Here is a 57,671-nt window from a genome sequence, read left to right as displayed (position 1 = left end):
TCCGCTAACGGCAACCTACGGCATCACTCACGGCACAGCGGTTGGCATTATGCTGCCGCATGTTGTTCGCTTTAACGCGAGCGAGGTTGCGCCGCTGTATGGGGAACTGATTTTGCACTCCTCGGTAAAATCTGATGCGGTAACATATCTGACAAACCGCATTCATCAATTGCAAGAATGGGGAGATTTACCCGGATCGCTAAATCAGTGCAACGTGCCCGAAACCGATTTGCCGGTGCTCGCAAAACTGGCGGCGGAACAGTGGACCGGACGTTTCAATCCGCGTTCCGTTGATGAACAAACGCTGCTCGATTTATACCGGCAAGCCTGGTAAATTTCCCAAAACAACCTGACATTTCTATGAATTTTATCATTATTGGACTGATTCTCGGCTGTTTAATTTTCGTTCACGAACTCGGGCATTTTTTGGCTGCGCGATGGACGGGCATTCCGGTTGCCCGGTTTTCAGTCGGATTTGGCAAAGCTATTTGGAAAACCCGGCTTGGTGAAACCGAATTCCGGCTGGCGATGCTGCCCATCGGCGGTTATGTGTTGCCGAAGCTGAGCAACGGACAATTGCATCCGCAAGCGCCGGTGTGTCGGCGAATGGTGTTCACAATCGGCGGACCGCTGGCGAATGTGTTGATTTGCATTCCTCTGTTTGCGCTGCTCAACTTGCTCTCCGGCGAATCCGGTTTTTTTGCGCTGATGATTTCGCCGTGGCTGCAAACGTTCAGCACGATGATGGGCATGTTTCAAATGCTGCCCACCCTTTTTTCCAACCCGGAATCGCTGACCAGCGTCATCGGAATTTTTACAGAAGGCAGTCAGGCGCTTTCCGGCGGCTGGAACGCGTTTTTGAGCATCAGCATCATTTTGAGCATCAATTTTGCAGTGCTCAACTTGCTGCCCGTTCCGCCGCTGGACGGCGGTAAATTGTTGCTGTATGCGCTGGAACCGCTGCATCCGGTGATGACACGGCTATCGCTGCCGCTGCATCTCGCCGGGTGGATTGCCATTCTCGGTTTGATGATTTATGCGGTGATGCTCGATATTCATCGATATTTTGGTGGCTCATGAAAAAAACATATCTATCAATAAATATTGCAGTTTATGGGCTGCTGTTTATATGCGCAGCGGCGATTGCTCAATCCGGTTCACCCGAAGTTTCCGCCGCCAACAATGATTGGCCGATGTTTCGGGGCAACGCCCAAATGACCGGCGTGAGCAACGCCGAATTACCTGAACAGCTCGATTTGATCTGGCGATTTCAGACGGACGACGAAATTGTCAGCACCGCCGCCATTGTTGGCGAACGGGTTTTCGTTGCGTCGGCGGATGGGCATTTGTACGCGCTGGATCTGGTATCGGGCGAACAGATTTGGAAATATGCTGCGAATGGGGATATCAAATCGTCGCCGACAGTAGCGGACGGCACCGTTTTTTTTGGTGATGGCGATGGTATGTTGCATGCCGTTTCCGCGGAAAACGGTTCGCTGAAATGGCAATTTCAAACCGAAGGCGAGATTATTTCATCGGTGAACATTTCCGGCGAGTGGCTGGTTTTCGGCGGATACGACCAGTACATCTATTGTTTGAATCGCGAAACCGGCGCATTGCGCTGGCAGTTGGAAACGGAAAATTATGTGCACAGCACCGCCGCAATTTTCGATGAAAATGCCGTTCTCGCCGGATGTGACGGCGTGTTGCGATTGATTAATCTGCAAACCGGCATGCAAACCGATTCGTTGAATCTGGGTGGTTACGTTGCCGCCACCGCCGCCATTGTCGCTGGCGAAGCTTATCTGGGCACATATGATAACCGGGTGTTGGCGATTACGCTGGCGCCGCTGGAAATTCGCTGGGAATACATTCATCCGCAGCGAAAATTTCCATTTTATGCATCTGCTGCAGTTACGGACGAATGGGTGTTCGCCGGCGGGCGGGATAAACTGATTCACGCCATCAACCGCGAAACCGGGCGTGCGCAGTGGACATTCGAAACCCGATCAAAAATCGAGGCGTCGCCGGTTGTTGCCAATGATGATCTCATTTTAGCAACCGAACGTGGCAATATTCATCGCCTCTCGGTGAGCACGGGACAGGAAAAATGGCAATTCACCGCCGGTTCGGCAATTGTTGCATCTCCGGCAATCGCCGCCGGAAAAATGGTGATCGGCACCGGCGATGGCGAAGTGCTCTGTTTTGGCGCAGCCGAAAAAAAATAGTAAATACCGCAACAATCTTTTTTACTGACGTAAACACTCCGCAGCATATGAACGTCTAATTTATGCAAGTTTCATTACGAATGATGGATCATCGTTCGGAGAACCGAGAACCAATGGATGAAATCCCGGGTGCAAAAACTGGTCGCAAAAGCCCAAAAAGGTGATCGAAGCGCTTTTGGGCAGCTTGTGAGCCAATATCAGGAAAAATTATTGTATCTGGGTTACGATTTGATGGGGAATTGGGAAGATGCCCGGGACGCTGCTCAAAATTCATTTGTCAAAGCCTTCGAGAAGTTGCCCGCTTTCGAAGGACGGGCGCATTTTTCAACCTGGTTGTACCGGATAATGGTGAACCAATGCCGGGATTTACAACGAAAAAATTCCCGCGCCCGAATGGATTATTACGAAAATGACGGTTTGGAATTAGCCGCCGAAAATCAGTTGGCATCATCCAAAACCGGTGAAAATGTGATGCAAAAACTGGAGAACACCGAACTGCGTTTCCAACTGGAGCAGGCGATGCAGCAGCTGTCCATCAACCAGCGAACAGCAATTTCGCTGCGTTTCTTCCACGAATATTCCACCACAGAAATCGCCGAAATAATGACGTGCAGCGAAAACACGGTCCGCATTCACATGTTTCGCGGATTGAATAAATTGAAAGAAATTTTACCAAAGATGAACATAAATTGAGCTATTGCAATGGATAAGTTTGAAGAACAATTGATTCGCTACGAAAACGGACAGATGGCGCCAGCGGAAGCTGCTGAATTTGAAACGTTGCTGGCGCAGATCGATACCGATTTGGAAAACAGCGATTGGCGGGAAATCTGCGAGAATTTGCGGATTTACCGGAACGCCGCGCCATCGGAAGAATTGTTGCAATCGTTCCAATCTGCAATGGCGATGGAATTTCCGGTGAACAGAACATCCAGTTTGCAGGCAACCCTGCGGGAAATTTGGGAACGCGTTTTTATCGCACCGACACCGGCGTTCCGGCTGGCAGAATTTGCGGTTGTTCTGGTCATCGGTATTTTTGCCGGTCAGTGGCTACTTTCGCCGCAGCCGGTTTTCACACCATCGCCGGAAGCTGTTTATGCGCCTTCATTTCAACTGCGCGATGTTTCCAGCAAAGAATGGCAGGATCTCAAGATGTTTTTGCTCGACAGCGAAATGCTGTTGTTGGAAATCGATAACATCGCTGATAACGAAACGCCCGACAGCGAGTTTTTGGATATGAATGCCCAAACCAGCAGACGGTTGATGCGGCAGATGCCAATGGCGGAGCAAGTGAGTGTCCGGATGAACGATCTGCTGCTCGTTCGCTACCTCAGCCGGCTGGAAATGTTGCTTTACGAGATCAGTAATATAGAACCGGATGAAGCGGATACCGCTGTGCAAATGCTCAAATCGATGATCCGCGACAGCGATCTGCTCATCGAAGCGCGGCAGTTGCAAATCGCGCTGCGGCAAAATTCCACAGAGGTGCAGTCACTATGATATCGCATAAAAAAATGAGGACAACTATGAACCGGCAACTTGCCCGATTTGCCAGAATTATTTGTTGCGTGATGATTTTTGGGGGAGTAATGGCATCAGCGCAAACCGGCAAAATGGATCAGCGTGCCCGGTATCTGCAAGCCCGCAAACAGTGCATGAAACAGGACTGGCAATCGGCAATTACCGTATATCGAGAAATACTGCAAGATGATCCGTCAGGCGATTATGCAGATGATGCTCAGTTCTGGCTGGCGTTCAGCCTGGAAAAATTGCCCGAAGAACGCGAAGCCGCGTTCGATGCGTATCAACATTTGCGCGAACAATATCCCAACAGCAATTGGGCTGATGACGGATTATTAAACCAGGTGATGCTCGCGGAAGCGTTGGCACGGAGCGGAAATGCAAAATATCACCGGTTTTTGGTGGAGCAACTCGGCAGCCGTTACGATGACGTCCGGCATCAGGCTGCGCTGGCGTTGGGGCGATTGGGTGATCCTGCCGCGTTGCCCGTTTTGCGTGAACTTGTCGCACAGGATGCTTTCGTCGAAATCGCAGATAAGCTCATTAAAAAATTGGAAGATAGCACACCAAAAAATAGTCAGTTGAAAACATTGTCTAGCGACAGCCGTGCCACTCAGAATTTCCAAAAAATCTCAATCGAAAGCGAAGAAGCGCTTTCCGCCATTTCACAAAACAGCGGCATTTCGTTCGAAACCCGGCGATACGAGCAGTATCGCACCATGCTGAAAACCGATGACAGTTGGAATTTTGATGAATTAATTGATTTCGGGATGTGGCATATTTTGGCGCCGGAGCAGTTCCAAAAATATTTTAGCCTCACAACCCGTTCCGATCGCGAAAAATGGTTGGATAATTATTGGAAAAGCATCGATCCTTCTCCGGCCACAGCCAAAAATGAAGCGCGTGATGCTTTCGAAGCTCGCGTGCGATTCGCCCGGTCGCATTTTTACGAATATTGGGATAATCTGGAAACCAAATATTTGCAGGATCAATATATTCGCAGCGGATCGCCGCATGCGCCGTGGGATGCCCGGGGCGAGCTGTACATCAAATTTGGTGAGCCGGATTATCGCTCAAACATTGCCTGGCATACCGAAAATTGGCAATATACCCGCCACAATCTGGATTTGATGGTAAAGCAATACGTTACAAATATTTACGGCAACGCGATAACCGCCACAACCATCTCCAATCGCCAAATGCAGCGCCGTTTTGACCGACAGTTGGACAAAGAGCGAATGGAGGCGCGATACATTTACACACCCATGTTCGATTTTGCCAACGATGACGCGTGGAACGAACTGAATGGGGTTAAATTTGATGAATCGCTGAACGGCAATTTGGTGCGCATCGAATATTCGTTGCCGGAAAAAGAAGTGCGCACAGACGCCAAAGGTAATTTCAGCTATTCGCGTACCTACGTTTTGTTTGATGACGATATGCAGGAAATCCGGCGAGAATCCGCAAGTTTTGATCAACAATCGACCGGTTTATCCAACAACCGGGTTGGCGAAGTGCTGACCATGCAGCTTCAGCCGGGAAAATATAAATTATTGCTGCGGATAGAAGTGCCGCATTTGCAAAAATTGGGCAAATATCAATTTGATATCACGGTAGGTTTTTGAGCTAATTTGTATCGAACAGAAAAATCTGGTTTTTTACAAAACCTTCGTTATCGCGGGCAATTACGCGCATTTTTGAAAAAAGCAATATGCCGTTGTCATATTCGATGACGGTTTCGTAACGTGCTGTTTTTTCGTTGATTACCTGCGTTCTGATTAATGGATATTCCAGCCACAACAGCTTGTTCGAATTCGGAAATGCTCCCAAAAACGCCACCAAAACCGTCACCGTATCAACAGACGAAATACCCTGATAATCCAAAATTGTTGCCCGGGCGATTGCCGGCTCAACCAGTTCTGCAGAAACCACAACAGGTGCACCATAATCCAGAATATATTTGGCTTGATTCAAATTGGGGAAAACAACAATTGTCGTGTCCAACGGATAATATTCATCGGCGGTAATCCGGACGTTATACGATCGGTTAAATGACTCGTCGCCGCCTAAAATAAAATTCAACAAATATTCGCCGTTGCTTTCGGTTTCAGCGAATTGATTATCGATGATAATTTGAGCATTATCAACAGCTTGACCCGTGTATAAATTGGTGATCGTTCCGCTAATTTGCGCCACTTTTGCCGGGCTTTCTGCGGTGAAATTATAACTCAAATATCGATCGGAATCGCAGCTGACAAACCATCCACTTAAGTTGAGCAAAACAAACAGTATCAAAATTTTTGACATTCCCACCTCTGTTTTTCGAGCTGATGTTATGCGGTCACACAATTGTGGTTCACACAATTGCGAACCCAACAATAGCAAACGTATTGTTGGTAAGGAACTCGCACATACGTTCCGAAACGTCTGAATATTTTCAAACTGTCTGAACATGATGCACAACATCTGTTACAAGTTCATATTTGTATTGGAAGATACGATTTTAAAATCACAGAAAACATTCCCTAAAAAGGGCATTTTAGATAAGATTTTACGGTGGAAAAAATTCGTGGCGGAGTTTTTTGCGCATTTCCCGTTCGTAAAATTTGGGGAACAGCCTGCCAATCCAATACGCCAATTTGCCGACGGTGGAAAGCACCAGCAGCCGTTTTTCTTTGCGAATGCCGTTGATTATTGCATTGGCAACATCCGCCGGTTGATGGATTTTTCCGGTGGTTGACCACTGCCGTTTTGTGATGCTGCCATCGCCGGAAAGCGCCCGGTTTTCGATACCCGTTGCGGTAAACCCCGGACAAACCAGCAAAATTTTTACGCCATCATCGATCAGCTCCGTACGCAGCGATTCGAAAAATCCGTGCAGCGCGTATTTGCTGGCGCTGTAACCGGTTCGACCCAATAACGGTGTAAATCCGGCAATACTGCTGGTTACGACAATTGTTCCTTTGGATTGTCTGAGGTAGGGGAGTGCCGCTTTGGTGCAGTTGACTGCGCCGAAATAATTCACAGCCATCACTTTTTCGAGCACTTCAATTTGGGTTTCCGAAAACAGGCTGCGATGGGTGATGCCTGCGTTGTTCATCAAAATATCGATACCGCCGAAATGCGCGGCCAGCTGCTCGATGGCGATTTGGCAGGCTGCCGCGTCGCGAATGTCGCAACTCGCGAACGCCGTTTTAATTCCGGAAGCCGTCAATTCTTCGGCAAAATCGCGGAGTGAGTTTTCATCCACATCCAGCATCGCGATGGCTGCACCGGCTTCGCCCAACGCACGGCAAAACGCGCGTCCCATTCCGCCCGTTGCACCGGTGATCAACACTGTCTTCCCGGAAATTTCCATCAATCGCTCGATTTTTTGTGATGAATTTTCACAAATGACTCAAAATATTTTGTGTTTGAATATTGCTCCAAAGCGGGAGCGTTAGAACGAGGTTACATCTTTTTGTCATTCCTGCGAAGGCAGGAATCTCAATTAAAATATTATGTTTAAAACCCGTTTTATCGTGCAATTTCGTGGCAAAAAATGGTTATCGATTCGCCAAAAAATATTCGAAAACTTCCCGGCTGGTTTTCTGCGGAATGTAGCCGAATTCGGATTTCAGGTGCTGATTGTCCAGCACCGGGCGATAGCGGATGAAATTGACCTGTTCCGGTCCGTATTGGGTTAAGTTCAATATTTTCAAAGCTAAAAGCACGGATTTTACCAACGAAACGGGCAGCGAAACATACGGTTTCCCCAAAATTTTTGCGATCTCCGGCATGCTCAGTGTGCCGTCACCGGCGAGGTTGAAAATGCCGGATTTTCCGTTACGGATGCCATCAAGAATGACTGCCGCAACATCTTCATCCCAGATAAACACAAACGGCGAATCTGCGCCGCGCAGCCCCAAAACTACCGGTTTTTTGAATAAATCGGTGATCTGGTTGTTCACATTTGCGCCCAAAATCGTGCCCGGGCGAAAAATCAGTTGCCGCAGTTGCGGGTGTTTGGCGCGGAATTCCGCGAGCATTTCCTCGATTTGCCGTTTGTGATCGGAATAGGCAAATTCCGGATTGCCGCGCAATGGCGCGGTTTCATCCAGCCAATCGGGATTGTCCGGGTGATAGCCATATGCCGCCCCGCTGCTGGTGACGATAAACTGGCGCACATTCGCCGCAACGCAGGCATCGAGCAGGTTGCCCGTGCCGTTCACTTCCACATCGTGCAGAAATTCGCGGCTCATCGATTTCGCTGGTGAAACAATCGCGGCGAGATGCACTACCACGTCAATTTGATGTTTGCGCAGATAATCGCCAATTTTTTTCGAACGAATATCATCCGCGATGTAGTTGATTTCGCTAAACTTACGATCCGCAGAAGGTTCCCGTAAATCCAGCCCGACAACCGTGCCGAATTCGTCCCGGCTGTCAGCGATTTGTTCGCAAACGATACTGCCGATGTAACCGGCCGCGCCGGTGATTAAAATGTTGGGTTTTCTATCCATAAATTGACATTGGCTGAATTAATTGTGTGGTTTTTGGGTGCGTTATTTTCGGCGATATTTTCTGATTTCCCGCTCGATTTCCTGAAAATACGACCAAAAATCAACCTGAATGGTGTGGCGCGGAGAATTGACATAGCGTTTTTCCAGTTTCCGGCGATCTGCTTCGATGGATTTTTTCATTACCGGAATTGGCGGTAAATAGATGCTGCCACTGAGCAATCCGGCAATCCATTTGGATTGTTGTTCCGCCAGCGGCATAATAGCGCCCAATGGCTGAATCAATCCCAAAAAATACAGATTCGGCAAATCCGGGTGAATGACTTTTCGATAAAGGTGAACGCGATTGCCGGTCACATCGATCAAGCCGGGATCAAAAAATGGGAATGAAATCTGATATCCGGTTCCGTAAATAATCGCATCGAACGGTTCACTGGTGTTGTCTTCAAATTCAACAAAATCACCCTGAAGTTTGCGAATATTTGGTTTTATTTTTACACGTCCGTGCCCGACATACGCCAAAAATTCCTGGTTCAACGTTGGATGTTCTTGCATCATTTTCTGCTTCGGACGCGGCAAGCCGTATCGCTCCTGATTTCCGACAGTCAAAAAAGTAAGCAGCCGGAACGCCTGTCGCCGCAGCGGAATCGGCAGGAAGCGTTCGAGCAGCGGATGGGTCCACTGATCTGTCGGGCGACCGAGCAAATACTTTGGGACAATGTGGGCGCTGCGCCGGGTGGACAGATGCACGGATTTGGCAATCCGGCATAAATCTATCGCGATATCGCATGCCGAATTGCCGATGCCGACAATCAACACCCGTTTGTTCTCGAATCCGTCTGCCGTTTTGTAATGATGAGAATGCAGGGTTTGTCCGTTGAAATTGCCGGGAAAATCCGGGATTTGCGGTTGCCAGTGGTGCCCATTGGCAATCACCACCGCATCGTATCGCCGGGTTTCTCCGCTTGAAAGCGTCACGTCCCATTTCCGGTTCGCCGCCGGCGCGATTTTCACAACTTCTGTGTTGAACGTGATGTGCTGTCGCAATTCAAAATGGGCGATGTAACTTTCGAAATAACGTAACACGTCGCTATGGTGTCCGTAATCCGGAAAATCTTCCGGCATCGGAAAATCTGAATATTGCATGTTCCATTTACTGGAAATGATGTGCAGTGAGCGGTAGGCGGATGAAAGACCGTTGTCGTTGTTGTAACGCCAGTTTCCACCGATATCAGAGCCTTTTTCGAAACAATCAAATTTAAGCCCGTTGGCTTTGAAATATTTGACGGCTACAATTCCTGAAGAACCGGCACCGACAATACAGATTTTTTGTTCAGCGGAACCTGTTTTGTTCATTCAATAATTTATCATAAAAATCGGATATCGCAAGGCAGGCGGGAATCGGAAATTAAAAAAACGGGCACAGAAATCTGCGCCCGTCACAAAGCAATCCGATCAAATTTTAGGAAAATGGGTTGCGCCGTTCGGCGATATTTTCTGGATGGCGTAACCGCGCAAACGACCGTTGCGGAGCGCATCCGTCCACTGGAAAACCGCGCGGCGGCGAACCACTTCGCTGCGTAAATCTTCCGGACAAACCATTTCAACGCGGCTGGCTGCCGGTCCCCACGCGAATCGGGCGCAATCGACATATTCATTTTCGTTAAATTGCTGGCGCCGCAGCAGCGCGTATGCTGAACCGGAAACGGGAATCACCGGTTCCGAAACGATATCGGTTTGCAGCAGCAAATTTACCGGCTCGATGCCGTCGGTGATCGCCAGTTTGAATTGCAGCACATCGCCGGGCGCAAAGTGGAACGGCTGGTTGTTGCGTTGCAATTTCTGCAGCGAAATTTGCAGTAATTTGCCGCTCTGTAAATCGACGAACGGCACCACTGAACCGTTATCCAGCACCAGCGAAATGGTTTTGGCAACGCCGCTGCTGTCCACCTGCTGCACGGTCAGGCGACTGGTCGCGGAGCGATTGTCGTCCCAATCGAAGCGCAGCGCAACACGGCTGTCGGGATTGTAAATCCGCCGGTCGGCTGCCAGCGTTACTTCGTGCAATTCCTGATCGTCATTTGGAAGTAGCACTTTCACATTCACCGCTGCATGCGCCGATGGCGATGCCAGACGACGGTTGTATTCCGGGTCCTCAAAATGGATGAAATTCGGTTTCAGCGGCAGCGGCAACTCGCTCCGGTCGATGGTTCGCAGCGGGAAAGCGAGTGTTTGCGAAAATCCATCTGTCGCAGATGCGTAACTTACTTTTGCGTTTGCGGCGATCGTCGATCCGTTCGCTTTGCGTTTGACCAGTGTTTGCAGATGTTCCAGCGTTTTGCCGTCGCCCGCATCTTTCAGCGTAAAAATGAACACATTTTCGAGATCGCCGAATGTTCCCGGCGCGGTTGGCGTTATGAAATCGAACGATTGATCGCCATCCGCGAGCGACAGCGCAATCTGCCAATCGCTGATCTCAAACGATTCGCTGTGTCCGGTGAGCCGGAAAACGAGATTGCCGTCCCAATCCTTATCCACCGCGCCGTTGCGCGGCGCAGCGAGTTGCATCTGCAATCGCCGGGCGGGGAAACTGCCGCATTCGGCGAAAAATGCTTCGTCCACCGGCGATTCGCTGACCAGCACATTTCTGCGCGGTTCAAAATAGCTCGCCCAGGTTTGCAGCGCCGTTTCGACAGAGCGATTGGCAGGCAACGGCACCGGACGCGGCACGCGATGCTGCACCGGAACGCTCCCGGAAACAAGACTTTCGCCGGATTCCGGCGCAGCAGCGTCGAAATGCAATCCGCTTTGGCGCAGCAATTGGTGGCGCAACGCCAGCATCGTGCCGGTGCGATTGCCGGTCAACAGAAAGCGCAGCGCGCCGGGCAACACCGGTTGCCAGCGGTCGATCGAATTGGCGTTGCCATCGGGATTTGCCAGATTTTCAGCGCGAAACGCAGGCATCGGCGGATTGGCGATCACCGGCAAAAAGCTTTTGATCGCCGGTGCACGGAAATTCGGCGGCAAACCGGCAGTCGGTTTTTCCGATGAAATTGCTGAACGGAATTGCACAAAATGTTGCGGTGCCTGCCACCACAGCGTCATCGGCGGATTTTCCGGCGCATCGCTGGCGGTGCCGAGCACGGCGGTTTCGGCGTCGGCGTAATTGACGCTCATTCGCAGCGCGCTCATGCCCCACGGCCACGCGCCGTTTTCCGGCGACACCGGACGATCCGGCAAATACAGCGGCTGCACGCCATTAACCTGTGGCGGCGCTAATTCAAAATTTTTCAACGATTTCGGTAGTGCGAATCCGGCGAAATTGCCCTCGCGGAAACGCAGTTGCTGCACCGCCGAACGGATGCGGAACACCCGTTTGTTCAGCGAGTCGTAGAGGCGAATACCCGGCACAATTGCGAACGAATAGGTGGTGACCAGCGGTGCTTCGGCTTCCACAGCGTTGAGTGATTTGCTGCGGATTTCGCGGTAACGCAGCATCGCCAATGGCGAATCCGGACTTTGCCGTTCATGGATTTTTGCTGCCCAATCGGCACTTTGGCTGAAAATCGCAGCTTCGGCGGCAGCCGGCGGCGCGATGCTCGGATCCACTTCCCAGAAATGGCTGGCAACGGGCGTCAGTCGGCTGGTGTTTCGGTCGAGACAGAGCAATTCTGCGGCGATCAGTTTCAGTGTCGCTTCGGCTGGTGCCGGACGAAATTCCAGCCCGAGATACGGACTGACCGCAAAACTGAGCGGGAATTTGTTGGTTTTGCCGTCCTGTTCGTTCACTGGCGAAACCACGGTTGCAGCCGGAAACAGGCGGATTTCCCCGGCAGTTTCTTCCGGTGATGCCAGCGCGGAGGTGAGCAATTGCAACCCGGCGATGTGCCAGCCATATGGCGGCGAATCGTTCGGTGCAACACTGCTAACGCCCTGCGATTGGAGCAGGCTGCTTTCCCGCCATAAAATCCGCTGTTGCAATGCCGGTTGCGGATTTGTGGCCGATTGCGGCGGATAATGGGTGCGGAACGTGTCGAATGCTTTTTCCAGCGCAGCGGGTCGACTCAGTCGTGCTGGCGTATCCGGCAGCGCAGCGGTGACGCTCTGCAAAAATGTCGCGCCCGGCTCGGCAATGGGATGTTGCAGCCGGAACCAGTTTTCCTCCAGCGATGTGCTGTCCAACCGTGCCCAACTGCGCATTCTCGCGAGATCGAATCCCGATACGCGAATGCGCTGCGGCGCGGCATTCGCCCAACTGGTGAGCGCCAGCGCCAGCGGACTGAGTTCTCCGGCGGTTGCCGACTGGCGATTGAGGTGCATCCGTAGCAGCGGATCGATTTGCAACATGCTCACCGCATCGTCAATTGGCGTGGTTTGGTCGAGTAAATCGTCGGTTTTTGGCTGCAATCGACCCAAAAACGGGGTGGTGAAGAACAGCCACTTTGGTGTCGCTGGTTTCGATGGCAAAAAGTCGTTCGGGCTGCTGAGAATGCCCATCTGGCTGCCGTTCGGAAGAAATTGCAGTGTTGTGGCGGCGGCGTTGCGCACTTTTTCCTGCCGAATCCAGTGCGGGGCGCTCGCCTCGACTATCAGCGTCCGGGATTCACCGATCGATTGCCCGGGTAATTTGTCAATCTCGGAGATCAGCGCGTTGTGAAGCCCGTCGCCGAGATAGCCATAGTTGATCTCGCCGAGCCTGCCGACGCCGCCCAGTGGACTGATGCTGCTTTTGTCGCCGATATCCTGCAGAAATTGTTTGAACATCGCCGGAAGCACCAGCCGCACTTCCTGCAGCGCAGTCCAGCGGCGATCGTTTTGCACGACAAATTCCTGAAAAGCGGCATCCGGCAGCACGTTGGTCAATTGGTGCTCGACGACCGCCAGAAATTGCCACGGCTGGTTTTCTGCGAGATTGAACAGCAATTCCCCGGCACCTTCAACCAGTTGATTCAGCGGAATATTGTGCTGGTTGAGCAAAACCCGCATCGAGTGACGGGTGTGATTCAACGCGGGCAAATCCGCAGTTTGAGCCGGCGGCAGATTCAAAATAAAATCGTCTTCGATGATGTCCAACGCCATCGCCTGCGGCCAGGAAATCAGGTTGCTGACCTCCAGAAATCCGTTGAGCACAAACGACTCCTGCCAATTTTGGTCGATCCATTGGGCGGTGTAGCCAAACGTAATTTGTCCCGCGGACGAGCCCAAAACCGGCGTTCGGGTGAGTTGCGGCGGCATATTTTGGCGCTGCAAAAATTGTCCCCAACCGGTGAACAGCAGCATTTCGACAAACGATGAACGCAGATGTAATGTGTGCAAGCCGCCGCTTTCGCGAGAAACGGTGAACGACAGCGTAACCATTCCCGGCGCAGTTTTGCCGGAATTCTGGATGTGCATTCCCGGCAAAATCTGCAATGCGGTGTTTTGCGTCGATTGATAATCCGTCCAGCGGAATTGCAGCGAATTTTCCCGAAACACGAGCGCGGTTTCGTCCGGATGCGCGGGGGTGTTGAGTTGCAGATCGCGGAACAGCACGCCGTTTTCCCAAACCACATCGCCGGTTTGCGCGCCGGTGGCGTAGCCAAGCAGGTGGAATCGTACCAATGCATCGAACGCCAGCCGGTTGCGATTGCCCAGTTGAATTGCCAATAAAATTGAAACGCTGTGTTGTGCTGATCCGCTGGCAACGTCGATGGCAAGCTTCAGCGATTTTGGGGAAATCGCTGCGGGCGGGTCGTCGGGCGTAAATTGAAATTCGGAAATCTGCGGGTTTTCCGGTGTTGCCGAAAAGGCAATGGCTTCCGGCCAGTCGAGTCGCCACTCCTCGCCAAAAGCGTAAAAATGCAGTCGTACCGCATCGATTTCGATGGCTGAGCCGTCCGCGTTGCGACGAATCTCGCCGAAAAAGAGGTGCGGCGCATCGCTATTTTCGCCTTCGCTAAGCGCCAGCGGCCATTCGCCGGTATCGGAAACCAGCGCAATTTCCGCAAAGGCCAGCGGCGTGTTCGGTGCCGTTCGACGGAAAATGATTTTCGCTGCGTTGCTGAAATCAACCATTTCTTTTTCGCCCGGCAATGGCAACTGGATGCGCCCGATCATCTCAATTTCGGCGATCTCGTCGCCGTTGAGCGCCAGTTTTTCCAGCGTCAGCGGATAAAAATGGAGATTGTAAATGGTTAAATATTCAGGAATTAGCGCACTGTTGCTATCCTCGCTGATGCGCCATTCGTACCCGTTGAGATAATTTCGCTCCCGGGAAAGTGCCTCGGGATCGTTGATGTCATCGGCAAATGCCGACACAGTTTTGCTGCGGTCGAAAATGCTGCTGTCCGCCGCAACCGGCAGATCGCGGAACCAGATTTGCCAGCTCGCGCCATCGTGGATTTGCAGATCAATCGCCTGTTTTGCGGTGGTCAAATCGAATGCGGTTTCCGCTTCGTGCAATTTGACGCGTGTGCGGATGAACGCCATTTCGACAACACTCGCGGCGCGCGCCAATCCGCGCTGATCGACAAATTCGCCGTTGCTGTTGCGATGCGCCGCCATGCTGCCCGCGGTGATTTCCAGCGGATTTTCGGCAGTCGAATCTGCATCGTCGAGCCGACGGATGGTTTGCGCATCCACCGGGACAAATCGTCCGGAGATGCCTTCGAGCGCGGCTTCGGTTTGCAAATCGATGCTCACCGCCCCGTTTTGGCTGTCGGCGATGGACAATTTTCCGGGGAATGCACCCGTTTCCAGCGTCGGCGAAACCGGCCACACAAACGGTTCGATCAGGTGGCGAATCAGCGTCGCATCGTCATTTTTGAGAAACGCGGCAATCGCTGATGCGCGGGAAAGGCTGGCTTTTTCGGTCAATTCCTGCCAGAAATCCGCAAAAGTTTCGCGGGTGAGCGGCGTTTGCGGCTGCAGCACCGGCGCGTCGGGATTGTCTGCGTCGGCAGATTGCTCATCCTGCGATTTCGGCAGTTGCGCCAACGCGTTGATTTCGTCGGTGTAGGGCATGTCAAACCGGAATTGGGCGGGCAGAAAATCGTCGGCAAGCCCGGTTTCGTCGGGATTTTCCCGCGGATCGAGGTGTAATCCCGGCAGTGACAGCGCGGTCAGCGGCAGATCGAACAGCGATTTCCATTCGCTCGCCGCTCCGGCACTGCCCAACAGCGCCGGCCATTTTGCGGCTGCGTCGCTATCCGGCACGCCAAAAGCCCAGTCCGGCGATGGCACGGGAATATCGTCTTCGACAGCGCTGAGCAACTCGAACGGCACCAGTTGGCGGCTGGCCGCCGGATAATTCGGCGGCGACTGGTTCTGCGTCAGCGGCAGCGCCTGCACCATCGGCAAATTGGGATGCCGCCGCCAGATCAGCGGAAGATAATCGCCGAGCACCGATTCCGGCAATACGCCAGAATCAATCAATTTTTGCAATACGGTGATTTGCGCCGCCAGTCGATACGACCAGTTTTGCAAATTTGCGGACAATTGCTGATCACTTCGCGCGGCGAAAACCATCTGCGCCAGCTCAAAAACAATCGGTGAAGGGAACAAATCATCATTTTGCACGCTTTGCAGCGGCACCGGTTGCAGCCCGGAAACCCAGTTGTCCATGTCCGGCAGCGCATCGCATTCGGTCGGTTTCCCGCTGCTCAGCCAGAGCAGTCCGTTGATGGCAACTTCCGGCGAATCGGCGGTGAGCGCCATATCCGCCAGCGCAAATCCGCTGCCGTTTGGCGACAGCACCAGCGTTCCGGAAATGGATTTCGCGTTGATAAATGTGAGATTCCAGGCCTGCTCATTTTGCTGCGTGTTGAGCACATCTGCGGCATCGTTGCCGTAACTGACCGCACCCTGCGACAGCGCACGCGGCGGCGCAACCGAGAGCAAATCGGATTGGGCAACTTTTGCATCGAGAAAAATTTGTTCGGTCAAATTGAGCACGGGAAGCTGCGCCCAGCCATCTTCCAATGGCATAAATCCCCATAAAACAGGGGTTTGCAGCGGTGTTGCCTCGTCCCATTCTGGCACAGATTTCCCCAAAAATTCGCGGAGCGTGCGGGGCGTTTCCACCGGACTGTACGCCATTTTCAGGTTGGAAAAGGTGAATGCCTCGCTAGTTGCGCTGTTCGAATCGCGCAAATATTGGTAGCTCATTTGCCCGGATGTGGCGGGAATTTGCGAATCTGCGTCGAGCAAAATACGCAGTTGCCCGTTGCCGTCCGGCTGGATGACCACGTTGTCCGGGATGATCCGCGCCAGCGATCCGGGTGGATTGGCGCTGTCATACGCCTGCTGATCGGTCATCAGCAAATTGAATTGCCCGCGCTCGAATCCCACCGGGAATTCGGTTGCGGCGGCGTTTTGCGGCCACGGAACGATGGGCCAAAATAACCTCGGCACCGCCATCGGATTGGTGATTTCCAGCGTCATCCAATTGGGCACCGGTCCGCTGCCGGCGTTGCCATTGAGCGGGTGGCGCGGGTTGACGTAGCGGCTCAACCGTCGCCATGCAGCGATCAACTGATTTTCTTCGGCAACAGTCAGCCGTTCGTATTCGACAGTCAGCCGGTAACCGGGAACGGGCGAGCTATCCGGCGCGGGATCGGGCAGCAGCCGGGTGAGCAAAACGGCGCGGTGACCGGTTGGGTTTGCGGTTCCCACGGCAACGTTGCGCTGCCATACAGCGACAATCCGCTGGCATGTGCGGAAATCAACCCGATAAAACGATCCGGTTCTTCAGCCGGTATCGCGGCAGCTAAATTCAAGTCTGTGAACAACTTATCGCGCGACTGATCGACGGCTTCGAGTACGTCCAGACTGATATCACCGGCCAGCATTTTGAACGATTCGCCGCCGATATCGCCACCGCGCCACTGTGCCGGATCAGCCTGCAGCATCACCAGCGTCAGCTCGCCGCTGCGCAATTTTTCATCGATTTCAAGCTGCGTCAAATTAACCGGTGTCTGGATTTCCGGCGATCGCTGCCAGCGAAATTCCGGCGGAGTGCCCGCGCCGTTGGGCGTCACCTGCAAGCTTTTCACCGCGCAAACTGCGATGATCACGCCGGGCATTGAAAGTGGTTCGCCGCTGTTATTCTGCACGTTGTCATCCACAAAAATCGAGCGGAACAGCGTTTCGTTTTGTTCGAGCATTTCCGTGGAAATTTGTTGTGTTTTTTGCAGGACATCGGCTTTTGCCTGCCAAAATGGTCCGTCGATGGTGATATCCTGCAATATCGCCAGTGGGATCGAATCCATCCACAATTCGATGGCATCATCGCTGTCGCGCTCGTTCATCCATGCAACGAGCACTTCGTTGGCGTCGAACGCCGCCATAATTGGCGTGTCCTGCAAATGATCGTATTCGTCGGTTCGGGCGAGATCGCCGGGCAAATTGGCGGTTTCGTCGCGCCAGTCGTCGAACAACGGCTTTTGGAAATAGTGGATGCGGTCTTTCGCGTTCGATGAATGGATGCGATACACGACGTGCAAATTACCCGCGCCGTCGATTTGCAGCGATGGCGCAACGTCGTCATCACCGGTTGTGGCGGAAATTTGGGTGTGCGACCAGCTATCATTCGCAGCATCGTATGTGGCGTGAATGAGCGGATGCCCGCTGGATTCACCGAGAAAAACGAGTTGCACATTGCCCTGCGCATCGCTGACCGCGCCGGAAATCTGGTTGCCTTCAACTTCAGGATTTTCAAGTATTTGCGGCGATGCCATTTCGCCATTTCGGAATCGGCGGGAGTGGATTTTTTGATCCTCGCGCCAGATCAGCAGCAGGTCGCTGCCCGTCGCAGCGATGCGGTGATATTCGGCGGAACTGCTCAAATTGTCGTTCGTTACTTTGCCCTGATCAACCCAATCGCCGGTGTCGCCGGGATTGCTGACCGCGCCGCTGTAAAAATGGATATTGCGTTTGCTGCCATCCTTTCGAACGATGATTCCCCAGATGCCGTCGCCGCCGCGCGCCAGCACCGGCGCATCAAATTTGGCGCTGCCGCCATCTTCGACGAGCTGTTCCGTGCCCCACGAAATGCTGCCGTCCGCGTTGAAGCTGCCGAGTTTGAACATCAATTTTTTCTGATTGACCCACGCAATTGCAACCCTGTCGCCGGCGCGGTCAAAAAATACATCGTACGCATTGCCGTACTGGCTGGATGAATTGGCTGCGCTCGTCGCTTCGATTTCCGTCGTCGTTGCCAAATCTGCAATGGTTTGGGCAAATCGATAATTCAGCTGCTTTTCGCTGCCGCTGTCCGCCCAAAACAGATAATATTGTCCGTTGCGTTTGAAAATTTTTCGCTGATAATATTTTTCAATTGCAGCTTTGCTTTTCAGATCGTTCAAAATTCTCGGCATTTCAAAACCTCCGGTCGATAGAGGGGTTTTTGTGGTTTCGTTTTCTTTTTTTTGCCGCAATGGCGCCAAGTGCGCAAAGGTTCTATTCGGGAGATCCCTGCCTTCGCAGGAATGACAGAGTTGGTCACCCCTGCGAAGGCAGGGGTCTCCCGCCACATTCAAACGAAGTGAAACATTATCAGGCTTCGCGTCCTTCGCGTCTTTGCGGCAAATCAATTTATTTTACAAAGTTTAGCCGTCAACGGAACGGGATCGCCGGGTGCTGCGCTGCCGCGTCTGGCGCGGAGGAGCAACTCACGCCCCTGCAATCCTTTTTGCTGACTGGTGTCGTATAATCGCTGGATGGCGACTTTGTCCGGCTGTCGCGAAAATGCGTCCTGCAGCGCGCGCCCTTCGGCAAGCATCATCAATCCGTGATAGCGAATCTGCGCTTTGCCGATGAGTAATTTGCCCGCCAGCAGCGGGTCGAGTCCTGCGATATCCGGGCGAACCGGCAGCGTAAAATTGACCGTAACGCTGCCGCCGATTTCGGCAGAATTTCTGCAATCACACTGTTGAATGGCGTATCGCCGCTCAACGATTGCAGCGCAGCCGACTGCTCGTCGTTCGCGATTCTGCCGCGCCATTGGATGCTGTTATCCGTAATTGTCAATTGGTCGCGCAAAATAGCCGGTAAATCCGCCTGCTTTGGTCGGTCGATTAGCCCCGGAACGCGACGGTTGTCGCGCAGTCTTCGCCAGCGTTGGTGATCAACTGGGCAACGGCGTTGCGGAACGCCGTATCGCGGGACACATCGCCGATAATTTCCTGCAGCGCGGCGAGTTCGTCCGCGTTCGGAGCAGCGCCAATCCAGGCCACTTCGCCGGGATTGATTTGCAATTTGCCAATCACCGCAGCGGGAATTTCCGGCGAAATCGACTTGCTTATCTCTATATTTTCCAATTGGTTAATTAAATCAATTACAGCGGTTAAAAACTGCGGCAACTGCGCCCATTTGCGGAGCGTCTCCGCTTCGGTGTCGTTCATTTCGCCGGTCCAGGTGAGCGCGGTGTATTGCGCGCCGCTGCTACCGGTTTCAGTTGTGAACGCCAGTTTACCGCTGTCCGCGATAATTTTGGGTACCTGATCCAGCCCGAGCGGGGCAGAAGCGGTCGACAAATCCACATCGGTTACGCTGGCTGCAGCATCGGCAAGTCGCTGAATCGCAGTTTTGAACGCAACATCGCCGGGCAACGCCAGCAGCGCGTCCCGTTCGGCGGTGCTCATTTCGCCCGTCCAGATCAGCGGACAATCCACCGGTTCCGGGAAATCGATCAACGTTGCAACCGGCGGCGGCACGCTGACCACCGGCGCAGTGATCGCCGTGCGGCTGTTCCAGCTTTCGAACAAATTGAGGATCACTTCGCGATCCTGAAAATCGCTGAGCAGCGTGCGCAATTTTTGCTGATCCACCGGATTCGGGAATTTCGTGAGCAGTTCGTCGAGCTGCGGCTGGCTGAGCGGCGCACGGATCGCCAGTTGGCGCGGCAGCGCAAAATTCTGCGCAAAACCGGCAGCGGCGATCTGCGACATCAGGTTCTCGAACGCGATGCGGAAATTATCGTTCGGCGGCAGACAGGCGTTCATCCGGTCGATCAGATCCTGTGGCGGAATTTGCAGCGTGTCCGCGCCTTTCCAGCGCAGCAATTGCGCAGGTTTGTCGATCACCAGATTGCTTAAATCATATTTGATTTCCGCGCCGATATTGTCCAGATCGATCACCGGTTGCACAAAAACGCCGCTGATAATCTGGGTCGTCACCGTTCCCGGTGTGATGTTCGGATCCGCTTTGATCGCGTCGATCAGCGCCGAAATCGCCTGCCGGAACGGATTGTCACCGTCGAGCGCACGGAGCGCATTTTCCTCGGCTGCGCTCAGCGTTCCGGTCCAGTTCAGTTCCCAGCGGGCATCCGGATCGGGCGGGGAAATGACAACAATTGCCAGCTTCGGCGGCAGACCATTCGATCCGGGCAGCGGGCGCGGCGGCTCAACATAGCTGATGTCGCGAGTGAAATTTTTATTATTGTAATGATTGTTCAACTGCGTCACCAGATTGTCCACACCGGCGCGAAACGCGGGATCGTTGCCGACTTCCAGTGCGCGAATTGCGGCTTCCTGCTCGGGATTGGGATTGCTCCATTTGAGCACCCGCTGCAAATTCGGCTGCAGTTGAATCGAAAAATTCGGGATGGTTGAGGCAATCGTAAGCCCAAAATTAACAGTTGTTTGGAACGTAACATTTTTGATGGCGGCAATCAAACTGTTGATGCCGTTTTTGAAATCCACATCACCGCTGAGGTCGCGAAGTGTGATCTCCTGCGCCGCAGAAATCGCGCCGATCCAGCTCAGCGTCCATTTCGGATTCGGATCGGGCGGATAGGTGACCGCCATTGCAAATTTGCCCGGAACGATGAGTGTGTCGGGATGCGGGCGATCGGTCGGCGGTGTGTACGGTGCGGTAAATTCGATATTTTGCGAACTCATTTTGGCGATCAGCGCAGTCACGGCATTCTGGAAAACCGGCAAATCGGTGCGGTAATTCTGCAACGCCGATTTCTGATCCGGCAGCATCGCACCGCGCCAGCGCATGGCCAGCGTTGCGTTATCCGCATCGCGGATCGTGTCGATCTCGATCTGCTGCTGTAAATTTGCGGGCAAATCGCGGGCTTCCGGCAATTGCGGGTAGCGCAACTTCGCCAGCAATTCCGGCGACAGCGAACCGAGCGACGGACCTTGTGTGAGCGTCACCAATTTTTCGCCGTTGGCGATTTGCATCTGCGAGAGCAGCATGTCGCGATCCGCAGCGGTGAAAACGCCATCGACAATCAGCGTGTTGTTTTCAAACGACAGATGCGGGAATCCCGGCGGAATCGCGTACGTCTTGCTCAATTCAGCGCGGGTAAATTGGCGCAGCGGGAAGCGCAGCAGAAAATCACCGAGCGGGTTGTCGCTGTCCGGCGCAACCAGATTCGGGTCACCGGCGACAAAATTTTCACCGAGCTGCCGCCGGATAAAGCGGTTGTTTTCCGCATCGTACAGCAGTTCCGTTTGCACCTCGATGTTGCCGCTGAATGACTCGACGATCTGGTAAACCGTTTCGGGATCCGGCAGCGATGCCAGTTTGCGGCGGTCGGTCAAATTGTTGAACACGTGCAGCGTGTTGCCTTCGCGACGAATCACGAACAGCCGTTCAAACTGCGCATTTTGGATTTCCCAGCGTTCTCCGGCAATGGTTTGCAGCACCGTTGCATCTTGCGGTAACTCGAAATCCGCTGCGGAAAATGCATTTCGCAAATCGTTGGAAATCAACAGGTTATCCAGTTCGTCAACAAATGTTGTTCCGATGGTGAAACCGGCGGAATCGGGCTGTTCGTACGGCCAGCGCGACTGCGCATCGGATTTCAGCGCATCCCAGAAATTGTTCAGCAACAGGTCAATTTGTCGGAAACGAATGCTGCCGCCGGGCAATTCCATGCCCTCGCTCAGCGCCACCGGATCGGGCGAGCGATACTCGAAATCCTGCTGAACCGTTTCGTTGACCGGCGAAACCGTGGTGGCGGTTTGGGCGATCAGCAGCAGCCGGTGCTCGTAAAAATAGGGCAGCGATTGCCATTGCAATACCATCGCGCCCTGCTGGAAATTGCCGATGCGGCGCGGTAAATCGAGGCTTCGGGCGGTTTCCGCATCGTCGATGATCACATCCGCGAAGCTCAACAGCTCGATTTCGTCCGCCGAAACGGTCAGCACGCGGTGGGTTTTGCGAACCACAAATTGCTGCTGTCCGTCGCTGATCTGCCACTCATCCGGTTCACCGGCGGTGACCGTAGCGCTGTTGGAGAGGAAGAAATTGTGCTGCTCGAAAATCATCCGCAGCGCGTCGTCGATTTCGGCATTTGCCAGTTTCGCGGCAATTTGTCCGTTGATCATCGGGATGTGATCGGGCTGATCCGGGTAGCTCGCCGGAATTTCCGGGAACCGGTTTTGCACAAATTGAATGCCGATCGGATCGATGCCCGCGAGGTTCGCCAGCGTTTCCGGCCAGTCTGCAAATGCGAATCGTCGCAGCAGCGTAAAGGCAATCTGGCGGAAAGCCAACTGCCGGAAAAGGGTCTGGTTGCGTTCGATGAGCGCCTGTTCCGGGTGTTGCGCAACGATCACTTCCCAGGTTTTGCCGGGTGCGCTGGGTTTGCCGGGAACCGGATCTTCGTCCAGCCTGCCACTGCGCAAAATGACCGGCATCGCCACCGGTTTGGTGCGATCGAGCACCACATCCAGCGCGCCGTCCTGCGGTTCGGGCGTGGCTTCCGGCAGCAATTTGAAATTTTTCTCCAATTGGAATTTCAGCGTTTCGGCTTCGAAAACCTGCAAATCGTCGGTTGCCTGCGCGACGGTGTACATTGAACCGTTGCTGGCAATCGTCCATTCGTGGCGATTCTGTTGGGAAATTGTTGCCGTTTTCAGCAGCGATAAGCCATTGTTTTCAAACGTTTTGATGAGCAAATCCGACACGCGGGCGTCGCGCAAATCGATCAGCAATTCATCGATGCGCGGATCCGGGAAGAGCGCCGGCGATTGCCGCAAACTTTGCCAGAGCAGGTCGTATCGTCCGTACGGGCGTATGTAATAGCGCAAATTGTGGGCGTAGCGGTCTTCCAGCAAATGATCGTATTTCAACCGTCTGCTGTCGTCCGGCGTGGCGTAAACCGGGTTGCCCGATTGCGGATAGGCAGTCGCCAGCCACGGTCCGTTTTTGGTGGCTTTTTTGACAGTTTGCGGATTCAAATCCATTTCGCCGCCGTGCTCGAAAAAGCGGTTCGTCCAGCCCAGGTAATCCGGCAGCATCGATTTGATCGCCGGTTCGGCAGTGGGAATCTCGATTTTTTTCGCCGGTGGCGGATCGGTCTGGTTGCTGTTCAGCGATTCCGCATAAAACTTGAACAATCGCCACTGCTTTGCCAGCGTGTTGCTGGCGGGATTTTGGGCAAAATCCGCGGCCAGTGCATCCGCCGGAACGGAGAAATAGCTGGCGAGTTCGTCCGTCGGCGCAAAGCCGGCTTTCGGCAACTCGACCGTACCGTTTTGCAATTCTTTCTCGACTTTCGGCAGCGTAGTGCGACTGCGGAGCAGCAGGGTTGTCGCGCCGTTCAGCGGCAGTGTCAGCACATATTTCAGCGCGTTTCCGGTCGCCGGCGGCTTGATGTCGATCTCGCCTTTGGCAAGTTCAGACTGGTTGACCAGCACGCAGCCATCGGCGGGAATTTCGGAAAACAGCAGCGTGACGGTTGCTTTCGCATCGCCGGAAATGGGCACTTTGGCGTATTGCGCGTCCTGCTGGATTGCCGGTCGAAGGCTGATCTGGACGATGCCTAACAAGCTGTTTTCTTTGGGATTACCGCCCGCTTCCAGGCTGATCGCCGATGACGGTTGGAACAATAATTCGATATGCAAAAAAGTGTCGAAACTCGCCAGCGTGTTGTTTTGTCCATCGGTAACCGGATCGTTGCGATAGGCGAGATATGCCTTGTTCAGCGCTTCCAGCAACGCCGCGCCGGTGATCAGGTCGCCGGTGGATTTGTTGCGCAGCGAAACCGATGCGCACAGCCCGAAACGTTGCAAAATGCCCCATCCGTACGGATCGGGACCCGCATCGGTGATGGCGATCAGGTCGTTGAAATCGTTTTCCTGCATCGGCGGGCTAATCTGCAAATCGACGATGTATGTGGCAGGCAATCGTCCTTCGGGATCATTTTTGAGCACATCGACCAGCTTGCGCAGCGCCGGGTGAATCGTGTCGTTGCGCTCCCCGTTGACGTTGGTGAATCCCGGCCATTCCGGCCAAACCAGATACGAATCGCGCCACGAAAACCACGGTCCGAACGGTGTTTCAGATCCGCGCGGTCGTTCGGCGGGATTGCGCAATCGTTGCAATGTTGTGGGATACCAAGATTCCCACTGACTGGCTGTGAGCGTGTCGGAGGGGGCGAGCAGAAGCTCGTCGGCAGGCAGCATTTGCACTTCCTGTATTTTGCGGATCGCTTTTGCCAGCCGTTCTTTGTCGTCAAATGTGTCGTCGGTATGCGCATCGATGTTCAATTCCAGCAGGTGATAACCGGCGTTGAGCGGCAGCGGATAATCCGGCTGGTCGCCCGGTCCCTGATTCCAGCGGAAGCGGATGCAGCGCAACTCGTCCGGGTGTTGCGTGAACTGCACGCGATTGAGAATGTCCTGTCCGGTGCTGCCTGAGAATCCAAATGATCCGGGTGTGGGCATCGGGAAATGCGCCAGTCCGGGAATCGCGCGCTGATCCTCCGGCGGCAATAGCGGGAATTGGACCGGCTTCGGCAGCCATTCGAGCTGTTCCGGCCGGCGCTCCTCTTTTTGAGCGGCGGGATCGTCGCTTTCCACCCGTAGCAGCAAATTGACCGGCGCGAGCGCGGACGGCACGTCGTTCACCGAAACGGTCTGGAAATAAATATTCCACGCTTCGGGCTGCCATTTTGGTTCGTCACCGGCTGGGAAAATGCCCGCGTCGCGCAACTGTTCCACCGGAATTTCGGCGAAACGCGCTTCGCGGCTACCGCGTGCATCGAGCTCAATTTTAATATCGGTCGGCAACGGACGCGCGTTGCTGGTCGGCAACGATTTGCTCTTCGGACCGCGAGTGGACGCATCCAGCCCGTAACTGCCGACGGGCATTGTGTCATCTTTTCGGAAAATTAATCGATAGGTTTTGACCGGCACCATCGGGCGATCATCGCGAGCGCCGGGTTCGCGCCAGCTCACCCGCAGCGAATGCGGAGTGATAGCAACCGGCGTGATCACATCGCCGCTGTTCTGCAGCACTTCGTCCGGCGACAGCAGGGCATCGGCGATGCGATAGCTTACGGTCAGCTCGCCATTATTGGGCACCAGCGGCGGTTCGCTCGGGTAGCGCGTCGCCACCAGCGACAGCGGACGACCGAGATTCCCGGCAACATCCGCCGGTGTAATGCTATATAAATAGCTGCGTCCGCTGGCCGGCAAATTCGCCTGATCTTCCGGTGTTTCGTGATTGAAATGATCGACCACCTGAAAACGTGGGCGCAAACTGCTCAGCAGCGGATTGCCGTTGGCATCGGTTTCGAGCTGCAGCGCCTCGGCATTTTTGACGGTGTACACCTGTTCCGGTTCGCTGCCGTCCAGCGCGCGACGCCGCACAATATAATGTAATAAATGGTGTTCGGGGTCTGCCTGACAGGTGGTGCAGCCGTCCTCCGGCAGATTTTCCCAGGTCAATTCCCAGGCGATGGCGATGGTATTCGCCGATGTGTAATGCCGCAAATTCTGGAATTGCGGCGAGAAATTGGCAAAATTCGCTGCGGCGATGTTGAATGTCGTCGCGGATTTTTCCGGGCTGCCATCCGGCGATGGGCTTTCCGGCTGAAATCGCTGGCGAATTCGCGGATATGGTAAGCTGTGATTTTCCAAATAGTTCTGCGAAAAATCCAGCCACTCCGGACGATTCACATCGTCGCATTCCAGCCGGAAAACAATGCCCATCTGGAATGCGATGGAGCTGCCGGTCAGTTCCGCGTCGATCTCGCCGGTTTCGCTGATCGCATCGACAAATTCGCGAAAATCGGCAATCAAATCGTGAATCACCATGCTCCGCAGATGATCCGCCTGCTCCACCGCCTGACTTTCCGGCGTGATCGTTCCGTCCGCTGAATAAATGGTTTTGCCATCGTCGAAGGCGTTTTGCAGCGCCTGTTCGTATTCATTTTGGTAATCTTTTTTGAAATACGGCGAGCCTTTGAACTGCTCCACCGCGCCGCGAACCGCCGCTTCAAAAGCATTGTCGGTCGGATTTTGCACCCGCTCATCGATGACGGTTTTAGCCGCCGCCAACAATTCAGGATCGCCAATCGGCTGATTGTTCGCATCGAGCACAAACGCACCGAGCAGATAATCCGCCAGTTTTACGGTTTCGGTGACCGGCTCGGTGTCGTCCGGGGTGCCTTCGCCATAATTTTCGGCGGACAAAATCACCGCGTCCCAGTTCACTTTCCAGTTCACATTCGCGAGATCGTCCACGGTTTCCAGATCGCCGGAATTGGCGTTAAATCGTTGTAAAACAAAAGTTTTGCCGCTATCGGGAATCGTCATCGCAAAATCGTTGGAAACCTCGATCGTATCGTTTGGCGGCACCGGCAAAAATCCCGATTCACCCTCGCCTTTGGGCAACAGCAGGAAATAAGCAAAAGTTTTGCCGTCCGCCGCCGGTTTGTTGATCACCAGCAAATTATAATCCGGCGCATGAAATTCGACCATTTTTCCGGTGAGCGAACTGACCGCTGCGCCCGGTTGTGACGGTCGCGCAGCGCCGTTACCGCCAATGCGCATCGCTGCTGATGGCTGCGATCCAACCCGCATCACCGCCGATTGCGGCGCAGGTTTTGCCGAAACATTTTGGGTAGCGGGATCGATGCCGGGCGTGCCCTCCACATCTTCGGAGGTCAGTCCGGTGTTCAGGAACGGTTGCACCTTGCCGAGCGCGGCGATCACTGCGCCTTCGTTGCTCTTGAATTTGGCGGTGAATTTCATTCCGTGACCCATAAATTTCGCGTAAATCGTGCCCGTTCCGCGAACGCCGGGATCTGGTCCGGTCAGCCCGATTTCGATGCCGGCGGTAAATCCGAGCGTGAAGCTCAGCTTGAATTCTTTGATGATTTTCACAAATCCGATTTTCAGCCCGATCCAGATGATCAGGCGGAATTCGATGCGCATTTCAATGCCGATAGCGCCGTACACAGCAAAATCGTCCTCGCGAACGAGGCTGGTCATGCCGACTAATCGAGCGCCGACCGCCGCAATCGCGTGTGCGGAAATGTTTGCGCCGATCACCGCCGCCTCAAATCCCGCTTCGATGTCCAGCGTCGCGCGCGCTTCCATGCTCACGCCGATCACCATTTCGGTTTCGGAAATGCGGAAAATAAATCCGGCGCGCACCTCGAAAATCACCGGACCGAACAATTGCCGGAATCGCAGCATGTTCGGCCAGCCGAGTTCAAAATGGAATAATCCCGGTTCGATGAGCATCGTTGCGGAAAAATCAGATTTCAAAATGGCTTTGCGGGCGAATTCCGGCAACGCTGGGCGTGCGCCCAAACTCCCGTCCGGATTGGAGGAAACATGCGCCAGAAAACGCTTTTTGCGCGGCGCGAGCAGCACAAATCCGGACACAATCGGGTGAGAGCGCAGATCGTCAGTATTCTCAAAAAAATCGTTGTAATTGGTGTTGATCCAGCCGCGCACCGCCATGAAAAAAGTGAGATCGCTGCGAAACGCCACGATGGCATCAAATAAATAGGCGCAGGGCAGGAATTTTTCGGCACCTTCGTTGTATTTTAGCGGGGAAGGGGAGGCGGAACTCTGGGAAAACATGGCGCGAAACACGATCGTCCAGCGCGGATCTTCGCCGCGTTTTTCCAGATCCAGCGCCCAGTTTTCGACTTTCGCGAGATCGCCGGCGGTTCGCGAACTGTCGCGCAGCGCCCGCACCAGTTTGCCGATGTCGTTTTCGTCATCCGCCTGTTTGATGCTGGTGATCGTGTAGCGATAGCCGAATCCCAACCCGATTTCCCGCAGGTAAATTTCCAGTCGCGGAATCATAAAACTGACTTTCCGGACTTCCAGATAAATGAACCACGCCCGCAGCCAATTGCTGTTTTCGTCGAGTCTGGCGCGCATAAACCCGAACGCCGCGGCGATCACCGGCATGCCTTTCATTTCCAGTTGCCCCTCGCCGAGGAAGCCTTTTTGCAGCTCGTTATCCACAAAACTGACCATTCCAGTGAGCTTGAACGCCTCGCCGTAAATGATTTCCACTGCCAGTTTTTCGAGGCTGATACGCGGGAAAACCGAGCCTTTTTTGGGGATGCCGATATACAATCCGTGAAAATCGAGTTTGGCGCTGTGGGTGTCCTGCCCGCCTTTGGCGAACATCACCTGTCCGGTGAGTTGCAGCGACGGATCGCCGCCGAATTTTTCTGTGTATGCCAGAAAACCGATGGCGCGTAATTCAAATGTGAAGCAGCCCAAAAAGCTGAACGTCACGGGTTCGGGAAATTCGATCAAAAAACCGATGTGCCGGGCAATCACGCTGGCATCGCCGGTGAGCGGACACTCGACCAGTTTGATGGTGATTGCCGAGAGCAACGCCAGCGGTCCGTTGGGATCGTCGATCGGCGTGGGCACGTATTTCGCGCTCCCGGAAATTTTGAAATAGAGGTGATATTTGCCGTCGTCCACAAAATCCAGCCCGAGCGAATCGACCGCGTATTGGAAACGGATATTTTTGGCATCGAGCTGATCAGTATCTTTCAATTGCGCTGCGCCAGCGACCAACAGCAGGTTTCCGGCGGCATTTTGTTTGAACTGCAGCGCGATATCGGCCATCGCATCGCCGACGAGATCAGGCGGTAGCGGTCCGGTGCCGGAGAGCGTGAAATCGAGAATGCGGTTGTCCACGATTTGCATTTGGGTGCTGTGAAATCGGAAGCGTGTGTTGATGCCGTTGAGCCGCGCAGGGTTGTCCAGCACATCCGCGGTCAGGTTGATGCCTTTGGCGGTGACGGTGAAGTTGGTGCTCCGGAAGGTGATCGGTTCCACACTTGCTTTGGTGAAATCCAGCTCCACCGATGCGCCCGGCGCAAGTTTTATTTGATAATTGTAGCCTTTCGTAACCAGCTTAAAATAATGAAACTTACCGCTGTTTCCGTAAGGCACGCCCTTGAATCGCCACATTAAATTCATGTGCTGCAGGGCGGGCAATTCGGGCACGTCACCGAGCAGATCGATGCCATTGTTGTGGTCTATCGCGAACGCGAAGGTTTCCCAATTGAACGCAATGCCCCAGTCATTCTGGAACGCCAGCGCCCCGATTTTTTGGGAAAGATTCACATTCACGGAAACGGCGTGATTGGTGAATGAATAATCGCTTTCCGTGACCGGATCGACCGAATCGATGTTCACAAATTGATCGAAGGTATTGCTTCCGCTGCCGATCCGCAAAAACGGGAATTTGAAATTTGCGCTGTTCAACTGGAAATTCAAATTTGGCTGCCAATCGGCGGCTTTGAACGAACGGACGGTGGTTGGCGATGGTGTCGGATTGGCAAAATCGATAGCTGGCAACGGTGCATCGAATTGCTGCAAAAATTTGGGCAGATTCGATTGACCGCGCGTAAATCTAGTCAATACAGTAGTTACGGGATTTTGCGGGGTGGGGGAGAGCTGCATCACTGGCGGCGCGGTTGCCGGACGATTGTCGTCGTTGAGCAATTCGCGATCCGCATCGCGTTCCCACGCGAAATTGCTGAGCATGCTGAACGATTGCGACGGCGGTAAACTCAGCGCCAGCGTCACTTTGTTTAGCGCATTGCCGACCGGCTGCAGCAACAGCGAAAAGGCATTCGTCCCGCTCGCGGATGTTGCCAGCGACATGCCCGGTAATTTGAAATTGCGCTGGCGATTGGCGTGCTGCCAATCCAGCCGGATTTCCGGAGCTGCGCCGGTGAGAATTTGCAGATTCGCGGTTACATCCACCGCGGCGCTGGTGTCCTGCACATCGTTGCTGAACAGCTTCAGCCAAAAGTTGATATTGGGATCATTCCACTTCAGCCCGAACAGATTGCTGTCGAAATGCACGTCCTGCAATGATAACGTAACTGTATGATTTTCATCGGGTTGGAATATCTGAATTGTCGATTGGTCGAGTTGTAGTGTATCGCCAAGAAATACGAGCCGCACGTTGCAATCGATTTCAATCCCCGGCAATTTCGGGCTGGCAATCGTCAGATGCGAAAATCCGATGCGCAGCTCATTCGTCGCTGGATTCGCCGGATCGCTAACCGTTAATTTTACCGGCATCTTTTTCCAGCGCAAATCCAGCGGCAGTTCCGAACCGTCTTTCGCTGTCATTTCCTGCGCCGGCAACTCGAATTCAACATCCGTAACAAATCGAAACGCGTCAGAGGGATCGTCCACATGTGGGTTGATCACTGTGGTTGGCTGTATCTGTCCGCCGGTGGTGGAAATCGTCAATGGATAGGGATAAATCGTGCGGGATTTGAGCGCCGCTGCCGCAAATCCAAGGTGGGAAATTTCGATTTGATCGCCATTTAGCGTGCCGTCCAAAAATAACGAGGCTTCGGCTGTATCGATCAGGAAAATCTTGGCCATACAAAATCTCCTTATAATGCGTATACGCATCGCTGTACGGGTCAATTGAGCCGGATTTTCATCCGGTAAATGAAAAAATCAGGTGAGAAATACGTGATTGAAATGGATGCTTTTCTGTCGTTAAAATGCTGAATAGTCAGGATTTACAGTTAAAGCGCAAGCGAGAAGGAATTTCAGCCAAGTTTTAGACGGGAAGCGTGAACCACTGTGAACTTAATTTTATATTGTGTGAAATTTTTTGCTAAACATTGAAATATCAACAAATCAGAATAGTTTGTTTGGACGATACTTCGTGTGATGAAGATCATTTTTGCAGCAGTTTTTGTAGGTTTTTTACGTTGATTAGCGATATTTTCTTGGTTGACCTGTCAAAGAATTGCTACATAATTGAGGGTGTTGCCTATTTCGCAAATAATTGCGATATTTAAATGACCTTCTGATATTGCTCGTTTTATACCTGCTCAACTGGTTCGATTTCAAATTAACAAACGATTCGAGGGAAAGATGTCCGTTCAACGATTGAAACTGCAAACCATTTTATGGGTTTTCATTTTTGGGATTTTTATTGCCCCGGCGCAATCTGTGCGAATCGGAAAAACTCAGATATCTGGTGTTGAAACCGGAAATTGGCCGGATTTTCAGGTGCTATTAAATATCGAAAATGTGAAAGATACGCCAATTTCTGCACTCAAAAACTGGAAATTCGATCTGAATTGGGGCGCACAAACCTGTAGCGTTTTGAACGCTGAAAATCCTGAAGCGTGGCTCAATCAACCCAGTCAGGTCATCATGATTGTCGATAACAGCACCTCCATGTCCGGCAAAACCGGATTTGTGGAGCAGGCATACAAAATTTTTATTGATGGTGTTCGGAAGCATACGGAAGTGAGCATCATCCGATTCCAAAAACCGGATGCTACTGAAGCGTGGGGCGCAGAATTTATTGTGCAAACCTCGAATTCACAATATTTTATGAAGGATCAGAACCTGTTTTCGTCGATGACATCGCGGACATTTTTGTATGATGCGACCTATCAGGCGCTCAGTTTTATCGATAATTTTATAGAAAATGGTCAAAAATCAGTGGTGGTGCTTTCCGACGGGCTCGACGTCGGCAGTTCGGTGAGTTATTCGCAGCTCGTGCAGCGGGCAACGGATATGAATATTCCACTTTATTTTATCGATTTCAGCAGCCGGCGCGATCGCAACGACAAAGCCAAAGACCTGTCCTCAGATACCTACGGATTTTATGCCGCATCGAGCAATCCGAAAGAGCTTACAGATATTTATTTTCAAATACTTACGCAAATCAATAATCAAGTGATCATTGATGCAAAATATCCGGTTAGCGGTTCTGCGATTCCGCCGAATGCTGAGTTGTCGATCAATATTTCCGACGAAAACGGCAGCGTTTCCGCAAAGCGGGAAGTAACGATTTCGCCGGACCGGATGGAAGCGTTGCGGTTTCAGAATAATTTGTCGGAACCGCAGCAAATTACGGCATTCGCCGCAAATGCCGCACCGGATCGGGGCATTTACCGTGACGACAACTGGTTCAATCTGGGCGTCGCCGCCATTCGTGAAGGCAATTGGGATGCTGCCGAAACAGCAATCAATTCGCTCAAAAATTCCGGTGATGTGTTTGCTGCTGAGCGCGCCAAATTGCTGAACATCGAACGGGCCGAAGCGCAGGAAGATCCGCAATTGAATACCTTTTATGCGGATTATTATCGCGATCACAGACAGGGCGTTTTCGTTGATAAACTGTTGTGGAAGCTGATTTTATGGCACATCGATAAAAAGGATGATGCGGCGGCGGATAAATGGATTACCGTTCTGCGAAACGAATATCCGTGGAGCAAATATTGTGATGATGCCATGATGTATTTAGCCGGAAAACAGCGCACCGAAAAAAATTATGCTGATGCTGAGAAACTGTATCTGGACATTAAATTATTTTATGATCGCAGCGACCAGTACGGGCAAAGTTTGTTGAAATTATCGGATATGTATCTGGAAATCGGTGAATACGAAACGGCCGAAAATTTCCTGCTTTCGGTGGAAAACCAGTTTGATGAACTTGCCGAAGGCGGCGCGTTGTATCAAAATTTGGCGTTGAGTCAGTATTTGCAGAAAAAATATCTCGAAGCGGCGCGAACGGTGGACCGTTTTTCGCAGCGGCTGCCGGAATCCAGCGAGCTGGCACACTCCAAAATGTTGCAGGGTTCCATTTATGCCACAAATCTCAACCAGCCGGATGTGGGGAAAGATATTTTTGCGGGATTATTCTCAGATGAATCGCTCGATGAAACCATTCGGAATGAAGCGAAAGAAAAATATGATCAGCTTAATTTTACCGGTGACATCGACGCGTTAGGCGAATTAGCGATGAAACAACCGGAAGATCCATTGTTGCAAAAACTGATGCTCGAAAATGGCTGGACGGTCGGTGCACAATTGCCGTTCCGGTTTTTGGAAATTGCAGAAAAAATGATCACTGAAAAAGAATTGGATCCGGCGTTGGAAATTGCGGCAGCTGTAATTCGTGAATATCCGGTGTTGGGCGTTCGTGACCGGGCGTTGTTTTTATCGGCGCAAGCCTATTTGCAGCAGGAAAATTATTCCGCGGAACACGAGATGCTGCTCACTTTGCTGGATGAATTTCCGGGATCGAAACACCGGTTGACGGCGCAACACCAACTGGCGATCAATTATTTGCAAATGCGCAATCAGCGGGACGCGTTGAGCACTTACGAATCGTTGCTCAGTGAGGCGGATGAAACCTTTCCGGAATATGAAGCAGCACAGAAAGAATACAATGAATTGTTGCAAAAAGCGTTGGTTTCCATCCGAGGCAATATTTTAAATATTGATCTGAAAGACATTGGGAAAGTGAATATTTCGGTTCACGAATTGCCATCGGATAGCGTTGTAACTGTTGCAATGGCGAGCGATGGCGGTAATTACAGCGTTGGATTGTCTTTGCGCAAGCGATACACGCTGATCGCCACTGCGCCGGGATATTTGCTTTACACTGCCGATCTCGATTTTCGCGAACAGCTTTCCGCAGATACTGTGGAGCAAAATATTTCGTTGATTTCGATTGAAAAGGGATCGCGGATTCCACTGCAAAATATCAGTTTCGATCTTAGCAGCAGCACGCTCGATGACCAATCGTTGCCGACACTGCGGGCGATGGTGCAATTTCTGAAAGAAAATCCCGATCTTGAAGTTGAAATTGCCGGACATACGGATAATTTGGGCGACCCGAATTTCAACAAAATGCTATCGGTAAACCGTGCGCTTAGCGTTGCCCGATATTTGCTGGAAAACGGCATTTCGCTGAAAAATGTGACCACAAATGGCTACGCTGATACCGATCCGATTGCCGGAAATGATACGCAGAAAGGCCGCGCAACGAATCGCCGCGTTGAGTTGCGGGTGATGAAGTAGAGAGATGTGTGTGGAAAGTATGTGCTCAAACAGTAAAGCGGAGCTTTAATTAAAATGTGCGTTCCAGGCGGGAGCCTGGAACGAGGGGCGAAAACAGGAGCCTGGAACGAGGGGCGAAAACAGGAGCCTGGAACGAGGGGCGAAAACAGGAGTCTGGGACGAGGATAGGTGCTGGAGCACGGAACGAGGGCAGAAGACCCATTTGCTCATTTACCCATCCACCGGCTAATTCTGTCCGATTAACGAGAACGCTGCCCAATCACGCGGATGCGGATATTTTGCCATCGTGTGCAATTGGGCTGTTTGCAGCGATCGCGATTTATTGCCATCGGTTGCCAGTTCCTCATAAAATTTGACCATCAGATACTGTGTCGCTTCGTCTGGCACCTTCCACAAACTGACCATCAAACTGGATGTACCGGCATATAAAAACGACATGCTCAACCCCGCCAATCCGTCACTGGAAATGTGCCCGAGCCCGGTTTCGCAGGCGCTGAGTACCACCAACTCCGCATTCAGCGGCAGCCCGAAAATTTCCGAAGTCGTCAAAATGCCGTTGGTTTCCACGGTTTCGCCGGTTTTGGCGAGCACCAGTCCGCAGCGCATCGGATCGCGAACCTGATATCCGTGGGTTGCAAAGTGGAGATAATTTTGCACGCCGGCAATTCGCCGGAATTCCGCTTCGCTGGCGTTGTCGCCGATCAGCGAAAGCGCTTTCAGCGATTGTGCGCCGCTCTCCTGCAGTCCGGCACCACCCGATTCATTCACCCGTTTTGCGATCATCTCAACTTCGCGTTCCGCGCCGTACAGTTGCGACCAAATTGCCGGATCGGGCATCTCAGGATTGCCCATCAACAGTAACCACGGACGTTCGCGATTGAACTGCTCGCGCACGCGTGCACGCGTAAACTTCAATAGTCCGACACTTGGTGCAGTTGCAAATACATTTCGCTCGACCAGATATTTGTTTTGCGCATCAACCAGACAGGCGAAAGGGAAAACATATAAAATATCGTGAGGAATGATCATCAGCGATTCGTCCGGTGATTTCGGCAAATATTCTGCCACGGGTTGGATCAGCAGTTCATCCAGTTCGCGTAGTGTTTGTTGATATTTTTTGCCGCCACCGGCGCTCGTTTGCAACACCTCCGCACCGCGCGACAATCCGTCGGAAATGCCCAAATGATTCCGCGTTGCAGATACCAGCCGGAACAGCGAATCCGCAGGGATATTTTGCACGGTTGCAAACATTTTTCCGTTCGGCTGGATCACCCACATCGCAACGCCGCCGGGCAAAATATGATACATCAGCAGCGTTTCCTGCCGTTCGCGGGCTTCATTTTTGATTTCGCGCAATCCCAAATCCGGTGCACCTTCCGAACTGCCAATATTACGTGAGGGAATGGCGATGCCTGTAGCCCATTTTTCCAATAAATCGGTTTCTGCGGAACGGAAACGGTTGTTCGGCGAATCAGTGCTGGCCATCATCGGTTCCTGCACTTTGGTGAACAATTCCTCGGTGCGTTCTGTTGCCGCTTGCCGTTTTTCGATGGATAGCTGCGCCTCCAATTGCTGCCCCTGCAGCAAATCTTTCAGTGCGCGGTTGCGCGATGCTTCGGAAATTTCCAACGCTTTTTCGTGATAGCGTGCCTCTGGCTGGCGCATCAAATAAGCAATAAAATCGTCGTAAAGTGCTTGTTTATTCTGTACTTCCAGATAGTTACGTTTTTGCGAAAAATTGACCAGATCACCGGCGATTTCTTTCAACGAATTCACCGCATTGTCGAACATGCCCACCACCTGAAATTTCGGAGCGCCGTCGATGTTGGCATACGTCGCCGCCAGATTCCAGTATTGTCGCCAAATGCTCTCTTTATCGTTGATCGATTGGGCAATTTCCAACGATTGGTTGAAATGGTCGATTGCCGCATCGTAATTTTTCAGCGACCGAAGCACCAACCCTTTGCTGCCAAGCCAGATGCCCGTGTTGTATTCGTCGCCAATTTCCCGGGCGATGGCGATGGCGCTGTCATAATAAACAATCGCTTTTTCCGGCTGCGATTGCTGCTGCCACACCTGCCCGATGCTGCCGAGGCGTATCTGCTCCTGCGATTTCGCGCCCAGTTTCCGGGCGATTGCCAATGCATCGGTGTAGGTTTTCAGCGCGTCGTCATATTTTTCATTCGAGAAATAGAACTCGCCGAGATTGCCCAACTGGAACAATTGGCTGCTCAAATCGCCGGTTTCGCGGGTGATGGTTGCTGCGCTGTCCAGATAACTGAGCGCGCGCTGATAATCGCCGGTCGTTTCGTACACCTGTCCGATGCTGCCGAGCCACACCGCTTCGTTGCTGCGATCTCCGTTTTGCCGGGCGATCGCCAAGGCTTTTTCATAATTTTCGATGGCAGAAGTGTAATTGCCCATCGCGTTAAACACTTGACCCAAACTGCCGAGCCACAATCCATCGTCATCCGTTTGCTGTGTCGATTGGGCGATCATCTGCGCATCGTCCAGCAGCGTTCGGGCGCTGTCCAGCTTGCCGAGCGTTTTGTATGCCTGTCCGAGATTTCCCAAACGCATGCCTTCGGCAAATTTGTTTCCGGCAACGCGCGCCAGTGCCAGCGATTGATTGAGCAACCCGAGCGCCGGTCTGGCGTCGCCTTTGGCGAGCAACACCTGCGCTTTTGCCGCGATAAAATCCGCCATTGCGGAAGTATTTCCTGCGGTTTGTGAATTGTTGATTGCGCTGTCCAGATATGCCAGTGACCGCGAATAATCACCCAACTGTCGATACATTTGCCCCAAATTCCCGAACCAAATGTGTTTCAATTGTTGATCTGCAGGATTGCGAGGCATCGCGATGGCCTCGGTAAAATAACCGATCGCTTTTGGGAATTGCTGTTGCGATTCGTAAATTTGTCCGAGCATTCCCAGCGAAATTTCTACCGTTTCCACATCGCCAATTGCTTTTGCTACAGCCAAGGCGCTGTCGTAATAACTTATCGCAGCCTCAAAGTCACCGCTGTTTTTTTTAACCTGCCCCAAATTCCGGAGAGCCGATGCTTTCGTTCGGTCATCGCCGATGTTATCTGCAAGTGCCAGCATCGCGGAAAAAGCATCATCTGCGGTAGACATATCACCGGAAGTTGCTGCAGCTAATCCTTTCATATTGAATATTTTCAATGATTTATGATCATCTTTAACTTCGCTGTTGAGCGCTGTTGCCTGCGCCAGCAACGCGGTTAGATTGCCATTTTCTTTTGCGAAACCAATTTCAATTTCGTTTAATAATCCATTTAGCTTATCGATTTTTTGTTGCAAAACGCTGTAGTCATATGCATTCAGTTCATCCACTTTTTGGAGCAAAAAATAACCGTTCTGAAGCGCAATCGGCTCAGAAATTGCGTTAATTTCCAGCTTGTTCAAAACCGCCAAAAACACTTGCGGAATGCTTTCCGAAGGCTGCCAGGGTAAATCGCCACCCAAATTTGCGGTTGAGTGTTCAGAAAATTTTCGGGCTAATTTCTGGAAGGATTCGCCGGCGGCATACCGTTCAATTATCTCGTTGGCCTGATTTTCAGTGGAAACCTTGAGCATTCGGAAGTGAATGAAAGATTTCCCGGCATCTGTTTGAGAATACGCCGCTGAAAATCCCAAAAAGAGCAATGTTAGGGTCACAAAAATTGAACGTTGGTGTTTTAAATTCATTACAATTCCAGAGGTTTTGATATGCGATTTAACCATATGTCATATACGTAAATTTATGAAATAATATGGATTTAGCAAGCTAACCACTCTATAAACCCATAATTCAAAAGGCGTTGCCGGGAATTGTGGGATATCTGACCTCAGTTACGCAGGTTTTGGCGGTTGTCCGGATCGTAAAGCTGTGGAATTGCGCTAAATACATTTGGGAATGATTTCAACAGTTAGCGACAAAAAATTTATTGCAATAATGCATTTTTTTGGGTAATCTAATTCACTTCAAATCGTCCGATGGTTAGCTACTTGATAATTTTTTGAATTTCCCCCATTTTTGTCATCTTGATTTATGAGTTGATTTTATTGGTTTTATGTGAAATTCTAACACTCATGTTCTGTTTCTATTTTGGAGTTATTCCATGGTTTTTTTGAAAGAACTATTTTCCATGCGATCGCTGGCTACCATCTCAGTTGCTTTAATTTTAGGTTTTGTAATGGGATTGGGATACAGCAATTTTCAGCGAGAAAGCGGACCGGATATTCCCGGTGACGAAATGTTGTGGAACCGGATTGTCATCAATCTTGAACAAAAGAATGTCGCTGAAGCCGAAAAATGGATAACCGTTTTACGCAACGATTTCCCGGAAAGCCCATATTGCGATGACGCAATGATGGTATTGGCAAATAACCGGCGAAATGAGAAAAAATACCCCAAAGCAGAACAGTTATACACGGCAATAAAATCGGATTACAGCCAGGGCGACCAGTTTGGGCAGAGCTTGTTGCAATTGTCGGATATGTTTCTCGAGCTCAAAAAATATGGAGAAGCCGAAGCGTATTTGGCGCCATTAGAAAAAGAGTTCGCCCGGCTGCCGGAAGGTGGGGAGCTGTATCATAATTTGGTGTTGAGCCAATTTCTGCAGAACAAATATAGCGTTGCCGTAAAAACGGCTGATAATTTTTCCCAACGCATGCCTGAATCCAGCGATCTGGCACGGACGAAATTATTACAGGGTTCCATTTATGCCACTTATCTGGGTAACCAGGCGCTGGCCAAAGACATTTTTATCGGTTTGTACAATGCAACGGGTATTTCGGATGATATTCGGGCAGAAGTCATGATAAAATTGAAAGAACAAAATGTCTATATTGGAAATTTTGACATCAACCCGGAACTCGAATTGCCGGTGTTATTGCCGGCGCCATTGGATATCATCACTTACTGAGTACTTGCGGATCACGCAAAAATCCCGAAAAAAACCATTTTGCTGACCTGATTATCAGCTTATAAGCTTCTGTTTTTTTTATCACTTACCAAATTACTTTCCGGAGATGAATATATGAATCTGATAAAATTTATTTATGGCTGGCTCAAACGGCTGCCCTGGCGTTTTTCCGTTGGGATGGTGGTTTCATTGCTGCTGTGGTTGGTGATTATTTCCACCATTTTGAAATATTTTGAGTTGCGCACCATCGCGGAAGCGATCACCAAAATTACGTTCACCAGTTCACTTGCCCAAACCGCCTTTTCCGGTGAGTTGGAATATGTGTTTGGCGTGATTCCCGTGTTTTTCGAAGGATTGGTTGTGGTGCTCATTACGCTGGCGGGATTGGTGGTCAGTTACAACGTTGCGGCGGTATTCAACCAAAAAGCCCGGTTTAAACCGCAGATGGATGTGCACGACCCCGCACAGCCGACGCCCGGAAAAAGCACCGTTTTACAGGAATTTGTGGAAAAATACGGTATTCAGGATTTGCGGATCGGGATTATCAACGCTGGTGGCGGTGCAAAAGGCGCGTATCAGGCCGGCGCGTTGAAAGCGATTTACGAATTCCTCGAAGAAAACAACGCGCTCGACAAAGTGAAAATGATTGCCGGAACGTCCATTGGCTCGTGGAATTCCATGTTTTGGTTGGCAGGATTGGTAAAACCACCCGCAACAGGGGAAATGAGCGCTCACGAAAAATGGTGGAAATCAGTGAATATCAAAGGATTAGTGGATTTCGCCAAATATTTTCCGTTGGCGAAAAATTCATTTTTGCACACCACCCCGTGGCAGGAAACATTTTTGGATATTTTCAAAAATCACCCGTCCGTGCAGCAATATTTGATGAAACATTTGTTTGACGATCCCGATAAAGCCATGCATTTTTACCTCACCCGATCCAACGTGGAAACCGGAAAACTGGAATTTGCCACCAATAATGCATCGCTGCCAAAAATGGAACGCACCAAATGGCAGCACGGAAAAGCCGTTGGAAAAGAACCGGTTGTGCCGCCGGAAGAATACGAACTGATTAAAAAGAATGACGAGGCAGACGCGCTGGAGCGCATGAAAATGGCTGTTTTCGCATCAATGGATTTGCCGCCGATGTTCCCATATATGGAAATCGACCAGAAATATTTTGAGGATGGTGGCGTTGTGGATAATTTGCCGCTGCGGTTTGGTGCCGGGATTGAGAAGTGTAACCTGTTGTTTGTGTTGCCGTTAAATGCTTCTTTTGAAGCTGAAGCAGATCACAAATCGGTGTTCAAACGGCTGTTCCGGGTGATGAACATTCGGCAGGGTGTACTCGAACGTGAATCCATGAAAATCACCCGTTTGTATAATGAAAAAGCACGGTTGAGCAATCCCCAAAATCCGGCGCTGGTTTCGTTGTTCACGATTTGCCCGAACCAGCCACTGGTGATCGAGACATCCGAATTGTGGAAAACCGCCGAAGCCGGGCAAGCCTTCGACCTGATGTACGAAGCCACCAAAAAGGAAATACACAACAATTTTATGGAATTGGCAGACCCGGATTGGCTGCGGATGGCGTTGGTGAATCCCGATGGAACGGTGGAATATCGGGATGATTTTTGATCGATTGTGACGTTTGCAAATTTTTCCGACTGAGTGATGTGTATATTTGCTCAACTGAAAAGATGAAAAAATGAAACGGTTCAACCGATGAATAAGTATTTTTTTGCTATTCTTTTATTTACCAGCCAGATTTTTGCCCAATCGCGCGGAGCGGAACCAATTTTTCTTGCGTCGGACGGCAGCAACCAGCCTCTGTATTCGAACAGTTACGCGCTGGTTGTCGGCGTCAGCGATTACACAAATGGCTGGCGGGATCTGGCAAACGCGCTGAACGATGCGCTGGAAGTTCGCGTCGCGCTGGAAGCACAGGGTTTCGAGGTGCAACTGCTGGAAAATCCAGATAAATCCACCCTCGAAGCCGCCATTGGCGAATTTGTCAATTTAAAAGGCACTGATCCCCAAAACCGCTTGCTGTTTTATTTTGCCGGACACGGTCACAGTATGGAATTGGCGCAGGGCATCAACATGGGTTATATCATTCCGGCGGATGCGCCGATGCCGCCCGAACCGGATGAAGATGATCCGGTGAAACGTGCCAATTTCAAACAGGGTGCGCTGGATATGGACGCGTTTTTCAATTATTCCCGGCGCATCGAGTCCAAACATGTGCTGTTCATTTTTGACAGCTGTTTTTCCGGCTCGATGTTTTCGACGATGCGCGGTTCACCCTCTGCAACCGTATTGAATGCGGCGAAAGAGCCGGTTCGACAATTTATCACCGCCGGCGATGCCAACGAAACCGTGCCGGATGTGAGCATTTTCAAACAGCAATTTTTGCGGGCGCTCAACGGCGACGCCGATACAGCGCCAAAAGACGGTTATCTGACCGGAACCGAACTCGGTTTGTTTTTGAAAGACCGGGTGATTCATTACAGCCAGAATCGCCAGCATCCGCAATACGGGAAAATTTACGATGCAGCGCTGGATCGCGGTGATTTCATTTTTAGCGTTTCGGACAGCACCAGCGGCAGCGGTACGGATTCGCCGGCAATTGCGATATCGAATTCGAATTCGCAGCCGCGCGCGGAAATCGGGCAGCTGTCCGGGTTGGTGCTCAGCGATATCAACGAGAAACCGATCAGCGACGCAGTTGTTACGCTGATATCATCATTCGGCGAATCGAAATATCTGGTTCGCAGCCAGTCTCGGCAGGACGGCTCGTTCAGCCTGGCTTTCGAATGGGGTAAAGTGCAATCGCTGCTGGATGACGGTGCAATATGGGAGCTGACCGTAACCCGCGATGGTTACGGCACATTTGCCAAACCGGTGTCTTTTGCCAACGGGCAGGTCGATCCGACGGAGTGGGCTGTCGTGCTGACCTCTGATGTGTATGCCGAATATTTCCCGAAACTGGACGCCTGCGCCAGTAACCAGACAGATGCTATCACATTATTTATGTTCGATTTAAAACCGGTGGGGATGGATGAATCCGTTGTCGATCCGTTTTTGAACGGGCTGAATTACCAGCTCGATCGCGGTATTCGAAACCATTTGGAGAGCTACAATTTGCTGGATGAAACGGACATCAGCGTGCTGCGTTGCGACGGGCTTTCGGTGAGCGCCCCGAACGCTGCAACCTCATTTGGCAAACGGCTGAACGCGCCGGGCATTATTTGGGGCATGTTGCAGGGCGGGAACGAGGCGTTGCAATCGGTGATCACATTTACCGCGCTTGAAAACGACAACGTGACCGGTTACAGCCCCATCACTTACAAAAATGATGTGTTCGAGCTGTTTCAGCCGGACGCAAAAGTGAATCCAGCGTATCTGGCGTTTTCGTCTTTTGTGCTGGGCAATCACTATTTGCGAAACGGAAACGTGCAGCGGGCCCGCGATTGCTTTTTGCACGCCAAAACTTTGGACGCAATTCCGGCGGAATTCAAACCGGTGCTGCAACGGCGTTTGGACGAACTGGACGCAAACAACATCGCCGGGGAAATTACGCCGTTTTGAGATCGAATGTAGTTGGTATTCTGTCTATGAATTTAATGTTATTTTGTCCTTCGACTTCGCTCAGGACGACAACCGCGGACTTTGCTGATGACGACAACGGACGATTTCGCTCGGGAAAACAACCGCGGACTTTGCTGATGACGAAAACCAATGTCACACTGAGCGAAGTCGAAGTGTAACGGTTATACCTAATAAAATTGTTGACAGGCATTTCGTAATGAAAAACAAATATTTACATCTCGTTTTATTGTTAGCCTTTTGCTGCAGCGCCGTTGCGGGCGACATTTCCCGGATCGGCGGACCACCGCGATTGCAGGGGGTCAAACACAAAATTCTGGTGCTGGAGTTTGACTCGCCGCAGTTGAGCGATTGGGGCAGGGATATTTCCCAGATCATTGCGCAACAGGTACTCGGCACTATCGAAGGCGTGACGAGCGTTGGCGTGATTAACCTGCGACAGACCGAAACACGCATCGAATTGACGCCGAAACGCATACACGAAGAAGCGCTGAACCAGAATGCGCTGGTGGTTATTTGGGGCGAATTTTACGAGGACAGCACGGACGTTTGGCTGCATCCGCATTTGCGATTGGTGCCCCGGGAAGAATTCCCCGTATCCGCATTCGGGTTGATGATCCCCGATCAATACAGCCGCGATACGCTAAAAGCAGCCATCCCAACATTGCAGGTGAACTTTGCGCCACTCCGGTTGCCCATGCAAACGTTGAAAGACCTCAGCCGGTTTTACCGGCAAACGGTTACGCTTCGGGAATCGCCGGATCTCAATGCGCCATCCACCGGACAATTGCAAATGGGCGATACGTATTATTTGATCGATAAACAAAACGACTGGACGAAAATCAGCACCCGCAGCGGCAAAACCGGCTGGATTCGCCACACCGTTCTGGATACCAAAAAACAATTTGAAGATCTGCAGGGCGTTGTAAAACTGGCGCAGGGTATTGTGCAATACATGGCAGGCAACTACCGGCTGAGTGCCAATTCTTTTCAAAACTACCTCGATAAAAATGCCTATCGGCAGGACAGCATGAATCGCGCGTTTGCGCACATCATGCTGGGGAACAGCAAGTTTTGGGGGAAGGAATATTTCAACCGGATACCGAGAGATGAAGATGTGTCCATCGAATATTATCGCGCCAAACAATTGCTGCCGGGGCATCCTTCGCCGGTGAACCATTTGGCGATTGTGAATATGTATAAAATGCGCTTTCATCCCTCCCGGGAAATGATTCCGGCAATTGAGAAAGAACTGATTGAAATCATCAAAACGCAAAATGATCTGGATGCGATCGGGAATTTGCGAATTGCATATGGGATGGTTGAAAGAAATCTGGACTGGTTGGCCAAAAGGGATGGGTCATCCGAATCCGCAGCGAGTTTGCGCAGCCGACTAAATGAGAAGATTAGCAAACTGGATCACGTTGCCGAACAACTTAAAGTGCAGCGCATCGCTCCCGAAAGATAAATTGCGATTGTTCAGATCCGGCAATTCAATAAAAATACGGGAATATGAAAATTGTGAATGCTGCAACCCAACATATTATGTTCTTCGGATAAAAAACAGATGAACCTTGCAACGTGTTAAACAGATAGACTGAATATGAGAAATGCGGTATATAAGAACAAACAACACGACCCAAGAATCAATTACCGGGGTGAAAATGCGTCACGACTGGACAATTTGACTGACGCTGTATTTGGCATCGCCATAACGCTGTTGATTTTCAATTTATCGAATCCCAATTCATTTGGCGACTTGCTGGTTTTTACTAAAACGCTGCCCGCTTTTTTAATCAGCATCTCATTTATTATTTTGATTTGGAACGAACATTTGGGATTTTCGGAGATATACTCCCTGAATGACACAAAGCTGACTGTCTTAAATACATTGTTTATTGCATTGGTAATTTTTTATGTGTATCCGTTACGCTTTTTAACGCTTTTTCTAACCAACTTTTTTTTCAGTACAGATATTGCCGTAAACATTCAAGGAAACCAGGTACCCTATTTGATGATTTACTATGGTTTTGTTGCCTTTGCCCTTTATCTTGTGCTGTTTTTGTTTTACCATAGAGCCTACACCATCAAGTTGGAATTACAGCTTAACGAATACGAGATTTTTTATACCAAATCCCAAAAACAACGATTACTAATTATGTTTTCCGTGCCGTTGCTTTCAATTGCACTTACCTTGGTTTTCAATCAGGTGTCGTTTATTTGGGCTTCGATTGTTGGTGGTATTACCTATTGTCTTTACACACCCCTGATCATCTGGTGGTATAATAAATTTAAAAACAAGTCGAATGAATTTCGCAATAAATGATTTTGCAAAAGTGTTGCCCATTTCAATTTTGCAATTTGTTGTGGAAAATTTCGTTAGATCGTTATCGATTTTGGTGTTTCGTAGTAATCCCCACCTAAATATAGACGGATATCCTGGTATGCCGGGCGTATTGCCATTATGAAGTAGCTGTTCACAATTGCACCCGGGCACTAATTTGTTACAACCGGAAGTCCCGCATTTACGGGGTAGCTGCTCTATTTTGCACCCGAGCGAGGAGCTATGATAGCCGGGCAAGCAGCAATTGCGATGTAGCTGTTTACCAATTGCATTGGGGCATGAAATATTGGCAGATAGTGTATGCCAAATCGCAGTCAGGTTGTGTCGCCATTCGATGGGTAACATAAAACCCGGATGCTTCGTTGTTTTCCTGCGCAAAGTGGTTTATTCGTTTAAGAGAGGATTACGTGTCAAATTTCAGTATGGCGCCGTGATCATTGTGGGAAATTACAGCATATCTGGAACAAAGATTCTAAATTATAAGGCAAATTTCAAAATAGCCCAGAATAATGTATTGAACCGTCAATGTTTTCTCGATACATTCGGCATAAGCTTAATCAAGTAAAGGTAATTTCATTCGGGATACATGCAATGTTCGAATCCTCATTTGACAAACAATTTTAAATAAAATTTCGAAAGCACAACAATTGCTATATGAATAAAAAGAAAATTCTGATTATAAACGGCCACCCCGATAAAGAAAGCTTCAATTATGGACTTTCTGAAGCATACAGGAACGGCGCAAAAAAATCGTCTGCTGAAGTAAAAGAAATCAGGATCAGGGAATTAAATTTCAATCCTAACCTCCAATTTGGTTACAGAAAACGAACAGAACTTGAACCTGACTTATTAGAAGCCCAAGAAAAACTAAAATGGGCTGACCATATAGTTTGGGTTTATCCAGTTTGGTGGGGTTCTGTGCCTGCAATTATGAAAGGATTTCTAGACAGAGTTTTATTACCTGGATTTGCATTTAAAAAAAGAGAAGGTTCAGTATGGTGGGACAAATATTTTAATGGAAAAACAGCTCGACTAATTTGCACAATGGACCAGCCAAATTGGTATTATAGATTGATTTACAAAAGTCCGTCACATAGCGCGATGAAAAAACTGACAATGAATTTTATCGGAGTAAAGTCTGTAAAAATAACACCAATTGGACCTATACGACTTTCAACAGATGAGTTTCGTCAACAATGGCTGAAGAAGGTTGAAAAACTGGGTGAATTAAATAAATAGGAACCGGTAACAATGATATAAAACAGACAATAAACAGGCAAACAAGATGATGAGAAAATTGAAATTACAAATGCAGGTTACGCTTGACGGGTTTAATTCGACAGGACCAAATGACGAACAGAAATGGGTAACCTGGGCTTGGGACGAAATAAGACAGTATGTTCTTGACCTGGCTAACTCAGCAGACACTGAAATAATCGGTAGAAAATTAGCCGTTGACTATCTACCCTATTGGCTTGATGCCTATAAACATCCGGAAGATCCAATGCATGAAGTAGCTAAAATCAAAGCCAACCAAAAGAAAATTGTTTTTACGAAGACACTTGAAACATCACCGTGGGAAAATACAGAGCTTGCAACAGGAAACCTGGCAGACGAAATCCATAAACTGAAACATCAGGATGGTAAAGACATTATCGTATATGGTGGCAGTTCATTTGTCGCTTCGTTAATCAAGCAGGAACTGATTGACGAATTTCACTTTTTTATCAATCCCATTGCCATTGGGAAAGGCGTTGCTGCTTTTGGAGAGATAGAAAACTGGCAATCGTTAAAGCTCAAAAAATCAATTACTTGCGACAGTGGAATAGTGATACTTCATTACGAACGAACGTAACAATTGAGCAGTAAAAAGAGAAAAAGCACTGCTGATACCATAGGTTAAGCATATCTGCGGGCTAACAACTTTAAAAAAGAAATTTAGTGCACACAATAAATTCAGAACAATAATGGTTTGTAAATTTCGGGTCATGCCCGCACGCTTTTATCGGGCATCCAAAGTATTGAAAATAAATAGGTTCCCGCTAAAAAAATTGCAGGAATGACTGGTGTGGAAATTTGTTAAATTAAAATTTAATCTGACAAACCGCGATTTCTTTTGATATCTCACTGAAATAGTGACAAGTGTCAATTCCGATTTTTATTCAGCAACTTAGTTTACTGAGGTCACGTAACTATTCACCATTCCGGAAAAAGCACGGAAAATTTGGCTAATTCTGTCACCGGAACAGTGGAGATGTTTTATTATCTGACGTTACGCGGTCACGAAACTGCGGTTCGCACATGTGCGAATCCTACAATAGCAGACGTTTTGTTGGTAGGGAACGCATACATGCGTTTCGCAACTGAAACATGTTTTCCGCTACGTCTGAATATTTTCAAACAGTTTGATCAAAATGCGTAACAGCTGTTATTTAACAGCTGTTACGCCGTGAATCAAAACAAACCAGCATCCTGAGTAGCCCCAATGGGGCGTATCGAAGGGTGCGGAATTCCGGTAAACAACCGCATCCTTCGATACGCGCTCTGTGCTAGACAGGATGCTAATTCGTTATCAGCGTGTAACATCATTTATTATTGTAAACCTGGCTTATTAATTTTAATCTGAACGGAGGTAATATGAAAAAATTTTACAAAGCGAATATGTGGCTTGTTGCGTTTTTGATGGTTTATAGTTTCTCAACGGTTGGATTTGCACAGATAACCATTACATCCAGCGATATTCTCGGTTTAATCGGCACATCCCAGGTAAGTATCGAAGATGAACGGTTTAGCATTCCGGTAAATGTGGGCTTGCCCGGCGCAAACCAGATCTGGGATTTCCGGTCGATGGATGTTCAGGACACGTTAATTTACCGATCGGAATTTTTATCTCCCGGACAAACGGCATATGCGGACAGCTTTCCGCAAGCGAATTTTGTGCAACATGTTACCGATCTCGACCCTGATCCGGGCAACTCATTTGAATTTTACGGATATCTGGAAGTTGCCAGTTCCTCTATTTCCAACATTGGGTTTGCCTCTGTTTTTTCGCAAACAAACCCGCCGATGGATACAACTATCTTTTCCTATGACGATAATTCCGTATCACCATTGCCGCTTAATTTTAATGATACATGGACGGAAGTCAGCAGCGATACGACATTCTTAGGTCCTGATACATCCTTTTATTTCTTAAGTATTGACTCAACCGTTACGTTGGTTGATGCCTGGGGAACGGTGCAACTGGATATCGGTGATTTTGAATGTTTGCGGATCCGGGACGATGTCAAAACAATTAACAAGACGATCTTAAATGGATCTGTTATTTCCAGCAGCGAAGAAGTTTATATCCAATATAGTTGGGTTTCCAAATCGAACTATGAGGTTGCCAATATCCAGAGCCAATCCGGTAATACCGACCCGCTGTTTACCGATGCATCCGGATATGGTTACCTTATCAGCACCGTTACAGGGATCGATGATCGGGGTGGTGAAACAGTATCATCCGGGTTTGCATTATCCCAGAATTATCCAAATCCATTTAACCCCACAACAACCATTTCTTTTGAATTGCCGGTGGCATCGGATATCCGGTTGGAAGTATTTGATATTACCGGAAAACGCGTCGAAACATTGGTTGCAGATCGATTGGAAAGTGGTGTTCATGAGGTGGTATTCGATGCGTCGCATTTACCCTCCGGGTTTTATTTATATCAATTGAAAGGTGATAGGATAAACCTGGTCAAGCGTATGATTTTGTTGAAGTAATAACGTTTGGTTAAGCAATACATTTATCAAGCCCCGAACAGGTGAAAGCATTTGTTCGGGGCTTTTTTTTGTGGTTCAGGTTGGCATTTTTTGAAGGCTTTTATCAGGCAACCACTTGCTCAAGATTTATGGATTACCGCTTTAAGATTGCTGGAATGACATGCCCTGCGTGCAGAATTGAGTTTGTTTTGGCGCTACGCAAATTTGAAACCGGACATTTCTGACTACTACCTAAAATAATACTGCAGCCGGGCTTATTTAAAATAATTTAGGGGGGCTTTTATTGGGGAAGGACCCGGCTACAGTTGTTTTTCTGGTTTGTTATTCAATAATTTCAAGTATACAGCGGTGGCGGTCTTTTGCCGCGGATGCTGCAGTTAGCAATATCCGGATGGCGCCGATTGTTTGACCGTGTTTGCCGATTACTTTCCCAAAATCGGATTTGGCTACTTTCAATTCATAAATCCTGACATTGTTGCCAACAACTTCTTTTATGGCTACTTCTTCCGGATTGTCCACCAGCATTTTGACGATACGTTCAATCATTTCAGTCATAGCTTTTACCGCTTTCTGTCGTTTCACCGGTCTTGATTAATAAGCGTCTGCACAGTTCTATTTTAGGAATATGGAAATTATCACAGCTTTCATCTAAATTATATAACTGAGTTACGCGTTTTAGCCTCAGAAGCACAGAAGGACACAAAGGTGTTTTGTAAAAATCTTAAATGATGATGTAATAAGAAAAGGTTGCTGTAATATTTCTTCCTGATTCTATGTGTCACTGTGCCAATTACAGTTTATGCTTAACATCTTTTTAATTGAATTGGTTTTGTATGATGGTATTTTTTAATGTTTCCAAGTACTGGTTTAAGTTACAGTAACTTTTTGTCTGGTGCAAGTGGTGGTTTTTTGTCTTTTCGAGGGGGTAGAAATGTCCGGTTTATTTATCCGTGAATTGAGTTGGGAATACGGTTTGTTGATAAAACAAGGCGCTTTTTTGTTTAAACCGCAATTGAAACAAATTTTCGGGGATTGTTGATGATTCATTCGTGTAAATTTGCAAAAATTTGCGGTTAAAAATGATAGAGAATTTCGTCAGGATCGCTTTTCTTGTGTTTTTTCACGTATCAATAGTTTATGCAATAGGTAAATTCCAGCGGGTTTGTCATGTCAAAATGCTTATATCAGGTATCCACTCGCTCAAGATTTATGGATTCCGCTTAAAAATTGCGGGAATGTCCATAATACCGCTGTTTACCTTACATCATTTTCGCTAAAGTACGAATATTTTGATTCGATAATTACACCCAATAACAGTTTGCAGTTTTTTTGCAGATTTTCCTAAATAACCGGATGCTTTCCGGCTATTGTATTAATAAACAGCATAATTTTATTTTACCTTATTCAGGGATGAATATGTTATATCGAACGTTACACTATTTGCTTTTATGCTGCTCCACATTTCTGTTTGCCCAAACACATCCGGAGCAATTAATCCAGGATGTGTTTCAATCCGAATTGGTTTATCCGCAGGAAAGCGGTGAATTACAATTTACCATCTCTCCTAACCTACAGAATAGCAGACCGGTAAACCTGCTCAGCTCACCGGTTGCGATTGAATATGGCCTCTCAGACAGTTGGCAGATTGAGTTTTCCTGGATGGGATATGTCCATCAAGAAAATAGCTTATCCGGAAATATATCCGGACCCGGTGATGTTGAAATTGGAACAAAATGGCGCTTCTTGAGTCCGGGGCATCGCAACATACAGTCGGCGGTTGGGTTGGATTTGCAACTGCCGACCGGCGGAACTGATGGCATTAATGAAGATGATCCGGCAGTTGAACCCTATGTTATTGCAGCAATGGATTTAAACTGGCTAAATGATGCGCATATATTTACGCAAGTTGGCGGTGAAATATCCCTAACATCAGAAACGGATGATGCGCCCGGTATATTTATGAATAGCGGGATAATTTATCCGTTCAGAACATTTTGTGTTTCGACAGAACTGAACTGGATAACAGCGGATGAAATTGCAGAAATATATGTTACACCGGGTATCATTAGCACTTATGGTTCGTATGAATTTGGATTTGCTATACCCATCGGTGTGTCATCTCCTGCGGATACATACCGTATCATTGCCCAATTTTCTATAGAATTTTCACTAAATGGTGATGAAACACCGGATTGAATTTTTGGAGTATTGTAAGATATGAATCTTAAAAAAAAGCTGGTTATCGCATTTCTGGTATTTACAGTTATTAACATTTTAATCAGTGTTAACAATCATATTTTCCGGGAAGAGGTGATTGGTAATTTAAACCGGATTTCCAACAAACTAATGCCGCGTGTTATGTTGCTTAATGATATTGAAAGCCATTGCATGCGAATGATGGAATCGGTTATCAGTGGTATTCTGATAATTGAGAAAAGCCAGGATGATGCCGTTTTAAGTGAATGGCTTGATGAACAACGCTCTTCAGACATAAGTTTGTTTTATATGGATTTTGCACCGGAAGCTTTGAATGAAGACATTGATGAGAGTGATGAAGATGAAGCTTCTGCCCGGGAAATGCTGATAGAAGAAATTGCGGAATATCAGGAAACCGCAGGAGAGTTGGATACTTTACTGGCATTATACCGGTCAAATGCTGAAAACGAAACCCAGGTTTTGCACATAACCGGTATAAACCTGCATATTGACTCATTGAGAAGTACCATCTCCCGGAAAATTAACCCACAAATATTTCTTCTCTCAGGGGACGAGGTTTTAGCGATCAAAGAAGAAATCGAGGAAATTGAGGAAGATATCCTTGAATCTATCAACAATGCCATAAACTACGAAAACCGGCTGCTCACCCAGGGCGAAATTCGAGCGAATCAGTCAACCGAAACAGCATTTTTGATGAACTGGCTTACCATTTTGATCGGGGCGGTTTTGTCTGTGCTTTTGGGGTATTTCTTTGCAACAAGTATATCCAAACCGATCAACAAACTGACCGAGGCCTTTTCCGATGTCGGGAACGGGAATTTGAATGCCAAAGTAAGTATTGATTCACAAGATGAATTTGGCATGTTGGCGTCTTCGTTTAACGCAATGGTAAATGATTTACGGGAAGCCCGTGACAATGCAGAAATTGCAATAAAGGCAAAAACCGATTTTCTGGCAACGATGAGTCATGAAATCCGAACCCCGATGAATGGGGTCATCGGCATGACCAGCCTGCTTTCTGAAACGCCCTTGGACTGTGAGCAAAAGGAATGTGTAGAAACCATACGTGTTAGTGGGGAAACCCTGCTGTCCATAATAAATGATATTCTGGATTTCTCCAAGATAGACTCAGGCAAACTGAGACTTGAGGAACACGATTTTAATCTTAAAGGTATGGTTGATGAAGTGATAGACCTGTTGGCTCCGTCGATAAAGAACAAAAACCTTGATTTGTTAAATATCATCGAATCCGATGTGCCTGCAATCTTGCGTGGCGATGCCACCCGTCTCCGGCAGGTTTTGTTTAATCTTGTCGGTAACGCCATCAAGTTTACCGCAGAAGGTGAAATCCTGATATCCATCTCACGAGTTGAAATAGACAACAATATTGCAACACTTGAGTTTTCTATCAAGGATACGGGAATTGGCATAACCGACAGTCAGATTACCAAAATTTTTGATGCCTTTGCGCAAGCAGATTCATCGATTAACAGGCGTTTTGGTGGCAGCGGTTTGGGGTTGGCAATTTGCTCCAAATTGGTTCAGCTAATGGGCGGAAATATCGGTGTTAAGAGTACACCGGGTATCGGTTCTGTCTTTACTTTTAGCGTTCAGATGACGGTGGTATCTCAGCATCAACCGGAAGACATTCACATTCCGGACGTAATTAAAGGCAAACAGGTTTTGATTGTGGATGATAACCAGACCAATTGCCGTATACTTGCCATGCAATGCAACAAGTGGCAACTTGTACCCCATATCGCAAGCGATAATACAGCAGCAATGGCAATTGTTGAATCCGGACAGCATTTTGATATTATCCTGATGGATTACCAGATGCCAGACGTTGATGGTGTCACATTAACAGAACAGATATGGCAATATAGTAAACGATCCATTCCTACTATATTATTGAGTTCACTGGATATATCTTCGGAAATTTCCCGTTTTCTGGACAATGCCAACACCGAATTTGTTCAAAAACCTATTAAGATGGACAGGTTGTATACTGCGTTGAAGCTTATGTTGAGCAGGAAGAAATCGATCATCCGCAAAAAAAGTATACAACCCGTAACGCTTGATACCCATTTATTTGAGAAGTATCCATTAAAAATTCTGGTTGCGGAAGACAATCAAATTAATCAAAAACTGATTCTGAGAATCCTGTCAAAAATGGGATACAATGCAGATCTGGTGAGCAACGGACTGGAAGTATTGGAAGCTATACAGCGGCAACAATACGATCTGGTGTTAATGGATGTTCAGATGCCGGAAATGGATGGCATTGAAGCGACGCGTCAAATCCGAAATGATACCGCTTTTGATTCCCTGAGAATTGTTGCTTTGACAGCCAACGCTCTTGAGGGCGACCGGGAAAAATGTTTGAACGCCGGAATGAATGATTATTTGAGCAAACCGTTCAAGTTTGATGAGTTCCAGCATAAAATTGTTATGCAATCTGAGTCGGATGGCTCTCAGGTTACCTGACCCAGATAGGGCATATTAAGTCACTTAACCTACCACAATACCCATTTGTTGGTGCTGATGTAGTATTACTTTTTGATAGATCATACAAAATTCAGATGCTTCGGCATTGTCCCGCCGCAAATCGGTTCCTTTTATTGGTAAACTGGAAACTGGATTGCCAGTGCAGCATTATCCGGGAGCGCGCGATAAATGGCTCTCGCTTCTTCTCTGTCGAGAACAAGATGTATCTTCAATGGATGCATGGGTATTTCCAATCGCAATACTGCTCCAACCGTTCGTAGCGATTCGGAAAATACCTGAGACAATGTAAATAAGCAATGCTCAATGTTTCCGTAAAATGATGCCGGTTGAGATTGGCTGATCCGGATATACAAATTCCCGGAAAATTCCAATTGATAAAAAACATCATCTTTTTCCGGAGCGACCGGCTGGGTATCGTTCAGGTTTGCTTCTATGGTATCTTTTGGCGCTTTTTTGATGATTACCGGTGTTTTTTCTGTTGTGGAACAGGACTGTTGTAATATAAATGGGTTGGCGAGCCATTGCATAAATGCGCTATTTTGGCTGATGTAAGGGAAATTATTATCAATTTCCGCTTCCTTTATTTCTGATTCCCGCAACTTCACACCAAGAACCTCCAGCCATAGCCGGTTATTTTGTAAATCGATACACAGTGAAATGGAGTCATTTCCGGATAATTTCATCCGCGCGTTCCAAAAGGCTTCCTTATGCGTTAACTCCTTTAGTTGTCGCAGGATCTGATGATCGATAACCGTTTCAGACGGATTACCAGTGTTTTGCTGCAGTACGTGGGTTTGCGCTGACGGGTTTTCAGATTGAAAAAAACCATGTGCCGGATATACGAAAGGCAACAGGATTACCCAAATGAACCCGACGAAAACGGGTACCAACAGTGGCACTAAAAAAGCAATTTTCAAACGATTGTCCGGGAACCTGTTTCGAAAAAAAGTGTGTTTAGTAGATAAACACTTTTGAACCCGGTTGTAAATTACGGTATACACTGTATAAGTCCTCATCATTAAGCCGAACGCATCCGTGAGTTACCGGCAAGCCTAAAAAGCGTTTATATAACGTCCCGTGAATCAGGTAGCCATGCCCGATTGACAGCGCATAATCACCCAGCACACCCCGGGCAAACCGTTCCGCGGCATTTGGCGGTGGAACAGGCTTACCGTCTTCAATAAACGCCCAGTCCGGCATTCGCCAAATGGGCGACGTTAATTTGTTTTGTACCTGAAACATGCCGCGAGGTGTTTTGAAAATCCATTCCCGTTGGTCGTGGCTTTTTAGCAGAATGTAACTACCGGTCGAGCAAAGCCCTTCACGAATGGTTTCACTGCCTTTTTTCAGATAAAAGTAATTGTCCATTGTATTGACAATCAGATACGGCCTATTCGGCGTTAATCGTTGTATTCTTTTTTCGAATACAGCAATGCGTTTTTGTATGGCAACAATTTCTTTGCGAATGCTGTTTTCATCCGAAACGGGACCTGTAAGGGGCTGGGTGGGGCTTAAATAAAACAACATTTCCCGTAATGGGTAAGCAAATGCGATGAGTATTATTAGCAAACAAATGCCGCATCCGGTGCCGTAAAGCATCATTTTTCCAATTCGAATGGGATTAGCTGAACGGGATTCGATGGGTATCGGTAATGGGTTTTCCGGATCAACCGGACTGATATTTTCTAACATGTTTTTACTATTTTCATTGTTCCGATGGTGCAAATTTTCAATTTACAGACAGATTAATTTTAGAGAAATACGCGCTCATCGGTTTAAGCGAACCGACAATAACGATTCTCATCCGACCAGGCTTTTTGAAACACCTGATCCATATCGGTGTTTGTCAGGGCGATGCATCCGTCTGTCCAATGGAACCCTTTGCCACCGTCCCCATGAACTTCGATGAGTCCGCCGATCTGCGCTTTTTGTGACAAATCCCCGGTCGATTTTGCCGCATTAAATCTCCGGCGATCTAATTCGTTCGGATAATTGATTAGCAATGCTTTGTAATATCTTGTTTGAGACCCGGATTTTTGTCGCTAATGCTATAAATGCCTTCAGGTGTTTTCCGGTCTCCGCGCTGAATTTTATCACCCATCCAGTTGGGTCCCATTTCAATCGGAGCAGTAAACACCAATTTTCCGGCATTGTAGATGTTGCACGTCAGCGCCATTTTGTCAATAATGATTACATTCTCTCGATTGCGTTTAGACTGGTTTATGGCGTCTTTAACCCACACTTGCCATTGTGCAAGACCTGCGAAATATCCGGTTAATTGTTTTTCCAATGCCGTTATGGACTGATCAATGAAAGCCTCGCTTTTAACCAGCCGGGATTGGGCAACGGTGTTTTCACCCCGGTCAATGGCTGATGTTGCTTCGTTAAGCAGTAACCCGCTTTGACCCAGATTTTTTTTGATTTGCCTGCTTAATGGCAGATTGCCATACTGTTTTTCAAAAAACCGGGTTTTTAGGGAAATCCGTGACAATTGTTTGTTAACCGTTTCTATAATGGATTGTTTGCGATGTATGCTGCTTTTTCCGGCGATTTCAGCATGCGTCGCGGCAGTGGACAGCGTTTGAATCACGCTTGAATAATCCCGTTGCCAGAACCATTTTTGATTTTCCAGTTTCCAAAGCTCCATCGCTTTTGCCATTCGGATTCGGCCATCTGCAATTCATCAGGTGCATATTGATGTGCCTGAAAATCCCGGCAACGCGCATCGCAGCCTGATACTGGTTAACCGCCGTAACTGGCAGAGCAGTTGCCGGAATCTGCAGAAATATCATGCCTAGGGAAATGGCTACGCTTCCGCCGATCATCCAAAACCACATCCAATTGCCTGTTTTCAGTTTGACCATTTGACCAACATATATTCATAATATTTGATAGTCGAAAAAATGATTTGTCCAGAAAAAAAGCCCCGGCCGCAATTCGCGGACCGGAGCTTAATAAAACAAGTGTCAAAGTTCTTTTATGTTTAGCTTTAGGTGCTTCCCTTAATTCAGCGATGCATTCCGGTTTACTTTGCCACTACCACTGTGTTTGGCGATAGCCACATTCAACTCATTCTGGATTTCGAGCACTTTTTGTTTTCCTGCAGTCAATTTATCGTAAGCCGCAAGAAAATCACCTGAATCAACCAGCGTTGTAACCTGGATTAATGAATTTTCCAAATCGACCAGTTCCGCTTCCATTGCCTGCAGTGCCGCTTTTCCTTCCTTGCCTTTTGGCGCCTGAGCAATTAAGTCGCGGGTTTCCTGAATCTCGGTTTTGAGGAAATCCGTTAATTCTGCCACATCCGATTGAAAGCGCGCTTTCATGGTTTCCGTTTCCTGAGTCATGTTATTAGCCATTTCCATGGCTTGGCTCAATTGGCGGTTCGCTTTTTCGTAGCTGCGAGACATGAAAAATTTGGCGTTTTGAGCCTCAATTTCTGCCATTGCACTATTCATGCTATCCATTACAGCGTTGAAATCTTCAGGCATATATCGCTGTACTTCAGCCTGCTTTGCCGCTTCGATGGCTGTTTGCGTTGCGGTCAATTGTTCTTGAGGAACTTTTGAACAAGCACCCAGTACAACCAGCATTAACACGGCACACAATCCAGTCATCAAAATATTGCGCTTCATGATAATTTTTCTCCTTTCTTAATTATCCACACGCAAGAAGTTGTTTGCGTCCTGTCAGTGAAGACGCAAAACGGATCAATTTAATATGATATTTTCCGAGAAAGTGAAGAATTAATTTTTTCCTTGCAAGTCGTATTATTGTGTGGTTTGCGAGGGAGGGGTTTTGTTTGTCGCTTCGATAGATTAAAACATGTTGATCCGTAAATGAAATTGGGATGTTTTAGATGAATATGTGATTGTTTTAATACACCCCTGATTGTCAGACTTCACCCCCTTAATCCCCCTCTCCTGAAAGGCGATTGGGTAATATGCTATTCAATTCAGTTGTTTGGCTCCGCCCTTTTC

At 49.3% G+C, this 57,671-nt stretch carries 32 protein-coding genes (1 of these 32 running past the window's edge); 17 read left to right on the top strand and 15 right to left on the bottom strand.

Annotated features, from left to right (window positions below; genetic code table 11):
* From H6629_17870 to H6629_17845, 6 genes are all read left to right on the top strand, one after another.
* Positions 1–334, top strand: the final stretch of a protein-coding gene (locus tag H6629_17870) for an iron-containing alcohol dehydrogenase (GenBank protein MCB9069656.1). It extends 803 nt beyond the left edge of the window; the window shows 334 of its 1,137 coding nt (coding positions 804–1,137); its start codon lies beyond the left edge, outside the window; it ends in the stop codon at positions 332–334.
* A gap of 26 nt (positions 335–360) precedes the next feature.
* Positions 361–1,080, top strand: a complete 720-nt coding sequence (locus H6629_17865) for a site-2 protease family protein (GenBank protein MCB9069655.1) — start codon at positions 361–363, stop codon at positions 1,078–1,080.
* Positions 1,077–2,228, top strand: a complete 1,152-nt coding sequence (locus H6629_17860) for a PQQ-binding-like beta-propeller repeat protein (protein ID MCB9069654.1) — start codon at positions 1,077–1,079, stop codon at positions 2,226–2,228. Before H6629_17865 ends, H6629_17860 begins: the two co-directional genes overlap by 4 nt.
* A gap of 117 nt (positions 2,229–2,345) precedes the next feature.
* Positions 2,346–2,921 carry an RNA polymerase sigma factor gene (locus tag H6629_17855; protein ID MCB9069653.1) on the top strand — a complete coding sequence of 192 codons (576 nt, stop codon included), beginning with the start codon at positions 2,346–2,348 and terminating at the stop codon, positions 2,919–2,921.
* A gap of 9 nt (positions 2,922–2,930) precedes the next feature.
* Entirely contained in the window at positions 2,931–3,728 is a 798-nt protein-coding gene (locus tag H6629_17850) for a hypothetical protein (protein MCB9069652.1), read from the top strand.
* Positions 3,729–3,817: 89 nt separating this feature from the next.
* Entirely contained in the window at positions 3,818–5,374 is a 1,557-nt protein-coding gene (locus H6629_17845; protein MCB9069651.1) for a HEAT repeat domain-containing protein, read from the top strand.
* A 1-nt stretch (position 5,375) separates the two neighbouring features.
* Here the strand turns inward: H6629_17845 and H6629_17840 are convergent, their stop codons facing one another.
* The 8 genes from H6629_17840 to H6629_17805 form a co-directional block, all read right to left on the bottom strand.
* Positions 5,376–6,056, bottom strand: a complete 681-nt coding sequence (locus tag H6629_17840; GenBank protein MCB9069650.1) for a carboxypeptidase regulatory-like domain-containing protein — start codon at positions 6,054–6,056, stop codon at positions 5,376–5,378.
* A gap of 244 nt (positions 6,057–6,300) precedes the next feature.
* Positions 6,301–7,107, bottom strand: a complete 807-nt coding sequence (locus tag H6629_17835) for an SDR family oxidoreductase (GenBank protein ID MCB9069649.1) — start codon at positions 7,105–7,107, stop codon at positions 6,301–6,303.
* Between the two features lie 187 nt (positions 7,108–7,294).
* The gene (locus H6629_17830; protein ID MCB9069648.1) at positions 7,295–8,251 is read right to left on the bottom strand and encodes an SDR family oxidoreductase; all 957 of its coding nucleotides are present in this window, start codon (positions 8,249–8,251) and stop codon (positions 7,295–7,297) included.
* A 42-nt stretch (positions 8,252–8,293) separates the two neighbouring features.
* On the bottom strand, positions 8,294–9,604 hold the full coding sequence (locus H6629_17825; GenBank protein MCB9069647.1) for an NAD(P)-binding domain-containing protein: 1,311 nt from the start codon (positions 9,602–9,604) through the stop codon (positions 8,294–8,296).
* Between the two features lie 99 nt (positions 9,605–9,703).
* Entirely contained in the window at positions 9,704–16,900 is a 7,197-nt protein-coding gene (locus H6629_17820) for a hypothetical protein (protein MCB9069646.1), read from the bottom strand.
* A complete protein-coding gene (locus H6629_17815) occupies positions 16,801–18,603 on the bottom strand; it encodes a hypothetical protein (protein MCB9069645.1) in 1,803 nt (600 codons plus the stop codon). The genes H6629_17820 and H6629_17815 overlap by 100 nt, the downstream gene beginning before the upstream one ends.
* Before the next feature lie 212 nt (positions 18,604–18,815).
* A complete protein-coding gene (locus tag H6629_17810; protein MCB9069644.1) occupies positions 18,816–19,229 on the bottom strand; it encodes a hypothetical protein in 414 nt (137 codons plus the stop codon).
* A 73-nt stretch (positions 19,230–19,302) separates the two neighbouring features.
* Positions 19,303–30,864 carry a hypothetical protein gene (locus tag H6629_17805; GenBank protein ID MCB9069643.1) on the bottom strand — a complete coding sequence of 3,854 codons (11,562 nt, stop codon included), beginning with the start codon at positions 30,862–30,864 and terminating at the stop codon, positions 19,303–19,305.
* Between the two features lie 504 nt (positions 30,865–31,368).
* Here H6629_17805 and H6629_17800 point away from each other — a divergent pair.
* Complete coding sequence (locus H6629_17800; protein MCB9069642.1) at positions 31,369–34,317, top strand: OmpA family protein; 2,949 nt, start codon at positions 31,369–31,371, stop codon at positions 34,315–34,317.
* Positions 34,318–34,542: 225 nt separating this feature from the next.
* Here the strand turns inward: H6629_17800 and H6629_17795 are convergent, their stop codons facing one another.
* A complete protein-coding gene (locus H6629_17795; GenBank protein MCB9069641.1) occupies positions 34,543–38,025 on the bottom strand; it encodes a CHAT domain-containing protein in 3,483 nt (1,160 codons plus the stop codon).
* A 413-nt stretch (positions 38,026–38,438) separates the two neighbouring features.
* Between H6629_17795 and H6629_17790 the strand changes: the two genes are divergently transcribed.
* The 8 genes from H6629_17790 (at position 38,439) to H6629_17755 (ending at position 48,966) form a co-directional block, all read left to right on the top strand.
* On the top strand, positions 38,439–39,245 hold the full coding sequence (locus tag H6629_17790; protein ID MCB9069640.1) for a tetratricopeptide repeat protein: 807 nt from the start codon (positions 38,439–38,441) through the stop codon (positions 39,243–39,245).
* Between the two features lie 114 nt (positions 39,246–39,359).
* On the top strand, positions 39,360–40,883 hold the full coding sequence (locus H6629_17785; GenBank protein MCB9069639.1) for a patatin-like phospholipase family protein: 1,524 nt from the start codon (positions 39,360–39,362) through the stop codon (positions 40,881–40,883).
* A gap of 87 nt (positions 40,884–40,970) precedes the next feature.
* Positions 40,971–42,836, top strand: a complete 1,866-nt coding sequence (locus tag H6629_17780) for a caspase family protein (protein MCB9069638.1) — start codon at positions 40,971–40,973, stop codon at positions 42,834–42,836.
* A 217-nt stretch (positions 42,837–43,053) separates the two neighbouring features.
* Positions 43,054–44,322, top strand: a complete 1,269-nt coding sequence (locus tag H6629_17775) for an SH3 domain-containing protein (protein MCB9069637.1) — start codon at positions 43,054–43,056, stop codon at positions 44,320–44,322.
* Between the two features lie 135 nt (positions 44,323–44,457).
* Complete coding sequence (locus H6629_17770; GenBank protein MCB9069636.1) at positions 44,458–45,180, top strand: DUF1211 domain-containing protein; 723 nt, start codon at positions 44,458–44,460, stop codon at positions 45,178–45,180.
* Positions 45,181–45,852: 672 nt separating this feature from the next.
* Entirely contained in the window at positions 45,853–46,437 is a 585-nt protein-coding gene (locus H6629_17765; protein MCB9069635.1) for an NAD(P)H-dependent oxidoreductase, read from the top strand.
* A gap of 49 nt (positions 46,438–46,486) precedes the next feature.
* Positions 46,487–47,053 (top strand): dihydrofolate reductase family protein, encoded by a 567-nt coding sequence (locus H6629_17760; GenBank protein ID MCB9069634.1) that lies wholly within the window; start codon positions 46,487–46,489, stop codon positions 47,051–47,053.
* Positions 47,054–47,835: 782 nt separating this feature from the next.
* Positions 47,836–48,966, top strand: a complete 1,131-nt coding sequence (locus tag H6629_17755; protein ID MCB9069633.1) for a T9SS type A sorting domain-containing protein — start codon at positions 47,836–47,838, stop codon at positions 48,964–48,966.
* Between the two features lie 321 nt (positions 48,967–49,287).
* On the opposite strand, the gene H6629_17750 is transcribed toward H6629_17755, so the two are convergent.
* Positions 49,288–49,521, bottom strand: coding sequence for a KH domain-containing protein (locus H6629_17750; protein MCB9069632.1), 234 nt, complete (start codon positions 49,519–49,521; stop codon positions 49,288–49,290).
* Between the two features lie 798 nt (positions 49,522–50,319).
* Here H6629_17750 and H6629_17745 point away from each other — a divergent pair.
* Together H6629_17745 and H6629_17740 are read left to right on the top strand one after the other, a co-directional pair.
* A complete protein-coding gene (locus tag H6629_17745; protein MCB9069631.1) occupies positions 50,320–51,162 on the top strand; it encodes a hypothetical protein in 843 nt (280 codons plus the stop codon).
* Positions 51,163–51,183: 21 nt separating this feature from the next.
* Positions 51,184–53,670 (top strand): response regulator, encoded by a 2,487-nt coding sequence (locus H6629_17740; protein MCB9069630.1) that lies wholly within the window; start codon positions 51,184–51,186, stop codon positions 53,668–53,670.
* 131 nt (positions 53,671–53,801) lie between these two features.
* Here the strand turns inward: H6629_17740 and H6629_17735 are convergent, their stop codons facing one another.
* The 5 genes from H6629_17735 to H6629_17715 all read right to left on the bottom strand — a co-directional run bounded on the left by H6629_17735 (position 53,802) and on the right by H6629_17715 (position 57,326).
* Positions 53,802–54,374 (bottom strand): hypothetical protein, encoded by a 573-nt coding sequence (locus H6629_17735; protein ID MCB9069629.1) that lies wholly within the window; start codon positions 54,372–54,374, stop codon positions 53,802–53,804.
* 271 nt (positions 54,375–54,645) lie between these two features.
* Positions 54,646–55,383, bottom strand: a complete 738-nt coding sequence (locus tag H6629_17730; protein ID MCB9069628.1) for a L,D-transpeptidase — start codon at positions 55,381–55,383, stop codon at positions 54,646–54,648.
* A gap of 83 nt (positions 55,384–55,466) precedes the next feature.
* Positions 55,467–55,694 (bottom strand): hypothetical protein, encoded by a 228-nt coding sequence (locus H6629_17725; GenBank protein MCB9069627.1) that lies wholly within the window; start codon positions 55,692–55,694, stop codon positions 55,467–55,469.
* On the bottom strand, positions 55,688–56,350 hold the full coding sequence (locus H6629_17720) for a hypothetical protein (protein ID MCB9069626.1): 663 nt from the start codon (positions 56,348–56,350) through the stop codon (positions 55,688–55,690). The genes H6629_17725 and H6629_17720 overlap by 7 nt, the downstream gene beginning before the upstream one ends.
* 343 nt (positions 56,351–56,693) lie before the next feature.
* Complete coding sequence (locus H6629_17715; GenBank protein MCB9069625.1) at positions 56,694–57,326, bottom strand: hypothetical protein; 633 nt, start codon at positions 57,324–57,326, stop codon at positions 56,694–56,696.
* Between the last annotated feature and the right edge of the window lie 345 nt (positions 57,327–57,671).

The organism is Calditrichia bacterium (assembly GCA_020634975.1).
Taxonomy (GTDB): domain Bacteria; phylum Calditrichota; class Calditrichia; order RBG-13-44-9; family J075; genus JACKAQ01.
The sequence above is the reverse complement of the archived record's forward strand: the minus strand, read 5'-3'. Positions and strand labels throughout refer to the sequence as shown.

Bases quoted from the DNA above. Each gene is read 5' to 3' on its own strand.
- H6629_17865 (MCB9069655.1), top strand. From the start codon at position 361: ATGAATTTTATCATTATTGGACTGATTCTCGGCTGTTTAATTTTCGTT.
- H6629_17860 (MCB9069654.1), top strand. From the start codon at position 1,077: ATGAAAAAAACATATCTATCAATAAATATTGCAGTTTATGGGCTGCTG.
- H6629_17855 (MCB9069653.1), top strand. From the start codon at position 2,346: ATGAAATCCCGGGTGCAAAAACTGGTCGCAAAAGCCCAAAAAGGTGAT.
- H6629_17850 (MCB9069652.1), top strand. From the start codon at position 2,931: ATGGATAAGTTTGAAGAACAATTGATTCGCTACGAAAACGGACAGATG.
- H6629_17845 (MCB9069651.1), top strand. From the start codon at position 3,818: ATGGCATCAGCGCAAACCGGCAAAATGGATCAGCGTGCCCGGTATCTG.
- H6629_17840 (MCB9069650.1), bottom strand. From the start codon at position 6,056: ATGTCAAAAATTTTGATACTGTTTGTTTTGCTCAACTTAAGTGGATGG.
- H6629_17835 (MCB9069649.1), bottom strand. From the start codon at position 7,107: ATGGAAATTTCCGGGAAGACAGTGTTGATCACCGGTGCAACGGGCGGA.
- H6629_17830 (MCB9069648.1), bottom strand. From the start codon at position 8,251: ATGGATAGAAAACCCAACATTTTAATCACCGGCGCGGCCGGTTACATC.
- H6629_17825 (MCB9069647.1), bottom strand. From the start codon at position 9,604: ATGAACAAAACAGGTTCCGCTGAACAAAAAATCTGTATTGTCGGTGCC.
- H6629_17815 (MCB9069645.1), bottom strand. From the start codon at position 18,603: ATGCCGAGAATTTTGAACGATCTGAAAAGCAAAGCTGCAATTGAAAAA.
- H6629_17810 (MCB9069644.1), bottom strand. From the start codon at position 19,229: ATGGCGCGGCAGAATCGCGAACGACGAGCAGTCGGCTGCGCTGCAATC.
- H6629_17805 (MCB9069643.1), bottom strand. From the start codon at position 30,864: ATGGCCAAGATTTTCCTGATCGATACAGCCGAAGCCTCGTTATTTTTG.
- H6629_17800 (MCB9069642.1), top strand. From the start codon at position 31,369: ATGTCCGTTCAACGATTGAAACTGCAAACCATTTTATGGGTTTTCATT.
- H6629_17795 (MCB9069641.1), bottom strand. From the start codon at position 38,025: ATGAATTTAAAACACCAACGTTCAATTTTTGTGACCCTAACATTGCTC.
- H6629_17790 (MCB9069640.1), top strand. From the start codon at position 38,439: ATGGTTTTTTTGAAAGAACTATTTTCCATGCGATCGCTGGCTACCATC.
- H6629_17785 (MCB9069639.1), top strand. From the start codon at position 39,360: ATGAATCTGATAAAATTTATTTATGGCTGGCTCAAACGGCTGCCCTGG.
- H6629_17780 (MCB9069638.1), top strand. From the start codon at position 40,971: ATGAATAAGTATTTTTTTGCTATTCTTTTATTTACCAGCCAGATTTTT.
- H6629_17775 (MCB9069637.1), top strand. From the start codon at position 43,054: ATGAAAAACAAATATTTACATCTCGTTTTATTGTTAGCCTTTTGCTGC.
- H6629_17770 (MCB9069636.1), top strand. From the start codon at position 44,458: ATGAGAAATGCGGTATATAAGAACAAACAACACGACCCAAGAATCAAT.
- H6629_17765 (MCB9069635.1), top strand. From the start codon at position 45,853: ATGAATAAAAAGAAAATTCTGATTATAAACGGCCACCCCGATAAAGAA.
- H6629_17760 (MCB9069634.1), top strand. From the start codon at position 46,487: ATGAGAAAATTGAAATTACAAATGCAGGTTACGCTTGACGGGTTTAAT.
- H6629_17755 (MCB9069633.1), top strand. From the start codon at position 47,836: ATGAAAAAATTTTACAAAGCGAATATGTGGCTTGTTGCGTTTTTGATG.
- H6629_17750 (MCB9069632.1), bottom strand. From the start codon at position 49,521: ATGACTGAAATGATTGAACGTATCGTCAAAATGCTGGTGGACAATCCG.
- H6629_17745 (MCB9069631.1), top strand. From the start codon at position 50,320: ATGCTTTCCGGCTATTGTATTAATAAACAGCATAATTTTATTTTACCT.
- H6629_17740 (MCB9069630.1), top strand. From the start codon at position 51,184: ATGAATCTTAAAAAAAAGCTGGTTATCGCATTTCTGGTATTTACAGTT.
- H6629_17735 (MCB9069629.1), bottom strand. From the start codon at position 54,374: ATGAAATTATCCGGAAATGACTCCATTTCACTGTGTATCGATTTACAA.
- H6629_17730 (MCB9069628.1), bottom strand. From the start codon at position 55,383: ATGTTAGAAAATATCAGTCCGGTTGATCCGGAAAACCCATTACCGATA.
- H6629_17720 (MCB9069626.1), bottom strand. From the start codon at position 56,350: ATGGCAAAAGCGATGGAGCTTTGGAAACTGGAAAATCAAAAATGGTTC.
- H6629_17715 (MCB9069625.1), bottom strand. From the start codon at position 57,326: ATGAAGCGCAATATTTTGATGACTGGATTGTGTGCCGTGTTAATGCTG.